The organism is Pyxidicoccus trucidator, from assembly GCF_010894435.1.
Taxonomy (GTDB): Bacteria; Myxococcota; Myxococcia; order Myxococcales; family Myxococcaceae; genus Myxococcus; species Myxococcus trucidator.
Window position 1 is genome coordinate 113363 of the sequence record NZ_JAAIXZ010000009.1, and the last position, 53879, is coordinate 167241.

A 53879-nucleotide genomic window follows, 5' to 3' on the forward strand; every position below is an offset into this window, starting at 1 on the left:
TCCAGCAGGGTGAGCGCTCCCGGCGGAGGCTCGCCCGCCCGCCATGCGCGCTCCACGCGCAGCACGCACTCCTCCACCTCCTCCAGCGCCTGCTGGGCCCGCGTCTGGAGCCCCTGGGCCAGTGTGCCCGCCCTTCCCTTGCGCACGCCCAGCTCGCGCAGCAGCTGCGCGTCCGCCGCGGTGTGGACGCCCACCCGGTCCAGCTCGCGGTCCAGCGCCGTGAGCACCGGCAGGGCCAGGTCCTCCGGGCCCCGGGCACGGCGGCCCAGCGACCACCCCCGCCAGCCGCCAGGGGTTGGCGCGGGCTGGTGCAGGGCGTCCAGGCGCCGTCGCAGTTCCGTGAGCCGCCGGGCCAGCACGCTCAGCGTCCCCTCTCCGCCCCGCCCGGGAAGGCGGGCTCACGCCAGGGGCCCGGGAGTGGCCGCCTCATGACGCCGACCGCCGCTCCAGCACCTGCCGGCTGAAGCGCCCGAAGTCGTCGTCGATGCCCCGGAGCTGGCCCTCCAGCCGGCGCGCGCTCTCGCCCAGGTCTCCGGGCATGGAACCCAGCAGGGACAGCACGCCCCGCAGGCGCACCAGCTCCCCTTCCTTCAGCGCCAGCAGCGGGAAGCGGCTGCGCACCAGCCGGTCCACCGTGCGCTCCGCCTCCGCCCGCTCCGAGATGGAGTCCGGCGCCGGCAGGGACGTGAGCAGCTGCGTCAGCCAGCTGCGCAGGTACTTCACCCGCGAGTGGAGGAAGGCCAGCTCCGCCTGCGCCACCGCCGAGCGGACGTTCTCCGACAGGAAGCCCGGCCCGGAGCCGTTGCGTGCGACGGAGAGCTGTCCGTCCAGCCCGAGCAGCGCGGCCAGCTCGCCATCCGGCGCCCGGGCGGAGAACTCGCCACGGTAGAAGACGTACGCGTCGCCATTGATGACGGCGGTGGCCTGGAGCGGAGGGCTGGCCACCTCACGCGTGAGGAGTCGGGCGTGCTCCTTCAGCCGGGCCTCGAGGATGTCGCGGCACTCGCCCATGACTCCCTCCACGGACAGGCCCTCACGCCGCAGGTTCTCCGCCACCGACTGCACCGCGCGGCCGTACTGCTCGATTCGCTCGAAGGGCGTGGTGCCCAGCACGTCGCGCGCGTAGGCCAGGCCCAGCGGCAGCAGCAGCTCCTGCTTGAGCCCCTGCTGCGACGGGTCCAGCACGGCCAGGGAGTGCTCCAGCTGCGTGAGGCGCCGCGAGTCGGCGGAGAGCGCATCCAGCGGCTCCCTCCGGGCCCGCCCCGTGGAGCCCTGGAAGGCCAGCGTCGCGCGGCGCCGGAGGGCGGACACCACGCGCCGCCGCACGGCGACCTCGGCCACGCGCAGGCGCTCCAGCGCCGCCGGCGCGCCCTCGGACAGCTGTCCGGCCAGCTCCGTCGTCTGGGACAGCTCCTCCTCCAGGTTGTCGGCCAGCCCCACCAGCCCTTCCAGCTTGAGCCCGTCCTCGAAGTCCACGCTCTCCGCGGACAGGGCAATCATCTCCAGCGCCCCCTCCAGGAAGCGCGCGGTGGCCTCGCACAGCGGCGCGAAGTTGCCACGCAGCTCGGGGAGGGTGCGGCACAGCTCCAGGGCGTCCCGGAAGGACGTCAGGAGCGCCAGCCCGCCCCGGCCCTCGCCCTGCCCCGCCATGCCGCGCGCCAGCCGCTGCTCCAGCGCCGCCACCAGCGCCCTCGCCGCCACCAGCAGGGGCGCCCGGTTCTGCGCGTGGCGCGGCCCTGGCACCAGCTTGGCCAGCAGGCCCTTCGCGGTGGTGGAGACCAGGGCCGGCTGCCAGTTGCGCCCCAGCGCCTCGGCCGCCGTCACCTCTTCACTGGAGTTGAGCGCCGCGGCCTCGCGCTCCACCCCGCCGCCCAGCTCCTGCCGCACCTTGGCCAGGGCCTCGTCGAAGGCCCGCTGCTCCAGCCGGACGATTTCGAGCTGCGCCCGCTCGCGGGGGTCCACCACCGACTTGAGCAGCGCCTCCGTCTCCGCCGCGGGCGGGCCGCCCAGCAGGAAGAACCAGCGCAGCGAGTCCAGGTCCTCCACCGTCGCCTCCAGCGGCCGGTCCGGTCGCCGGTAGAGCTGATCTCTCACCACCGCCGCCTTCAGCGCCCACAGCGCCTTCACCGCCGAGCGCTGGGAGAAGTACTTCGTGGGCACGTAGTCCGGCAGCTTGGACACCTGCGCCGCCAGCGCCCGCTCCAGCGCGTCCGCCAGCAACTCCACGCCCTCCAGCACGTCGCTGGGCACCTTCACTTTCGTCACCGCGTCCTGGAGCAGGTCCACCTGCTGGAGCGTGAGCTGGGCGCGCAAATCCGGCCGCGCCCCGGTGGAGTAACGCTGGAGCATGGCCGCCCGGCTCTCCCGCCGGGCGAAGGACTTGGGCACGAAGCAGATGAAGCTCAGCCGGTCCGCGAAGGCCAGCAGCAGCTCCGGCGAGCGTGCCAGCACCTCGGAGAGGTACCGGTTGCTCGTCATGATGACGCACTCGGTGCGCCCCGCCGTCACCCGCTTGCCGTGCTTCAGCTCGCGCTCGTACAGCACGTTGAGGATGGAGCGCAGCAGCATGTCCCGGCCGTCGAACACCTCGTCCAGGAAGGCATGCTCGGAGCCCAGCATGCCCTCGTCGGTGAGGTACTCCGTGCGCCCCGTCTCCGTGAGCACCTTGAAGTCCACCGGGCCGATGAGGTCCGTCTGCACGGTGGACTCGGTGAACTGCTTGGAGAACAGCGACGGCAGGCCCGTGCGCTCGTCGATGATGCGCCCCAGCACCGCGCTGGCGATGGCGCTCTTCGCCGTGCCCGGAGGCCCCACCACCAGCACGTGCTCCCGGCCCAGCAGGGCCAGCTCCAGCTGGGTGAAGAGCGTCTCTCGCTCCAGGTAGGCGTCCCGGAGCTCGCCGAAGAAGTGCCGGAAGGCCCGGGCGGCCTGGAGGTAGGGGGGCTGCTGAGGAGCGTGCACGGACGACCCAGGGGTAGCGGGGATGGCACCCATGCTATCCGCCGCCGTCGCCTCAATAGAAGTGCGCCGACGCCCGCCGTGACGCTCAGTGCTCCCGCAGGGTGTCATGCAGGTGCGCATGCACGCTGCGCCAGATGCCGTGCTGCCGCTCAATCGGGTCCATGACCGCCATCCCCACCGCGGTGGCGGGAGAGCTGCCCTGGAAGGCGGAGTACTGACGCACCCGGGTGCCCCCCTCTCCGTCGCCCTCGAAGACGAAGCGGTTCGTCCCCCGCAGCGGGTGGCCGTCCAGGGTGGTGATGTGCAGCGTGTTCGACTCCGGCTCCAGCCGGACGGTGATGGGTGCCCACACCGGCGGCATGCCCTTCTCCTCCAGGAACAGCTTCGCCCCGTCCGTCAGCGTGGCCACGGCGGGCCGCACCTGGATGCCCGCCGCCTCGAACACCGCCCCTGGGTTGCGCACGAAGTAGGCGTAGACCGACTCCGGGGCGACGCCCGGGATGGCGCTGGTGTAGTCCGTCAGCGACGTGGGGGCGCCCTGGATGGGCGGGCTCGCGTCCAGCATCCGCAGGTGCTGGCGGGCGTACGCGTCCACGATGGCGCCGCCCCCCATCACCAGGCTGGCCGCCGCGGCGTTGGACTGCGCGGCCGTGAGCCCCGCCTGCTTCACCTGCTCGGCCAGGTTGCCCATGGGCTGCGGAGGAAAAGCGCCGCCGATGGCGAAGTCGAAGCGGTTGTCCGCCCCCGTCTTCGGGCCGGAGCGGGGCCCCGTCACCGGGGTGCCCTCCCGCGTCCCACCCTCGAAGCCCCGGTACACCTCCACGGAGATGGCCGGAGCGGAGGCCGGGGCACGGGAAGGCGCCGGCCGTGTCGAGGACAGGGCGTGTGCGGCGTTGGCCCCCTCGGTGTCGACGAGGCCGGGGGTGGAGACAGGAGACGTCGGGGAAGGGATGCGGGACATGCGGGCGCCCTTTCGCAGGCACGAGAAGCCCCGCCCGGTTGCAGCCCCTCCGCCAACTCCCATCCCAGTCCCGTCAAACACTTGCAGCCCACGCCCATCCCACTTCTCGTACGGCCATCCACGCTTCCGGATGGCCCCCTGCTCGCGGCAGGTCGGCACGCGAGGAAGCTTGTCGCTCGGTCCGAACGCGAACGCGCCCGGTGCATCCCCAAATGAAAAGTCTGAGACAAATGCCCATGCGACAAGTCTGGGGGCGTCCCGTTTGAAAGATGAGGCTCCCCGCCACTCTCCCTGCGGAACCTCACGTTCATCCAAGGGAGAATCACGAGAACGCCATGCAGATTGATGCCCGCCTCGCGGCGCTGCGCGCCGAGCTGGACAACACCGTCCTCTTCACGAAGCAGCTCCTGATGGAGTGGAACCACGGCGGTCCGGGCGGCGGCAACTAGCAGCAGCCAGCGGTTCGTCACGCTCCGGGCGCCTGTCTGTATTTGGGCGCGCGCCCGGAGTGCAGCCCCCTGCTCTCTCTCCCTGGAGCACTCCGTGAGCCCTGGTATCAATCCCCACAGCCTGCCCGCCATCCACCTCGCCGGACTCCTCTCAGAACAGGCGTCTCGCGCGCATGGGAGCACCCCTGGGCCCTTTCTTCGGGCGCTCTCCCGGGTGAATGCGATTGGAAGAGACTTCAACTGCATCACCGCTGGCGATCCCAACTGGCTCACGGACCTCGGGCTGCGTCGCTCACCGGAGCCCCGCGAGTACTTCCACGCGCACGCGAGTGCGTTGCTTGATGAGCGCATGCCTCGCGACGTCCTTGGCTCGCTTGGCGGGGTCGACCACTGCCTCCATGCCCTGTCGGTGCGTCGCGGCGGGCCCGCGCTCTCGCCCTCCTTCGACTTCGGGCCGTTCGTGCGAGACGCGGCCGCGAACGACGTGTCGGTACTTAGCCAGGTCTTGCACTGCTATGTGAATGTGCTGGGGAGCTGGGAGGACGCGGAGAGCCTGGTGCGCCCGCTGGTCCCCGTCGCTCGGGATTTGAAGTCGGGCGACATTCCCGCCTTCGTGCTCACGTGCGCCGCCAACGTCCTGGCAACCAGCGCGGACCCGGCCTGTCGTGAGCTCTACCAACTGGCCAGCGTACGCTGGCAGGATCCGCAACAGCGGCTGTTCACCCAGCTCCGCCTCGCGGCGGCGGAGCTCAAGCGGCTGCTGGACGCCGGGCGCACCGAGGCAGCGCTCGACGAGGCAGCCCGTCTGGCCGCGGCACTTCCTCACGCACCGGACGCCACGTTCTGCGGTGCGCTGGTGAAGAACCTCCGGGCGCTCGCGCGAGTGCGTGCGAAGCGGCTGGACGAAGCGGAGGTGCTCATCTGCGAGGCGTGGCGGGAGCTGGAGGCCAGCCCCGCCGCGAGCCTGACCCTGGAGCCGCGCGTCGGCGACCGCTACCGCGTCCAGGTACTGGAGAACATGGCCCTGCTGGCGAGCATGAAGGAGGACTGGGCACGGGCGGTGGAGGTGTTCGAGCGGGCCGCTGCACTGGCGGGCCAGCACCATCCCGAGTCGCTCGATGAGGCACTCTCCCTCCTGGGCTTCGCGCTCATCCGCGCGGGGCAACCCTCGCGAGCCCTGGAGCTGCTGCTCCCCGCCGAGTCCCGTGTCGCCCAGCACGTCGCGCCGCTGCGACTGCGGCAGATCTGGAAGCTGATCGCCGTGGCGTTCGACGGCGCGGGTGACCGCGTGTCGGCAGGCACCTGGCTGGGCAGGCTCGAGCAGTCCGAGGCCGGGGAACGCCTGACGTTCGCGGGGGCCTGATGGATGCCATCGAGGCGCTCTCGCTGCGCCGGACCTACCGCGTGCGGGAAGGCTTCCTGCGGCGGAGGGGCCGAGAGGTCGAGGCCGTCCGAGGGGTGAGCTTCTCGGTCCGCCCGGGAGAGCTGTTCGGGCTGCTCGGGCCCAACGGCGCGGGGAAGACCACCACCCTGAAGATGCTGGCCACGCTGCTGCTGCCCACCTCGGGAACAGCCCGTGTGCAGGGCTTCGATGTGGCGACGCAGACGCGGCAGGTCCGCGAGCGCATCGGGTTTGTCTTCGGCGGCGACCTGGGCTTCTACCTGCGGCTGTCCGCGCGGGACAACCTCCGCTACTTCGCCGAGCTGGCGGGCGTCCCCCCACGCGAGCAGTCCCGGCGCATCGCCCGGATGCTGGACGTCGTGGGGCTGAGCGGCCGTGAGCACGCGCGCGTCGAGACCTACTCCCGGGGCATGCGCCAGCGCCTGCACATTGCCCGGGGACTGCTGCATGACCCTCCGGTGGTGTTCCTCGACGAGCCCTCCATCGGCGTGGACCCTGTGGCGGCCCGGGAGCTGCGGGCGACCATCGCCGCGCTCAAGGCCGAGGGCAAGGCGGTGCTCCTGACGACGCACTACATGCTGGAGGTGGATGCGCTGTGTGATCGGCTGGCCATCATCGCCCAGGGCGTGCTGGTCGCCGAGGGGACGCCGGATGCGCTGAAGTCGACCCTCGCGGACCGCAAGGTGGTGGAGCTCGAGGTGGGAGGCGCGAGCCCCGCGGAGGTGGAGCGACTGCGGCACGTCCCGACTGTCACCGGCGTCTACGTGGAGGAGCGAGACGCACGGCAGACCCTGCACGTGCAGACCCGTGAGGGAGAGCAGCTCATCCCCGAGCTGTTGCGGGTCCTGTCCGGCACTCGGGTGGTGCGGGTGTCCTCGCGGGAGCCCACGCTCGAGGACGCCTACATCGCGCTGGTGACGAAGTCCGCGGTGCCTGCTCCAGGGGGCTCAGCATGATGCGACCGGGAAGGCCGTGGCGCGCGGTCCGCTTGCTCGCGGTGGGCTGGTGGTTCCACCTGGGCATCCTCTCGCGCTCGGGCTTCTTCCTGCTGCGCGCCATCTTCGAGCCGCTCATCTTCGCCACGCTCGCCCTCCTCCTGTTCCGTACGGGAGGCCACAGGGGCTCGCTCCTCGATGCGGCCCTGGGGGCTGGGATGATGGGCGCCTGGGCCTCCGCGCTGACCTCCATGGGCATGCTGCACTGGCAGCGCGCCCAGGGGACGCTGGAGCTGCTCATGAGCGCGCCCGCGTCGCCAGTCCTCGTGGTGCTTCCCCTGACGCTCGCCCCCGCGACGCTCGGCGCGTACTCGCTGGCGGCGACGCTGCTGTGGGGGCGGCTCCTGTTCGGAGTCTCACTGGATTTCGCGCACCCCGGCCTCTTCTGCCTCGCGGCGGTGGTGACGCTGGGCAGCCTGGGAACGATGGGGCTCTCCCTCGCGGCGGTCTTCCTCCGCTACCGGCAGGCGTTCCTCGCCGAGCGGTTCCTCACCTATCCGCTGTGGCTGCTGTGCGGCCTGCTGGTGCCGGTGTCCCTGTTGCCGGCGTGGACCGCTCCGGTGTCCTGGCTGCTGGCCCCGACCTGGGGACTCCGCGCCCTGTCCGCCGCCGCCGCCGGCGGCCCCGTGCTCCCCGCCCTGGGAATGTGTCTGGGGTTGGGGCTGGCCTCCCTCGCCGTGGGCGCCGGGCTCTTGCGGCAGCTCGAACGCAAGGCCCGCGAGGCCGCCACCCTCTCCCTGTCATGATGAATCCCCGCTCCTGGTTTCGCCTCTTCTTCCTCGGGGGACTCCTCTCCTATCGGGCCTTCTTCGGGGTAGCGACGCCGTGGCTGTACCTGCCCACCTTGATGGCCGTCCCGCTGGTGCAGGTCCTCTTCTTCGCCTACCTGGGGCGCCACTCGGGTGTGGCGGATGACGCGTTCTTCGTGGTGGGCAGCGCGCTCCAGTCGTGCTCGGTGTCCAGCCTCGTCGGCATGACCGCCGCCGTGGCGGGTGAGCGACACCTGCGGACCCTGCCGCTGCTGCTCATCTCCCCCGCGCCGCGCCTCCCCATGTTCCTGGGCCGGGCGCTGCCGGTGACGCTGGACGGGTGCTTCGTGGCGCTCTTTGGCCTGCTCGCGGGGACGGTGCTCCTGGACTTCTCACCGCCATGGGGCTCGCTTCCCCTGTTGGCGCTCACGGTGCTCGTCGCGGTGGCCTCCTGCACCGGGCTGGGGTTGGTCCTGGGCGCGCTCGGCCTCTGGGTGCGGGACATGTATCTCTTCACCAACCTGGCCGGGCCCGTGCTCCTGCTGCTGTGCGGCGCTGTCGTCCCGGTGGAGCTGCTACCCGAGGGACTCGGACACCTGAGCCGCCTGCTCCCGCTGACGAACGGCATCGCCGCGGCGCGTGCGGTGGTGGCGGGCGCCGACCTGTCGCAGGTCTCCGGCGCGCTGCTTCGGGAGGCAGGCCTCGCCGCGGCCTTCTCGGGCCTGGGCTACCTCCTGTTCCGCACCTTCGAGCTCCGCGCCCGGCGGGACGCGACCCTGGAGGAGGTGTGAGGCACCTGAGGGGCCCTGCCACTGGGCCCGCAAAAGCAGGAGGGCCGGCCCCCCACCTTCGCGGGAGTACCGGCCCTCATGACTCACTCAGCGGAAGCGGCTTGTTGCCGCCCCGGCACTACGACTGGCGGAACTCGGCGTCCACCACGTCGTCCTTCTTGCCCGTGGCCTGCGAGCCCGGAGCCGCGGAGGGCCCGGCGCCCGGAGCACCCTCGGCGCCCGGCGCGCCGCCGGTGGCGCGGTACATCTCCTCGGCGGCCTTGTAGCTGGCGGCCTGGAGCGTATCGAGCGCGGTCTTGATGGCGTCCTTGTCCTGGCCCTCGCGAACCTGGTTGAGCCCCGCCACCGCGTCCTCGAGCGCCTTCGCCGTGTCGGCGGAGAGCTTCTCCTTGTTCTCCTTCAGCAGCTTCTCCGCCGCATAGGACTGGCTCTCGGCCTGGTTCTTCATCTCCACCAGCTCGCGGCGGGCCTTGTCGGCCGCCTCGTTGGAGCGGGCGTCGTTGACCATCTTCTCCACCTCGTCCTTCGCGAGGCCGGACGAGTGGGTGATGGTGACCTTCTGCTCCTTGCCGGTTGCCTTGTCCTTCGCGTTGACGTTGAGGATGCCGTTCGCGTCGATGTCGAACGTCACCTCGATTTGCGGCACGCCGCGCGGCGCGGGAGGCATGCCCGTCAGGTGGAAGCGGCCGAGGCTGCGGTTGTCGCCCGCCATCTCGCGCTCACCCTGCAGCACGTGGATCTCCACCTGCGTCTGGCCGTCCGCGGCCGTGGAGAAGGTCTCCGACTTGCGCGTGGGGATGGTGGTGTTGCGCTCGATGAGCTTCGTCATCACCCCACCCAGCGTCTCCACGCCCAGGCTCAGCGGCGTCACGTCCAGCAGGAGGATGTCCTTCACCTCGCCGGAGAGCACGCCCGCCTGCACCGCGGCGCCCACCGCCACCACCTCGTCCGGGTTCACCGAGCGGTTCGGCTCCTTGCCGAACAGCCGCTTCACCGCCTCCTGCACCTTCGGGATGCGGGTGGTGCCGCCCACGAGGACGACTTCGTTCAGGTCCTTCGGGTCCAGCCCGGAGTCCTTGAGGCACTTGCGGCACGGCTCCAGCGAGCGCTCGACGAGGTCGTCGATCATCGCCTCGAACTTGGCGCGCGTGAGCTTCACGTTGAGGTGCTTGGGACCGGACGCGTCCGCCGTGAGGAACGGCAGGTTGATGTCCGTCTCCATCGCGCTCGACAGCTCGATCTTCGCCTTCTCAGCCGCCTCCTTCAGGCGCTGGATGACCATCTTGTCCTTGCTGACGTCCAGCCCGGTGTCCTTCTTGAACTCGGCGATCAGCCAATCCATGATCCGCAGATCGATGTTGTCGCCGCCCAGGTGCGTATCACCGTTGGTCGCGAGCACGTCGACCACGCTCTCGCCCACCTCGAGGATGGACACGTCGAAGGTGCCGCCGCCGAAGTCGTAGACGGCGATCTTCTCGTCCTTCTTCTTGTCCATGCCGTAGGCGAGCGCCGCCGCCGTCGGCTCGTTCACGATGCGCCGCACCGTGAGGCCGGCAATCTCGCCCGCGTCCTTGGTGGCCTGGCGCTGGGCGTCGTTGAAGTACGCGGGGACGGTGATGACCGCCTCCGTCACCTTCTCACCCAGGTAGTTCTCCGCGGCGCGCTTCAGCTTCAGCAGCACCTGCGCGCTGATCTCCGGCGCGCTGTACTGCTTGCCGTCGATGTCCACGCGCGCGTCGCCATGGGGGCCCCGGGCGACCTTGTAGGGGACCAGCTTGGCCTCCTCGGTCACTTCGTCGTGGCGCCGGCCCATGAAGCGCTTGATGGAGTACACCGTCCGCTCAGGGTTGGTGATGGCCTGACGCTTCGCCACCTGACCGACCAGACGCTCACCGTCCTTCGTGAACGCGACCACCGAGGGCGTGATGCGGCTGCCTTCCTCGTTGACGATCACCTTGGGCTCGCGACCCTCCATGATCGCAACCACGCTGTTCGTGGTGCCCAGGTCGATCCCGATAATCTTGCCCACGGTTCGTATCCTCCGGAAAAGACTGCGTTTTTCTCAAAAGCTCCTGATGTACGCCCAACGTAACCACCCACCCCCTGCTGTCAAACCGGGGAAGGCACTCGGGGCCCGTCTGGAGGAAGGTGTGACTTCCGGGTGCGTAGCGCAGTGCGCAGGCAGGCATGCGCCGCGTCACGCCCGTGCCACCAACACGGCACGGGTGCGTAACGCGCTCTACACCGCTGTCACCCCGCGGTAGCAACCGGGCGGGCTCACGATCAGCAGCCAACGCTGCAACCCCTTGGAATCTCATGCCTGCCCGCCTGCTGACGCCCCGCGTCAGGGCTTGGCGAGAAAAGTGCACACTCCGGCCGGCGTCGCCATCGGGTCCCCCCAGCCCAAGCAACCCAGGAGCCTGCCGCATGCTCGTCCAGCCCCTCCGCTCCCCTGATTTCCGCCGTCAGAGTGCGACGGACGTCACCGCCGAGCCGAAGGTCGCGGTGCTGCTCAACGCCAACGCCCGCAAGGTGGACGCACGGGTGGTGAAGTCGCTGTCGCACGTGGTGCCGGAGCAGGACCTGTTCCTCTCCCGCTCGCCGCTGGACGCCCGGCGCATCACCCAGACGGTGCTGGAGCGGGGCTACCCCATGGCCTTCACGGGCGGCGGCGACGGCACCTTCATGGGCTTCGTGAATGAGGTGCTGCACCAGGTGGGGCCGCGCGGCCGCTTCGCGGGCCAGGCCGCGCCCCGCTTCGGCATCCTCAAGCTGGGCACGGGCAACGGCATCGCCAATCACGTCAACGCCTCCAGCACGCGCGGGGACGGCATCCTCAACGACGTGCTGCGCGCCCGCACCGGCGAGGTGCCCGGCTACCGCCCCATGGATTTGCTGATGGTGGACGGCCAGCGCGCGCCGTTCGCCGGCCTGGGCGTGGATGGCAAGGTGCTCAACGACTACATCTGGGTGAAGGAGAACCTGGGCAAGGGGCTCTTCAAGAACGTCCTCAGCGGCAGCGGCGGCTACTTCTCCGCGGTGGCCTGCAAGACGGTGCCCCACTACCTCACGAACTCCACCTGGGTGGAGTGCGAGGTCATCAACGGCCAGTCCGAGGCGTACCGGCTGGGCGCGGATGGCCGCCCGGTGGGTGACTCGCTGGCCCCCGGCGCCACGCTGTTCCGCGGCCGGCTGATGATGGCGGCGGCGGGCACCATGCCCTTCTACGGCTACGGCTTCCGCATGTTCCCCTTCGCTGGTGAGCGTCGCGGCTTCATGCAGCTGCGCCTGAGCCAGGTGAAGCCGGCGAACGTGCTCGCGAACCTGCCGAAGCTGTGGAACGGCCGCTGGTTCCCCGAGGGCCTGCACGACTTCCACGCCCGCGAGGTCACCATCCGCTTCGCCCGCCCCATGCCCTTCCAGGTGGGTGGCGACGCGGCCGGCTACCGCGAAGAGGTGTCCCTGTCCGTTGCGCCCGAGTCCATCGAGCTGGTGGACTTCAACGGCTCGATGAACTGAAGCAGGCCGTAGGCAGTCGGGCCCCGGCGCCACTTGGAGGGACGCCGGGCCTGACAGCCGCCTCGCATGCTGACTGATTAGCCGCGATCTCTCGACGCCGGAGGCTTCTCGCCCGGCTCCTTGCGGCGGCCCACGACGAAGGCATAGCTGACGCTCGCCTTGCCGTTGCTCTCGCGGTGCAGGGCCAGCTCCTGGCGCAGCCCCGCCGCCTGCGGGCCCGCGGGCGCGGCCGCCAGACTCGCCTCGATGTCGCGGTAGAGCATGTCCAGCTCCGTGTCGTGGAGCGTCTCCGCGGACTCCGGCTCGTAGCCGGCGCCCTCCAGCGTCTGCAACAGCTCGCGCGGCAGCAGCAGCGGTGCGCCCACGCGGCGCTCCCAGAAGTCGAGCGTGGCCTTGGGCGCGAAGCGCCCCACCCTCGCGGGGAACGTCAGGCCCAGGCGGCCGCGCTTCGCCAGGAGGGCGCGCATGCCCGCCAGCGTGGGCCGCAGCGGGTACAGCACCTGGCCCTGGATGAGGATGCCGTTGAAGGCGCCCTCGGGCAGGCCGAGCGCGTCCAGCGACACGCGCCGCACCTCGAGCCTGTCGGCGAGCCCCTGGGTCCGCACGCGCTCGCGCAGCGGGGCCAGCAGCGCCTCGTCCGTGTCCGCGGCCACCACCGAGCAGCCCAGCTCCCGGGCCAGCAGCAGCGCGGCCTGCCCGTCCGGGCCGCAGCCGAGCACCAGCACCCGTGAGCCCGGCTCCAGCTGCGCCACCTTGGCGAAGCGTCGCGTCGAGTCGTCCGAGGCGAACGCGCGACGGACGCCTGCGGGGTGGAACAGCGGAAAGGACTCAGCGGGGCTCATGAGCTTCCTAATATACCTGCCCCGTCCGGACTTCCAGCCACGCACCCGGGCCTTTCGCACCGGGCGGCCGGGGCCCCCGCCTCAGAGGTAGTAGACGACCCGCTCGTCCTTGTGGAGCTCCGCGTAGATGGCGCGTCGGTGTTCCTCGGACAGCAGGTACACCGACACGCTCAGCGACACGTACGTGCCCTTGCTGCTGGGCTGCTCGTGGATGGAGTCCGGGGAGATCTCCGTCCCCATCAGCTTCCGGAACAAGTCCCTCACGTGCTCGGCGAAGCCGGACTCCTTCTTGCCCATCACCTTGAAGGTGTAGACCGTGGGGTACTCGATGAGGGGCTTCTTCTCCTCTCCCTCCGCGGGGTTGCTGTTTCCAGGGCCGTCCTTCGTCATGGCACGTCTCGTCGGTTGCTCTTCGGGGCGCAGGCGCTAGAGCAGGTTGGCGGCAAGCTCGGCCAGGGCGCTGCGCTCACCCTTGGCCATGGTGATGTGCGCCGCGATCTTCTCGCTCTTGAAGCGGTTGACCACGTGCACCAGTCCGTTGTTGGTCGAGTCCACGTACGGGTTGTCGATCTGGAACGGGTCTCCGGTGAGGATGATCTTCGTGTTGTCGCCCACGCGGGTGATGATGGTCTTCACCTCGTGCGGCGTGAGGTTCTGCGCCTCGTCCACGATGATGAACTGGTTGGGCAGGCTGCGGCCACGGATATACGTGAGCGGCTCGATTTCCATCAGCCCCAGGTCCAGCAGCTCGTGGTAGCCGCGCCCGGCCTTCTTGTCGGAGCGGCTGAGGTTCATCAGGAACTCCACGTTGTCGAAGATGGGCTGCATCCAGGGGTTGAGCTTCTCCTCGACGCTGCCCGGCAGGTAGCCGATGTCCCGCCCCAGCGGGAAGATGGGCCGGCTCACCAGCAGCTTCTGGTAGAGGCCCTCCTCCGTCACCTTCTGCAGGCCCGCGGCGATGGCGAGCAGCGTCTTGCCCGTACCCGCCTTGCCGACAATCGTCACGAGCTTGATGTCGTCGTTGAGCAGCAGGTCCAGGCAGAAGGTCTGCTCCATGTTGCGCGGGCGCACGCCCCACGTGCCGTCCTTGATGGAGCGCGCCAGCGGCACCAGCCGGCTCTTGGTCCCATGGAAGCGGCCCATGGCGGTGTGGGACGGGTTCGTCTCGTCCTTGAGCAGCACCACCTGGTTGGGGGCGAGCGTGTCCGTGTCGGGCAGCTCCACCTCCGCGCCCTGCTTGTACATCTGGTCCACCAGCTCACGCGGGACGAGCCGCTCGGTGAAGCCGGTGTACAGCTCGGTGATTTCCACCCGCTCCGCGTCGTAGTCCTCGGCGATGAGGCCGAGCGCGTCCGCGCGGATGCGGAGGTTGGTGTCCTTGGTGATGAAGACGGCCTGGGTCTCCGGCTCCTTCTCCATCAGGTCGATGGCCACCGCGAGGATGCGGTTGTCCATCAGGTTGCTGTCCGCCATGGACAGCGGCAGCTCGCGGTCGGTGAAGTTGACGCGCAGCATGCCCCCGTGCGGCAGGGGCACGCCCTCCTTCAGCGAGCCCTCCGCGCGGAAGGAGTCCAGGTAGCGGGCCACCAGTCGTGCGTTGCGCCCCAGCTCGGAGAGATCTCGCTTGAACTGATCGATCTCCTCGATGACGTAGATGGGGATGATGACGTTGTTTTCCTTGAAGCCGTAGATGCTGCGCGGATCATGGAGGAGGACGTTGGTGTCGAGGATGAAGTTCTTTCGCATCGTGGGTTGCGCGACCTGAAGGTTCGGGTGCGACCGCGAGGGACCGTGCGACGGGGCTTCTTCTGACGCCCAATATAGACACCGCCCCGGGGGGAAACAGCCAGCTTGTCGCCTGGAAGGACGGCTGTCCGATACCCCACGCCCCGCACGCGAGCCAGCGCGCCGCGCATTTTCGCTCGCGGCTTCAGGCCCTGGACATTGAACGTCCGGGCCCCCTGCCCCCACTCCCAGGCCGCCACAGCCCTGTAGCGGCCTGTGGCGGGCTAGTGCATGGCGACGGGCGCGAGCGGGTCATACCCGAGCAGCTCCGCCACCCGCTCGGGCGGCGGCCCTGGCGGCATGCGCTCCCAGGGGAAGCGCTGCTGGAGCGCCTCCTCGTCCAGGGCGAGGGGCTGCCGGGCGCCGACCTGGAGCGCGTCGTCCCATTCCCGGGTGTCGAGGTGCTGGATCAGCCGGCGGCTCAGCGGGGACAGCATGGGAGTGGGCATGAAGGGGACGGGCTGGCCCCGGGCGTCGCGCATGCAGCCCAGCTCCACCGCCCAGGCCAGGAGCCAGCGGGGGCGCTGTTGCCCGGCCCCCTTGAAGGCGAGGAAGCGCCCCTGGGCGGCGCCGTCCACGAAGAGGAAGCGACGCTCATAGACGCAGGCGGCGGAGAAGGTGGTGGGGATGAGGGCCAGGGCCTCGGCGCCGATGCGGCGGGCCATGAGCAGCAGCAGGTCCAGGATGGGCCCGGAGAGGGCCAGGCCGGGGTGGCTCTGCCCGGGCAGGGGGGGCCGGTTCCAGTCGAAGGTGCGGCCCGGGTGCTGGAGGAGCAGCGAGTCCACGTAGAGCAGCGGCGCGGTGGCGAGCGCGTCGTCCAGGCCCACCTCGGCGCCAATGGTCTTCCGCAGGCAGAGGTCGGCCACGGGGGCGTAGAAGCGGCGGCTCCAGAGGACGAGGCGGGGGCGGTACGGGTCCTCGCACTGGACGCGCAGCTCCACGGGGCCCACCCGCTCCTCCACGCGCTGGATGAGGCCGTAGGCGCGCAGGGCCCGCTCCAGGCCCTCGGGGCTGTAGGTGCCGAAGACGAGTTCCCCGCGGAGCTGCTGGGGGGTGCCGAGGCCCAGGTCCTCGAGGGAGAGCTCGGGGCTCTCGGAGCCAGCCAGGTCCGCCCCGCTCAGGTGCTGGTAGATGCGGCGGAAGCGGGTGTTGATGGGCTGCGTCCGAGGCATGACGGCCTCCTATTCGTATCGGATGTCCACGACGGTGAGCTCGATTTCGCCCCGGGGGCGGCGCACCTCGACAGAGTCACCCACGGCCTTGCGCAGCAGCGCGCGGCCGATGGGGGACTCCACGCTGATGCGGCCTCCGGCGGCGTCGATCTCATCGGAGCCGACTATCTGATACGTGGTGCGAGCTCCGTCCTCGTCCTCCAGGGTGACAGTGGCCCCGAAGTAGATTCGTGCACGGTCGCTCTGTTCAGCGGGCGTGACGATGGTGGCGGTGTCCAGGCGCTTCGTCAGGAAGCGGAGGCGGCGGTCTATCTCCCGCAGGCGCTTCTTTCCGTAGATGTACTCGGCGTTCTCACTGCGGTCGCCCTGGGCGGCGGCGGCTGAGACTTCGGCGGTGACCTTGGGGCGCTCCGTGTTGAGCAGGTGGACCAGCTCGCGGTGCATGCGCTCGGCGCCTGTCCGGGTGAGGTAGCGGCGGAACGGGGCCCGCTCCTCGTCGTCCTCGCCGTCGTCCTGCTCGGGGTGTAGGTCCTGGGACATACCCCTTGTATACAGCCGGACTGTGACTCCGGAGTGGCGGCGGGGGGCCGGACGTTCACCGGAAGTCGGCGGGGGGATGTCAGGAAGCAGCCGGTGTGCTCGCCAGTGGAAAGCGCTGGGGAGTGCTGGTAGGAAGCGCCAGCCCGGGGGGCTTCCCGGGTGTTTGGCTGCGGTACGAAAAAAGAATAGTGCGAGTCGCTAGCTCAGCTGGTAGAGCACCGGCCTTTTAAGCCGAGGGTCGGGGGTTCGAGCCCCCCGCGACTCATGTAGTAGAGAAGTAGAGCCGTCCCCGTCGTCTAGAGGCCCAGGACGCTGGCCTTTCAAGCCGGTAACACGGGTTCGAATCCCGTCGGGGACACTCAGAAGCAGAAGAAAATCACGGGGTTGGACGGGTCAACCGTCCAGCCCCGTTCGTTTTCGTCCACCCGAGCGCTGTTAGAACGCTGTTAGCGCGAGCCCCTAACAGCGCCTACCGCAAGGGCCGCGCCGTGCTCTGCCCGGCAGGCTCGGGGCCACGGTGGCGACGCTGAGCGCTACGCAGGGGGCGATCACGAGCCGGAGCCGGCCCCCACGGAGCTGCAAGGGGCCAGCGGCGGGCCGATGCTCGCCTAGCGCGTGCTGACCTCGTCCTGTGAAAGCCCGTGCCTGCGGGGACGCCCGAGCCCCATCTCGACCATGACCTCGCCGGACACCTTCGCGACCTCCATCAGCTCTGCCGCCGCGCCCTCTTTGCCGAAGTGCCCGCCGAGCCACCCGCGCAGCTCTGTCGCTAGCTCCCCTGCCGTCTGGTAACGCTTGGCGGGCGAGCGCTGAAGGAGCTTGCACAGCGGCAGGCGGAGGCTTTGGGGGAGCTTTTCCGTTACCGCTTCCACATCCGCCTGCGTGTACGTCGCCGCGCGCCAGATCGTCGTCTCGACCGCCGAGTCACAGCCCGCCAGCCGGGCACGGGGGACGGCGCGCTCGACGCGGGCGAGCTGCCTTCGTGAAAGCGTCGCCTTTGCCGCTTCGGAGACCCCGTCAGGCGCGTCGAGCAGGTTCTTCCCCGTGGACAGCTCCAGCATGACGAGCCCGAGCATGAAGAGATCCGAACGAGCATCCACGCGACGACCTAGGAGCATCTCCGGTGAAGCGAAGTAGGCATCCCCCGGCAAGCGGCGCTTGGAGGAAACGACGCGACCGGGTAGCCGGGAGAGTGCGAGACCGAAGTCGGAGACCTGTACCCCACCCTCCCAATCGACGAATACGTGCTCCAGGTCGATCGCCCGGTGGACGATGCCGAGCGGGTTCCCCTTTTCGTCCTTCGCTGAGTGCGCGTGCTCAAGAGCGCTCGCCACCTGCTCGCCGACGTACAGCGTGAAGAACGGAGAGAACCACCGATCGCATTCCGAAATGATCGCGAGCAAGTCGTCGAGCTTGTGACCGACCGGGTGCTCGGTGATCACGTACCAAGCAGTTTCCGCCTTGTGCAGACCGTGAACGCGAAGGATCCCCGGATGCTCAAGGTACGTGGAAAGCCGCACCTGCTCTTCCAGCTTCGCCCGTGCCCGGCAGACGCTCCGAGCCTCCCTGCCGCTCGGCAAACCGACCGCCTTGAGCAGCACCTTCCCCCGAGGGTGGTTCCCCTCAAGCGTCCGGCGCCGCGCGACGAAGAGATTCAGCCCGTGGTGGGCCTCTCCCAAGTCTTCGCGGAACTCGTAGGCATGCGTACCGTCGTTGAACAGAATCGCCCCCCTGGGGAGCTTGAACTCAATTGCCGGCATCCTCGATCCTCCCGCCACTCGCGCGGGCACCGGGCCAGCGCGACACAGGAGCACGTTACCCAGGGGATGACGGGAATTGGAACTCCCTCACAGGGTGGGGTGTCGCCGCGCGGGCATGAGCCAAAACCGGACCACCTACCCGACACGTCACCCTGCGGGGACTCTCAACGCCATCCGGAAACAGGCTTGCCGTTGGTTCCGTTCCAGGTCTTCCCTGCCGAGTCCTTCAGCTCTTTGGCCGGCACATCCACCACGAAGCACACGGGAAGATCGTCCTTTCCAGGCAGCTTCACGCGGTCGTACTTCACGATTACCCGTCCCGGGTCCCCTTCGCGCGTCTTCTCGGGAATGAGGAAGACCTTCCCGCCAAGGAACCGCGTGCCTGGAGGAGCGACCTGCAATTGCCGAGGGTCAGTGACTCCCTTCGGGACGACTCCAACCACGTCCGTGCCTGCGGAGAACCAGGGCTTATCTTCCTTCCCCATCCGGTCGTCGATGAGCACCGAAAACCGCTCACCGTCGACCCTCCAGCCAAGTTCTTCCTCCATGGCCTGCGTTGCACCGGATGGGCACGAGAAAGGTTCGGGCCTGACCTGGACCCCTGGACAACCTGCCGCAAGTGCGGCGACGAGCGGCAGCGCCTTGCACACGTCCGGCAGGGGGGGCGCCTTCTGGCCGCGTCCGGCTCGCGCCTGCTTCGGGGCTTCGGGTCGCTGGGTCTTCACGGTTGAACCTTCCTTCTGAACGGCGGCAGTTGACGGGCCTGCGTCCCCTGGAAGCATGGGGGCAGGCGCGGACATATCAGGCGAGACTGTCTTCGGGAGCGCGGAAGGGACGCTAGGGGGCACCGGGCGCGCGACGACGTGCGGCTCGGCGGTCGGCGCGGGCGCTTCCTGGGGAACGTTCCAGAGGGCCACGACGGCGGCAAGCACGGCGACAGCGGCACCCGCCGCGAGCTTCCCCAACCTGCGCAGGCGGGGCTTGCCTGTCGCCTCCAACGTAACCGACACCTCACCGTCGGCGGGCTCGGGCTGCCGCTGTTCCGAAGGTGGATGCACTGGCGCCGTGTAGTCCGCCCCCGGGTCCGCTTGAAGTTCCGCCAGCTCCCGGCGAAGCACTTCCGTATCAACGGGGCGCCGCTCGGGATCGCGGGACAGCATGGATTCGACAAGGTCGCTGAGCGCTGCGGGGACGCGAGCGTTCACCACCTTTGCAGCTAGAGGCGCGGCAATCGGGTGGTTGAGGGTGAAGCGATCTCGGAGCTGAGTCGGCCGCGCGTCGGTCAGCAACTCATAGAGCATCGCGCCTAACGCGAAGATTTCGTCGGCCACCTGGAAGGCGTATCGCGCCCGGTGCTCGTCTATGTGCTCCCTCAGAAACCGGAATTGCTCAGGCGCGCGGAAACGGTCTGTGCCGGGGGGCAGCCCCTTATCGGTCAATTCATCCGCTTGGCCGTGAGTCGCACAGCTAAAATCAATGATGACCGGCTCTCCGTCGCTCTTCCGAATCAGCACGTTTTCGAGCTTCAAGTCGCGGTGAAGAATGCCTTTGCTGTGCATGTAAGCCAGCGCCGAAGCGAGCTTCACGAACACGCTCAGAATCTCGTGCGCGGTTGGGTGCTTGCGTTCCTTCCACTCTCCGAGCGTCCAGCCGTCTACGTAATCCAGCACAAGGAACACGTTCCCTGTTTCCGCGTACCCGAACCCGCGAGGACTGATGATGTTCTGATGGCTCAGCGTCAGCAGAATCGCCAACTCACGCACAACGCGGGCATGGGTTTTCTTTTCGTCCCCGCTGGCGTCGCGGTGTCGCGCGAGCTTGAGCGCGTGTGGCCTGCCGTTCTTCTCGACAAGGTAGACGACAGCAAACCCGCCGTTACCTAGTTCCTTCACGACGTGCCATCCGTCAATCACCGTGCCGGAAGGCAGGCGGATTAAGCTCAAAGTCATCGGTCGCCCTCCGTAAAGCGAACATCCGGAATCACGAGGCTACGCCCACCCGAACCGCGCACCTCCAAAGCGAAGACCTCGCCCGTGCTCGCCGGCAACGTGTCCGCAACGGCGAGCACCCGCAGCGATGCCCCCGGAGCAATCTCCCCGTTGCCGACTGTCACAAGCCGGGCCCGCAGCGTGACACCCCGCCTGCCCGTAAAAATCGCCTCGCGCGGCGTCCACGATTGCCGACCGGCTGAGTTCCAGATCACCACGTTCACCAGCGCCCACTTAGCCCCGCGAAATGACCTCCCTGGTTCTGAACGCAAGCCCCGCGTCTCGTCCTGAGCCGAGGGAACCGTGCCCGCTTGAACGCCGCTCTCGTCGACGTAGCCGAGCAGCACGAAGTCTTCGGGCCTGGGAGGGGGGCGCGGCGCTTCGGCGGGGCAGGCGGCTGCCGGCGGCTCGCGGCGTTCCACGTCGATCCGTGCGTCCGCTTCGGCAGGGTCGGTCACGAGCACGAACGCCGCCCGTGCCGGTGCGCGCCCGTCCGCGAACAGAACCGCAAGCTCGTGTCGCTCGCCCGGCCGGAGATCCTCCACGGGCTGCACGATGATCGAGCGCTTGCCCACGTCGAGAACTCGGATACGCGATCCGTTGCCCGGAACCGCCGCCGTGTCGACCGTGAGCGGCTGCTCGTCAACCGTCAGCGTGCTTTCCGCGATCGCCGTCGGAAAGAACAGCAACGTCGGCGCTGCCGCTTCGACGCGAATCTCGGGCAGCGGTTCGGCCGGGTTCACGACGACAGCGACCGGCCGCTGCCGCGCCGCGCGCCCCGGTGCCGCATCAGCTCGCGGCGCAGCTCCCCCCAGCAGCGCGAGCACAAGGGCCAATCTAACAGGTTGCAGCAAAGGTGCATGACCTCCTGAGACGGCACCCTAGCATCGCCTGCGCCCGCGCAGCGCCCCCTTCCCTACGGCTGGGAACCTGGCCCCGCGCCCCGGTACGGGGTGCAAAGTGCAGCCCGACCGCCGATCTCCGGGAAGCGGTCATAGGCCCGCAGGAGAGCGTCCAGGTGGGCGGGGTTTGTCCAGGTCAAGCGGCGAATCCGTGAGCTGCACGACCCAGCCGCCCGATGACGTGCGCCGGCCCGTGAAAGCAGATCCGCGTCCCGAGCCAGGTCCGGGAACCCGACGGCGCGTGCGGCAGCGGCAGACCAATAGTCCAGCCACCCCAGGCGATGCGGGCTCTCAAGAGAGAGACTCGATGTCCTCGCGGAGCTTGAGCGCTGGCAACCCGCGCGGCGAGACTCCCGGCTTACGTCGGGGATAGACCGTCTGGCGCGACATTTCCACGTCAGCGCTGAACGGCGTCTCATGACCCAAAATTGCTGATAGCGCGTGGACCGCTGGCCCCTGCGGTCGGTAACATGCGCGGGGCTTTCAGGGCGCGGCAGCCGAGCGGGAGCATGCCCAAGAGCAAATGCCGCATAAACTCAGCGTCACACCGCTTCCGAGCGCACAATGATCGACCGCGACAAGGAACTCAGGCAAAGATTGAAGCAGTGGAGAGCATACAACTGGGAGGCCGAAAGCTTCTTGAAGGTAGTGGATAGCCTATTGGCCGGTGGCTGCGCAGGAGTAATGGAAAAGCTGGAAGATGAATCTTCAAGAATTGACCATACTCCGAAAAAGTTCCGCAATCTATGGTCGGAGTTTAAAATTGCCGAGGTGCTCATGCTCGCTGGGCACAAGGTCACGCTGCTAGGGGAGCACAAGCCCGACATCGAAACATTTCGAGACGGACGCAGGACCTTTGTCGAGGTTGCGCGAAAGTCTGCCGACGACGGTCTCTCCAGTATTTATGATCCCGACAGCTTGGTTTCTCGCGTGCTTGCGAATCTGCCCGTGCGAATCCAATTCCGCAGTGCTTCAGACATGGGCGCTCCAGCAATCAGTCGTGTGCAACGTTCGGGGCGCGAAGAACGGGTTCGGAGACTTGAGGAGTGGCTGGTGGATCAGCTCAAATCTCTAGACCTAGATGCTCTACCGGTGACTCTCAAAGGGGATGGGGTTGAAGTTGAGATCGAGCGGCATTCGGAAACCCCGGGATACTTCAGGGGCGGGACATCAGACGTATTCATGGTGCCAGAGGATGAAGCCAAGGCTAATCTGCGGCGCGAAGTGAGGATCAAGAACACGAAACACCCACAAGTTCGCGCAAGCAATCCGGATGCATGCTTTGTTGTTGCATTGGACATCGAGGAGCCATTTTTTCAGCCGTTCCTCTTGTTGTCCTCCCTCTATGGGCCTTTGATGCACTTGTCGGATAAACACAGGAGTTGCCGGCGTGTTCCTGGCTCTTACGAGTCCAAGTTGCTGGATGCGCGGCGCATCGGCTGGGGCGAAGGCTTGGACGCGCTAGAGCTAGAGATTGGCACTGCGCCGACATGGCCGGAGTCGATTGGGTTGTTTTTAGAGGATGAACTCTGCGGAGTCGATGGCGTTCTTGCGTTGCATTACACCAACGCAACTCAGCTTGTTCCGAACTTCTTTAGCGGGAATCAGAAGACACTAGGCATGCGCGACTGGTTTCCGTTTCCAAAAACACTTTATGGCCTTGCCCCGGGGAATCCCTGACGTGATCCGCTAGTACTACGTGGCCATTTCGGGTACGGCCCAAGGGAGACTCCCCCCCGGAGGATCGCCGCGTTCCGAGGGAAGAAACCCAATAGCGCTAAGTTTGGATGAACACCTGCGGCTCAAGGCTCAAGGCTTCCGCATTAGAAGGAGACCGCTGAGCATGGCGAGGAGGGCCTGAGCATCATCACGGGTCCACTCGCTGGCGAGGCTGTGTGCTGCAAGGTGAGCCACCTGATGCAGATGATGCCGGAGGTGATCCAATCGCTGCGCCTTGGTTCTCAGCTTCTTATCCGGTGGGCCAAATTCTTCCTTTTCGATTTCGTCCCGCCAAATCTCAAGTGCCAGCCGGATGGAAGCAATACACCCTTTCCACCCGGTCTCTCCGCCTTGATCGAAGAACCTGCGCGCGTCGAGCGTAGCGTGCCAGACCTTATCCCACGGAGCCGGACGGGCCGGAGGCAGTGGCATCTCGATCAGGATGTTCTCAGCCACCTTCAGTTCACGAAGCAGTTCAACCCATTTTTCGCGTGGATAACACACGCGCAGTTGATTTCGCGCCGGTATCGGTGGCGCTGATGCAAATGTCACGTAACGATCCGGTGCGAGCTTTTGGAGGTGTGAGACTTCGGCAAGGCAGTTCAACACCAGCACAGGCGGTTGACCGTTTCTCATCTGCTCAAACTGAGCGAGCGCTTAGCCGATGCTCCGTCATCCCAGCAGTGAGCGACTGGCCGTCCCCCCGGCAGAACACGTAAGGGCCGCACAGGTGGCGGTGTCCCTTGAGCGCGTCCACCGCTGAGCCCGGCAGGTCCACCGTTCTTTCCCGTCCCCCCTTCGGCAGCCACGTCACACCCTGCCAGATAGTGCGCCGAACCTTGAGCTTGCCGCGCTGCAAGTCCAGGTCGCCCCACTGGAGTCCGATCAACTCCCCATGCCGCAGCCCCGTCTTGAGTGCCAACAGGATAAACGTTCGCCACTCCGGCTCAGCGGCGTTGATCAAGCGCTCGGCCTCCTCGAAGGTGAGGAAGTCGAAGACGGGCTTCTCCGTCCGGAAGAGCTTCACGCGCGGGATGTGGGCGATGACGCCCTGTTCCTGCGCCAGTGCGAGCAGCTTGTGCAGCACCGTGAGCACGTTGTTGATGGACTTGAGGCTCAGCAGCTTCGGGCCAGTGCCCTTGCGCTTGCGGAGGGCTGCCCGCGTGGGGGCGTCCTTCCGGGCGCGTGCGCCTGACGGCTTCTTACGCATGGCGGCCTTGAAGTCCTCGATCTCCGCAGGGCCGATGGCGTCCAGGGCCATGCTCCCGAAGGCGGGCACGAGGTGGTCATCAAGGATCTGCCGCTTGGTGACGACGCTGGAGTACTTGTTGTTGTTCTCGCTGTACATGATGAAGCGCGGGACGAAATCCCCGCGGGTGAGGGTGTACGTCGTGGACTCCGCGCGCGGCCTGCTCATCTTCAACGAGCTGTAGGCGCGCATCCGTCCAGGGGCATGCTGCAATGACGGGACCAACGGGGACGGGAGGGCAAGGATTCGACGCTCGCGACAGGGTTCTGTCACCACGCCGCAACCATCTCCCGGCCCGGTGAGGATTTCGGAGCTCGAGCGCGCTTGGAAAAGGGGCCCCACCTTTCGTGGGTGTCCCCTGCTCGAGAGGTTCACGATGACGTCCCCCCCGCGCCATGCCCTGGTGCTGCTCTCCACCTGTGTCGTGCTGCTGTCCACCTTCGCCGGCTGCGACGACGACCCGGGCCCCACGCCCGATGCCGGTACCCAGGTTCCTCCCGCGGACTCCGGCCCCCCCGACTCCGGTACGCCAGACGCGGGCCCCGAGGCGCCGTGGGACGGCGGCTACACCGTGCTGGAGGATCACGGGGACTGGATCAACCGGGGCCACTTCTCGCCGTGCCGCTTCAACCCGGAGGGAGACCCCACCACCATCAAGTGCGAAGACCTGTCCCGCTACGACGTGTCGCAGTGCGACCCGGAGGCGCTCGCGCAGTTGGAGCCGCACGGCATCTACCTGGCCGACATGCTCGGTGAGCGCCGGCTGTCCGATGGCGGCACCTCCGTCATCCAAGACGGCATCGGCTTCATGCTCAGCTCCGACGGCGGGGCGAGCACGATGGTCGGCAAGCCACTGCTGACCCGGAATACGGACGGAGGGAGCTTCTTCCTCGTCGGCAGATTCACCAACGCCTTCAACGGAGCCGTCACCGTCGCCTCGATCGCCGGCTGCCAGGTGCCCTCCTCCGGCCTCATCACCGGCTGCTACGCGCGCTGCACCAACGGGCAGCTCGTCCGGTCCGGCACCTTCGAAGCCCACCGCCTGCCATCACACCGGGGCGAGGGCGAGTCCTCGGGCGGCCTGCGCCCCATCTCCGAATACGATATCGAGCTGGGCGCCCCCGCGGACGTCTACGTCACGAAGAACCACGCGTATGTCGTCTCCGTCAACAAGGTCTACGGCGGCAGCGCCGGTGGGCTCACCGTCCTCGACGTGAGTGACAGGGCGCACCCCCTCTTCAAGGCCTCCATCAGCCTGCCGGGTGACGGGAACTGGAATGGGGTGTGGGCCAAGGACGATGCGCTCTACATCGCCGGCAACAGGTCGGGGGTCCTCGTCTATGACATCTCCAACCCCGCGCAGCCTGAGTACGTGCGCCACCTGCCCGCGGGAGAGTACGGGGCGCACACCGTGCTGGTGGATGGAAACCGGCTGTATGCCATGTCGATGAGTGGGGCGGTGACGTTCGTGTTCGACGTCACCACGCCGCTCGCCCCCGTGCTGCGCCAGCGCATCAACGTGCCGTCGGAGTCCCCCTACGCCGGCGCGCATGACGCCTTCCCGTACGAGGGGCGCCTCTACATCAGCAATGGCTACGGCGGCTACGCCGTCATGGATGTCACCGACCTCGACAATGTGCGGCACCTGGGCCAGTACATCCACGGCTTCGAGGTCTTCGCGCACCACAGCGCGGTGGGCACCTTCGCCGGGCGCACCCTCGCGTTCGAGGGCACCGAGTACGGCGGCTCGCACCTGCGCGTGCTGGACGTCACCGACCCCGCGCACATCGTGAAGATTGGCGAGTTCCGCCTCAGCCCCGTCACGTCCATCCACAACATCATCCTCAAGGGCCACCGGCTCTACATCGCCTGGTACCACGAGGGCGTGCGCGTGCTGGACGTGTCCAACCCCACGAAGCCGCGCCAGGTGGCGCACTACAACACCGTCCGCGATGGCGACTTCGGCCGGACGGACAACCTCTTCGAGGGCACCTTCGGCATCCGCGTGCCCGGCGACGGGTACGTGTACGCCGCGGACTCCGTGCGCGGCCTGCTCATCTTCAACGAGCTGTAGTTGCTCCCGCCGCCCGGTCCCGAGGTGCTGCAAGGTCAGGACCAATCGGGGCCGGAGCGGCTTGTTTCCACACTCGCAGCGTGACTCCCTCGTCGGGGCGCAGCCATCTCCGCCGCCCGGAGCCCACCGCGGCGTCTCATCCCGCATGGCAAGCAGGCCCCCCGCCCTGGGGGGCCCCTGCTCCCGAGGTCCATGATGAGGCCCCCTCCGCGTCCCTGCCTGGCGCGGCTACGCGGCGGGCGCGGGGCTGGCGAACTGGCGGCTGTAGAGCTCGGCGTACTTGCCGTTCAGCGCCATGAGCTCGTCGTGGGTGCCGCGTTCGACGACGCGCCCGGCGTCCATCACCAGGATGAGATCCGCGTTGCGGATGGTGGAGAGCCGGTGGGCGATCACCACGCTGGTGCGCCCCTCGAGCAGGGTCTGGAGCGCCTTCTGGATCAGCGCCTCGGTGCGCATGTCGATGTTCGCGGTCGCCTCATCGAGGATCAGGATCCGCGGCTCCGTGAGCACCGCGCGCGCGAAGGCGAGGAGCTGCCGCTGTCCTTGGCTGAGCGTCGCGCCCGCCTCGCCGAGCACCGAGTCGTAGCCCTTGGGCAGCGCGGCGATGAAGTCGTGCGCGAACACCGCGCGCGCCGCGGCTTCTATCTCCTGCGCCGTCGCGCCCGGTCTGCCGAAGCCGATGTTCTCCGCGATCGTGCCGGTGAACAGGTACGGCTCCTGGAGCACGATCGCGATCTGCCGGCGCAGGCTCTCGCGGGTGAGCTGGCGCACGTCGGTGCCGTCCACGCGCACCGCTCCGGACGACACGTCGTAGAAGCGCGGGATCAGACTGGCGATGGTGGTCTTGCCCGCGCCGGTCTTGCCCACGATCGCCACCGTCTGTCCCGGCTTCGCTTCGAAGCTCACGTCGTGCAGCACCGGGCGGGTGGGGTCGTAGCCGAAGCTCGCGTGGTCGAGCTCGATCCGGCCCGTGGCCTTGTCGAGCACCGTGGCCTGAGGGACGTCCACCGGTTCGGTGGTCTCGTCGAAGATCGCGAACACGCGCTCGGCGCCGGCGAGCGCGGACTGCATCAACGTGTAGACCGAAGCGAGCATCTGCAGCGGGCGGAAGAACGACTGCACGTAGATGAGGAACGCCGCCAGCACGCCGACGGTGAGCTGCCCCGCGAACACCAGGTAGCCGCCGTAGCCGAGCACCAGCGCGATCGAGAGAGTGGAGAGCACTTCGATCACCGGCGAGAACGCCGCGGTCACGCTGCTCGCCGCCACGTTCGCGTCCCGGTTGGCTGCGTTGCGCTGCTTGAAGCGCTGGATGTTCACGTCGGTGCGGTTGAAGGCCTGCGCTTGCCGAACGCCGACGATCTCCTCCTGTAGCTCCGCGGTGACGTCGCCCACCGTCTCTCGCGTCTTCCGGTAGGCCCGCCGCGCGCGCGCCGCGAAGTACCAGGTGATGAGGAGCATCAGCGGGATCAGCGTGAAGCACGCCAGCGCGAGCCGCACGTTGATGAACAGCATCGCCACCAGCACGCCGACCAGACCCAGCGCCACGCCGAGCAGCTGCGGAAGTCCCTGCGCGAAGAACTGGCTGAGCGCGTCCACGTCGCTGCCCACGCGGCTCATCAGATCGCCGATCGGCCGGCGGTCGAAGTAGCCCAGCGGCAGCCGGAGCAGCTGCTCGAACAGCCGCGTCCGAAGGCTGGCGAGCACCCGCTGGCCCACCGCACCGATGCGCTTCGTCTGCGCGCGCTGGGACAGGGCGCTCACGCCGTAGATGACCAGCAGCGCCACCATCGAGAGCAGAAGCCCGCGCTTGCTGCCCTGCATGATGTCGTAGTCGATCGCGCGGCCAATGACGTAGGGACCGAGGCCCTGCGTCACCGCGTAGACGCCGCCCAGCAGGAGCGACTCCACCACGGGAACGCGCCACGGCCGCAGCTCGCCGATCAACCGCCGCGACACCTTCGACCGGTCGGCGGCGCGCTGTACCTCCATCTCCGCCATCGCCTGAATGTCGCCCGGGCGCCTCATGCCACGGCCTCCTTCTTCGACTCGGGCTGAAGCTGAGAGCCGACGATCTGGTTGTAGAGCTCGCTGGTCTGCACCAGCTCCTGGTGGCGGCCCTGGGCCACCACCTTGCCTTCGTCCAACACGACGATCAGATCGGCGTCGCGCACGGTGCTGAGCCGCTGGGCGATCACGATCGCGGTGCGGTGCTTGTCCCGCATCAGCGCGTCCAGCGCGCGCTGGATCAACGCCTCGGTCTGCGCGTCCACCGCGGAGGTGCTGTCGTCGAGGATGAGCAGGTTCGGCTCCGTCAGCAGCGCGCGGGCGATGGCGAGGCGCTGCCGCTGACCGCCGGAGAGGCCGACGCCGCGTTCGCCCACCACGGTGTCGTACTGGTCGGGCAACGCTTCGATGAACTCCGCCGCCTGCGCCGCCGCCGCCGCCGCCCTCACCTGCTCCAGCGTGGCGTCCGGCTTGCCGTAGGCGATGTTGGCGCGCACGGTGCCGGAGAAGAGCAGCGCATCCTGCAGCACCACGCCGATCTGCGACCGGAGCGAGGCGGTGGAGACCTTGCGCACGTCGTGCCCGTCGATCAGCACTTCGCCCGAGGTCACGTCGTAGAAGCGGGGCACCAGGTTGATGATCGTGCTCTTGCCGGAGCCGGTGGTGCCGACGATCGCCACCAGCGCTCCCGCGTCCGCCTGGAAGCTCACGCCGCGCAGGATCTCCTTCTCCGCGCCGGCGTAGCGGAAGTGCACGTCCTTGAGCTCCACTCTTCCCGACAGCGGGGGGAGCGCCACCGCGTCCGGCGCGTCGGCCAGCTCGATCGGCGTGTCGAGCAGCTCGAACACGCGCAGGGCCGAGGCGTTCGCGCGCGACATCTGCGCGGCGATGAAGCCGGTGGTCATGATCGGCATCAGCAGAAAGCCGAGGTAGCTGTTGAAGGCGATCAGCTCGCCCACGGTGAGCCGCCCGCCGAACACCAGGAAGCCGCCCACCACGACCACGGTGATCGTCCCGAGGTTCGCGAAGAAGTTCACGACCGGGATGTTGATGGAGGCGACGTCGATGAGCTTGAGGTTCTCCTCCAGCAGCTCATCGGTGAGGGCGTTGTAGCGCTCCGTCTGGCGTGGCTCGGCGGAGAACGCGCGCACCAGCCGCACGCCGCGCAGGCTCTCCTGGAGCACGACGTTGAGCTTGCCCAGCGCCATCTGCACCCGGCCGAACATCGGCCCCATCACCCGGACGAAGCGCCTCAGGGCCCAGAGGATGGGCGCGATCGCCAGCAGCGCGCAGACCGCCAGCAGGGGGTTGAGCGAGAGCAGGAGTCCGGTGGCGCCGACGAGCATCACCACCGACGCCGCGAGCTGAATCACGCCCACGCCCACGAACATCCGCACCTGGTCCACGTCGCTGGTGAGGCGCGTGAGCAGCTGTCCGGTCTGCGCCTGATCGTAGTAGCTGAACGACAGCTTCTGGATGCGGGCGAAGAGCCCACCGCGCAGGTCGTACGCCACGCCCTGAGACGCGCTCTCGGAGAGGTAGCTCTGCAGGAAATTGAAGAGGCCGCGCGCCAACGCGATGCCGAGCAGGGCGACCACCGCCACCCGCATCGTGTGCCGGTCGCCCTTCGTGATGCCCTGGTCGATCGCCATCCGCACGAACTGCGGCGCGGCGAGGTTGGCCGCGGAGGCCAGCAGCAGCGCGACCAGCGCGCCGACCGTGGCGCCGCGGTAGTGCGAGAGGTACCGGATTGCCCGCCAGACACCCGCGGAATTCCGCTTTCCCACTGCCGGCGCTTGACTCATGCGCGCCCTCATAGCGGTTGGCTCAAGTCCGCGCCATGACAGGGACTTTCCTTCGCTCCGATGCCGAAAACTGGTATGTTTGCTACCGCGTTGGCGCCGCGACGATCTTCGCTGTCCCCAGTGTGGAGGCCGCAGGCGGGTGCTGGCGTACGTGACGGCCCCTGGTGGGGTGCGCGTGTCCGCCCCCCCGTGTAGCCAGCGGACGCCCGCCAGGGGAGCCGACGGCCGGGGCAACCCCGCGTTCGCGGGGTATTCGCCCAAGAGTCATCTCGTCATCATGCCGGCGGCTCTCAGCCGAGTGGGTGGCGTGTGTGTCTTTTACCGAGGTTCCTCGCGCGGTCGAGTGCGACCTCGAGACCGTGCAGAACTGGCCCACCACCTACCCCCTCCCCCGTCCGCAACAGGACTCCCCTCCGGCCCACACTCAGTTGCGAGGGGCCACTTGAAAGGAAGCGCAGATGAAGACTTCGAACGTGTTGTGGAGGATGTCGGGAACGTTGGTGCTGGCGGCAATGCTTGGCATGGCGGGCTGTGCGGAACGGGGGGAGGAGAGCCCCCAGCCAGACTCCCCGGAGGCGCCCGACGCGGTGCCGCTGCGGCAAAGGGGGGATGCGCTCTACCTCATCTCCGACGTGGTCTGGCAGAACAGGACCATCCCCGTGTGTTGGATCTCTCCCCAGGCCGCGGATGCCCAGGCACGCCAGTGGGTGCAGGAGGCGGTGACGGCCTCCTGGCAGCGGGTCGCGGATGTGACCTTCACCGGCTGGGGCACCTGTGGGACTTCCCTGGGAGGTATCCGCATCCAGGTGGACAACACCAGCGCGGGCTGGCCCCGGGTGAAACAGTTTGGCCAGAAGCTGAACCTGGAGCCGGTGGGCATGATCCTCAACTTCGCGTTCAATTACTCGACCACGAGCAACCTCTACGCCATCTGCAACTCGAACAGCACCCAGCTGCAGAGCTGCACCAAGGACGTGGCGGTCCACGAGTTCGGGCACGCGCTCGGCTTCGCGCATGAGCAGAACCGCCCGGATTCTTCAGCCTGCACGGCCGACAGCCCCGCCAATGGTGACCTCACGCTCACCTCTGGCACCGACACCACCTCCATCATGTATGGCTGCAACTACAATTATTACTATGGCAATGGCGCGCTGAGCGACGGCGACGTCGAGGGCGTGCAGTCCGTCTATGGTGGCAAGCCCGGCTTCATCGGCCACCGCGGCAAGTGCCTGGACACGGTGGGCGGCGGGACCACCAACTGGACGCAGGCGGAGCTGGCCCTGTGCGACGGCTCGCGCGCCTCGCAGAAGTGGGCCCGCACGTCGCTGGAGGAGCTCAAGCGCCCGAGCGGCCGCTGCCTGGACGTCTACTACGGCTCGTCCTCCAATGGCTCGGTCACCCAGCTCTATGATTGCAACGGCGGCATCGGCGGCCAGAAGTGGTCTTTCAAGGACGTGGCCATCAAGGGCATGGGCGGGAAGTGCCTGGACGTGGTTGGCGGCAGCACCTCCGCTGGAGCCGGGACGCAGCTCTGGCACTGCAACTACACCAACGCCCAAAAGTGGACCCTGATGCCCAACGGGGAGATCCGCAACGCGAGCGGCATGTGCCTCGCTGTCTACAACGCGAACAGTGCCGACGGCACGCCCGTGCAGATCAACACCTGCAACAGCTCGAACGCGCAGAAGTGGTACGTGGAGTCGGGCGGGCGCATCCGCAGCGCCGTGAGCACCACGAGCAACAAGTGCCTGACCCTGGCGAGCACCAGCAACAGCACCGCGGATGGGACGGCCGTGCAGATCTCCACCTGCAACGTGAATACGAACCAGCGCTGGCACCTGTCCGGGGAGATCCTCAGCGGCGTCACCACCAGCACCCGCAAGTGCCTGGACGCGAGCGGAGGCTCCAACGCGGTCGGCACCAAGGCGCAAATCTGGGACTGCACCTGGGTTGCCGCCCAGCAGTGGAACTTCTTCCCATAGCGGAACGGGGGAAGGGCGGCCAGCAGGCCTTGCCCCTCCCCTTCAGCTCCTCGACGAATTTCCTCTTCTGGGTCGCGCGGACCCTGTGCCGGTCCAAGCCGTGGGGTTGGCGACTCGCGACAAGCCGCGGGCTGAGCGCCCGGATCCACTCACACCCGCCGCAGGTCCTCCAGCAGCGAGGCAGCCTGGACTCGCAGCGGGTGCTCCGGGGGTAGGGTCGCCTCGACCTGCCGCGCCAGCTCGCGGGCCTCGGGGAGACGGTTGCCCTTGACATACGCCAGGATGAGATTGAGCGACGTCTCTGGCAGAGAAGGGGCGAGCCGCCGCGCGGCTTCCAGCGCCTCGGTGGCGCGCTGCAGGTGACGGTGGCCCTCGGACAGCAGGCAGATGCCCAGGTGGGTGAGCGGCCTCCAGTCCTCCGGCACAAGGGCGATGGCCTCCTCGTACGCGCGCAAGGCGCCTGACATGTCTGGAGGATGCAGGGCCTTGCAGGCCTCGGCCTCCAGCAACTTGAGCTCCAGCGAGCGCAGTCCCTTGTCCCAGCCGTCTCGCAGGAGCTTGAAGGCCTCTCGATTGCGTTTGCGCTCCAGGAGCGACGTGGCTTCCTGCAACAGCGCGGAAGCAGGCTCCAGGGTCCGCACCTCCGCGGAAGGCTGGCTCGCGTCCAGCGCCGCGCGCAGGAGCCGGGATTCGGGGAGCTGGCGCAACCCCAGCTCCAGGATGCGCCGCGCCCAGCGGGCTCTTCCCCGACGCTGGAGCAGTTGCGCCACCGCCCAGTAGCCGCGCGAATCCCTGGGGTCCAGCCGCAGGGCGCGGACGAACTGGCGTACCGCCGCCCGGTCGCGCAGCTCCAGGTCCAGCGCATGACCCAACTCGAAGCGGAACGCGGCCTGCTCCGGCTTGAGCGCAACAGCCCGCTCATGCGCCTCGCGTGCCGCCACGACCTGCCCCAGGGCGAGGAGTGCCATCCCCTGGCCGTGCCAGGACTCAGCGGGAGCCGAGGGCTGCTGGGTCAGGGACAGGTAGTGATTGCGTGCTCCCGCGAAATCCTCGCGCAGAAGCGCCGCGGCGGCACGCATCAGCGTGACCTCCTGCCGGGCCTTCGAGGATTTCACCCGTGACAGCAATTGCTCGGCCTGAGTGGATCTGCCCTCTGCCAAGGCAATCCTGGCCGATACGAGCAGGGCCTCCTCGTCATCGGGTTGCTGTACCAGCCTGCGTGTCGCGGTCGCCAGTGCCTCCTGGAGACGCCCCTCGGCCAACAGTTCCCAGAGTGATTGCATTGTGACGCTCCGCGCAGACTCTCCACCTGGCATTGCTCGCTCACCGGAATCGGGTATGCTGTGCAAGCGAATTGGCTCAGGAGAAAACCATGTCGCCACCGGTCGGACGCTCCCCTGGAAACAACCTGCGGGTCCCAGTATCCCATACTCCCGCGCGGGGCTCGACGCCGCCAGCGACAGCACGGACGACGTCCCCTGCTCCCGCGCCGTCGCGGGCGCACAACCCACATCTTTCCGACTACTCGCAGACCAATAGGCTGCGCGGCCAGATCGATCAGCAGGCACGGGACAACCCGAGCTTCTATGGCGGGCTCGTCGGCGGAGTCAACGGCATCCTGCGGGCGGGAGGCTTCGACATCTCTCCCGCTTCACACCAGAGTGTCATGACCAACCTGCGGCAGGTGAACGAAGGGACAATGCGCCAGTCCACGGCGCACTTCCGGGAGGCACAGACCTTCGCCCGGGACGCCGCTCAGAGCTACAGCAGCGGCCGGCTCATCCAGGGAGACATGGAGCGGGCTGGCGTGATTCTCAACACGATTGGCGGCCTCGGGATGGGCGCGTTGGAGCTCGGCGCAGATGCGCTCGCGGCCACGCGTGCCAGGCTGAGCCGTCAGTGACCCGTTCGCGGGGGCACGAAGCAGCGGGCTCCGAAGGGACGGTTGCGCGGTGAAGGCCGCGCACTGTGCCTGCGCGTCCTTCCCCACGATGGCCTATCTCACGGACACTGCGAATAGCAGTACGCGCGATAGCTATTACAGTAGAAGGGGTCGCCGCCGCCAAAGTAGCACTGGTAGTACTTCGCATCGCAGGCGTCGGTGCACGGACCCGGCGTGGCCATCTCGACGACCCGGGTGGCTTCCTCCGGGCTCGTCGGTTCTACGTCCTCGACACCGCCACAGCCCACAAGCAGCCCAACAGCCACCAGCCCGGCAATGATTGCCCCGCGCATTCGTCACTCCTGGTTTGAAGGATTGTGCTGCCTTGTCAGGATAGCGCTGCTTTCGACGGCCTGGCAATGACCGGACTCTCGCATCTCCTGACGAGGGCCCGCGCCCCCATCAAGACCCTGAGCTGTCCGATTTGACGGGGCGCCTCCACTGACGAAGCACCTCCGTCGACGTCCGCCTCCCGGGGTGACAGCCGTCACTGCTGCTGAACCTTCCGGGCGACGACCTTGTCACCGAAGCGTTCCGCGTTCGCGAGCCACGCGGCGGCATTCATCACATAGCGGCCAGTCCCTGCGGTGTCCCACTTCAGGTACAGCCGCGTGAAGCCTCCGTCGATGATGGCTCGCTTGCCATCGCGGTCGTAGTAGGCGCCGACCACGCGGCCATCGGAGCCGTAGATGAGCGGCTCGAGGGGACCGAGCTTGTCGATGTTCGTGATGGTGTGTCCCTCGTACAGGTACTCGATGCCGGTGGTCAGCAGGTGCCTCTGGATGACCCCGGGCTCGCTCCCCTTCCGGTGGATGCCGACGACCTGCTCACCCTGCGCGTGGTGCTCGACGAGCTCGGTCCCGAAGAGCGCCCTGGCGACGATGTTGGCGTCGTCGGAGTACGGCGCGTTGTCGCCCCAGAGGTAGACGCCTCGCCCGCTGTCGAAGAACCGCTTGATGACGCGGGCATGCTCCTCGGTGAGCTGCCGACCCGCGCCGCCAATGACCCACAGCTGGGACGCCTTCTGGAGCTTCTCGGCGAGTTCCTTGGGGGCGGGCGGGCGGTTCAGGTACCGGTAGACCGAGAAGCCCTTCTGCGCGAGCGCCTCCTTCGGCTTGACGAAGTCGAATGGCACGCCGTGGTCACTCCCGGTGTAGAGCTGGATGACGACGACGGTCTGTCCATCGAACGCTCCGTCCACGGCCAGGTCGTGCTGAGCAGAGGCGGCGTTTCCATGACTGTCGCGCTGGACGGGGCGCTCGATGCGCTCCTGGCGCACCGTGCCCGTTTTGGGGTCCGCCCGAGTCTCGATGACGATGTCAGCGGCGGGAGCGTTGGTCCCCGCCGACCGCGTGTACTGGGCGAAGGCCGGGAGCGACAGGCACAGCGCCAGGAGCAGCATCAGTCTTTTCATGGTAGCCGCTGCAAACGGCCGGGCCGCGAGAAAGTTCTGCCCGGCCGCACCGCACCACCGCAGGGCCCAGCGCGCCCGGGTTCATGGGTCGCGCGTTCAAGCAAGCGCTAGTGTTCAGGCCCGCGCCGCAACCTGGCGCGTAGCCCACAGGGCCTCGCTGGCGCGGTAGACTGTGACGCCATGATCTTCCGTGGGAAAGCGCCCCGGACGCGCTCCGAGCTCATCGCCGAGGCGGAGCGCGCTCGCGCCAAGGGCCGCATCAAGAAGGCCGTCGAGGCCTACCGCAAGGCGCTGGAGCTCGAGCCGGGAGACCCGGTCATCCACGGCAAGCTGGCACCGCTCCTGGCCCGGACGAAACAGCCCGAAGCCGCGCTCCAGAGCTTCCAGGCAGCGGCGAAGGGGCACCTGGACAAGGGGTTCGCGGACAAGGCCATCGCTGTCTATACGCAGGCTGCGGATACGTTCCCCCACCGCGTCGACCTCTGGCAGCAACTGGCGCAGCTCAGTCTCTCCAAGGGACACCGCGTCGACGCGGTGAGGGCCCTGCTGCGCGGGCGATTCCACCTCAGCCGCCGGAACGAGCGGCGCGACGCCATCCTCCTCTTGAAGGAAGTGCTGACGCTCGATCCCTCCCTTCTGGAGGTGAAGCTGGACCTGGCCGTGCTGCTGGCAAATGAGGGGCAGCGCGCCGAGGCGCTGGCCTTGCTCGAGCCGCTGACCCGCGAGCCGCCGGGGCCGAAGCGCGCGAAGGTGAACTGGGCGCTCCTGCGCATCTCCCCGGGCCTGGGAACAGGATGGCGCTGGCTGCGCTCCGCCCTGGCGCGGCGCTGAAGCCGCGTCCAGGGCTCGAAGCCGGGCTCCTTCTAGTGGACTCCGGACACCTGGCGCTGGGGCGCGAGCAGGCGCACCAGCTCCTCGGCGACACGGGCCGCGGAGGCCGGGTTCTGGCCGGTGACGAGCCGCTCGCTCACCACCACATGCTGCTGGAAGTTGGGAGCCTTCGTGAAGCGCGCGCCGCGCTCGATGAGCTTCGACTCCAGGAGGAAGGGCATGACCCGGGTGAGCTCCACCGCCGCTTCCTCCTCGTTGGTGAAGGCGGAGATGTCCCGGCCGGCGACGAGGTACGTGCCGTCTGCCAGCTTCACGTCCACCAGCGCCGCGGGGCCGTGGCAGACCGCGGCCACCACGGCTCCGCGCGCGTAGACGGAGCCGATGAGGGCGCTGATGCGCGCGTCTCCCGGCAGGTCGAACATCGTCCCATGCCCACCAGGAACGTAGAGGGCGGCATAGCGTGCGGGCTCCACCTGCTCCGGCCGCAGCGTGCTCGCCAGTCGCGCGGCCTGGCGCTCGTCATCGAGGAAGGCGCGGTTGAGGGCATCATCGCGCGTGACGCCATCCATGGGCGGGCGGCCTCCCTTGGGGCTGACGAAGTCCACCTCCAGGCCCGCGCGGGTGAAGACGTCCAGCGCGTGGGTGAGCTCGGACAGGTAGAAGCCCGTCTTCCGGCCGGTGTCGCCGAGGGTGTCGTGGCTGGTGAGGACGATGAGGACTCGCATGGGTTCGACTCCGGAAGTTCGTGGGGTGGAGGTGGAGAGGGGGCTCGAGGTGGCGCAGCCGGAGACGAGCGTGGCGGCGAGCAGGCCGAGCAACGGGAGTGAGTGGGTGCCGTTCATGGCGCTGCAAGGTAAGAGGCGGGAGCGCCGCGCACCCATCGCGCTTCTTTCGCTGAGCGATAGGAATTCCCATGGCTGACCTGGACCTGCTCCGCTCCTTTCTCGCCATCTACCGGGCGGGCTCCATCTCGCGGGCGGCCGGTACCGTGCACCTCACGCAGCCGGCCCTGTCCGCGCATCTCCAGGCCCTGGAGGCGAGGCTCGGGCGGCCTCTCTTCACGCGGAAGGCCCGGGGTGTGGTCCCCACTCCCGCCGGGCACGACCTGGCCCAGGCAGCCGCCGCGCACGTCGACGCGCTGGACGTCCTGGTCGACACGCTGCGAACGGGAAGCACGGCGCTGGAGGGCACGCTATCTGTGCGAGGGCCCGCTCCAGCGCGGCGCGCTGGTGGAGCTGATGCGGCCCGCCCAGCCCGTGCGCAACCGGATCCACCTGGCCACGCGCGAGGCGCGAAGCCGGGCGCCCCGCATCCGGGCCGCGTCGGAGCTGCTGCTGCGCTCGTCCCCGGCGTGGTGATGGACCGGCGGCAGGGGGTAGCGTGTCCAACCCGCGACGCGAGCCTTCTTCCGTCCCAGACCCGAGGAGTTTCAATCCATGAAGCAGTACCTGAAGCGATGGCTGTCGGTGGTGTGCGTGGGAGCATTCACGGTGGCCCTGCCCGCCTGGGCGGATGCGCCCACCCCCGTCGACTGTGGCACCGTGGAGTGCGAGGGCATCCGGGAGACGCGGGCCCTGGGCGTCGCGGAGCTGTCGTACTTCCAGGAGACGGACGTGTTCACCCAGGACATGGGGGTGCTCACGTCCTACGGGAGCTTCGCGCCCCCGCCCTGCGCGAACGGGACGCGTGCACCCCTTCCGGGGCCGGGATGGGTGTCGGGGTGCAACTTCTCCTACAGGATCGCGAGCATCACCCCCCACCCCAACCCGACCTTCGTCGCGGTGGCGCAGGGCGCTCCGGGGACACCCGCCGCGGGCCTCACGCTCCAGTTCACCACCCACCCGGTCTCCGGCTTCCTCTTCTGGCTGGAGCGCAACGGCGTGCGCCGGTACGTGGACGCGGCGGAGTGCCTTCCTCCTCAGTCGTTCAGCTGTGACGCCCAGCTGCGAGAAGGGACGATGGGAATCCGGGCGCTGTTCGTTTCCGAGATGGCGTACTTCCAGGAGAAGGACCACTACTCCAACAACTACGCGCTGATTGGCTTCTCACCGCCTGGGTGCGCGAATGGTACCCGGGCGCCCGTGCCCGATGCGTCATGGGTGGGGGGCTGCAAGTTCATCTACCGCGCGGACGTGGTGAGCCCCTCCAGCGTCACCCTCACCGCACGCGCCGTGGCGGGCTCCGTTCAAGGCACCGTCGTGACCATGTCGAATCAGGGCGTGTTGTCCGTCACGCCCGTCTACGACTCCGTTTGCAGGTAGGCGGAAGGCTCGAAGGTCCACGGGCAACAGCGCCCATGTGGACGGTGCCCGCGAGGAGCAGGCCCCCTGGAGTCATCGACGAGCCAGGGGGCTGTAGCGCCATCTCTCAGTAGAGGTACTGCAACCCGGTGATGTCGGAGCTGGTGAACTCGCCGTTCGTATCGGGCGGGTAGCAGGAGTTCATGATCGACCCTCCCGGCGTGGCTGGCGGCATCCCGGGGATGAGGATGGCGCCGACGCCAGCGGTGCCTTCGCTGGTGGGCGTGCCGCCGCAACTGATGGACCGATCATAGTAGTCCGTGTGGCGGAGACCGATCGTGTGGCCAAGCGCGTGGGTGATGACGTGCTCGTTCACGTCCACGCTGTAGCTGTTCAGCCCGGTGCCGATGGTGATGCTCCCGTAGGGACGGCCTCCCGAGGGGTATCCAGCAGAGTGGCCTGTGCCGGCCACGGTCGTCGCGGTGATGTTCGCGGTGCAGCCGGTGGTCGGTCCCCGCACGAAGGTAATCCTGAGCCCCAGGGAATTGTAGTTGGCGAGTGCCATATCGAGGCCCTGGCTGAGCCGGATGTAGCCGTTGAACGAGGAGGTGGGGTTGACGCAGATCCTCGTCACGGAGGTGCCGACGAGATTGCTGGTCCTGACCAGCTCCGCGCTCCCCTCGCCGGGCTGGAGCATCTCCCGGGACGCCTCGAGGGACACCTGGGCGTCGCGCCCCACGTACACGGCACCGTCGACGACCCTGATGTCGTCGGCCGGAAACCCGGCCTCGATCAGGTTGGCCAGGGTCTCCTCGCTCTCGATTTGCGGGTCGGTACCGCAGCCGGCCAGCAATGCGCCACAGCTCATCCCGAGGACTGCCGCTCGCTTGAACATTGTCGTTCCCCTTTTCGTCCTGAAGCGGTTCTCCCCGCGGTCCCGGCATGGGAGCGTCGGGGCAGACAATATGACTCCAAGGGAGCTCTACCTGTAAATCCCAGCAAGTCATGATTAAGCAACGTCGTCATCCCCGTGCCATTCACCTGCGGAGGCGCGCTTCAAGACCCACGTGGCTGGTTGGCCTGCATGGCTTTCTATCGCGGCGAATCGCGCGGCGGACTGAAAGACAAACGGCACGCTGACCTCGATTTCCTCTCCCAGCGTGACGAGTATGTCAGCGTCCAGGAGAAGGGGTCGGTCGAGATTCCCGTGCTGCGGGGAGCTCCGTCGCAGTCCGTGGGCCCCGCCTTCGAGGATTTCTACGTCGTCAACCTGACCGGCGTGGCGCGCACCCCGGGCTACACCCTGACGGGCACGCCTCACCTGCTCCCGCCCAACCCCCTGCCCGCCGCCACCACGGCCCGGTTCCTGCTCACCGCCCCCACCCCGCCGGTGACCCAGACCTACTACTACACGAACAACGCGGCGGCTCCGGCCTCCGGGAAGACGTGCATCTGGCAGCTGTTGGTCAGCGTCACCGGCGGCCTCTGCTCGGCGCAGCTCAACTGGGGCTCCTACGGCGGCGCCGTCTGCCTCACCGATGGAACCCAGTCCTTCATCGACCCGAACACGTGCCAGTCGCAGATCGCCACCTCCATCCAGTGAGCTGAGCCGCGCGCCGTCAGCGGCCTTCCGTGAGGCCGCTGGCGGTGCCGTGTCCGTGCGCGTCGCGGATGGCAAGTCGAGGAAGCGCGCTGGGCCAGGGCGTTGTCACCCTGGCCCAGCTGCTGCCGGCCCTGCGCAGCCCAGGGCGTAGCTCCCTCTCATGGAGAGGGCGTTGAGCTCGGCTTTCCGGAGCTCAGAAGTTTGTGTTGAGCGAGCCGTTGGTCAGCCTGAGGTATGTACAGGTGCCGTTCGCGTCCCACCTCACGTCGAAGAAGCCCCGGGAGCTCAGGGCCTTCTCCCAGAGAGACGAGACGGTGGCGTCTGGAATGCAGATGTAGGCGGTGTCGGTGGTCGCGCCCGGCACGGTGGCCCGGGCATAGAAGCTGCGGTTGCCGGCCAGGTCATCACGGAATTGGGCGGAGGAGGTCGCTGCCGCGTCCTCGCGGAAGCCGATGAAGTTGCCATAGCAGCGGCCCGAGCCATCCGTGTTCTTGTTGCAGGACACGGTCCTCGTCTGGAGGCCCGCGCTCGCGACGGAAGCGATGCCGAGGGCGGCGAGCGCCACCACCGGGGACAGCGACTTCAGGGAAAGGGACTTCAGGGAAAGTGACTTCGTCATGGTCTTCTCCTGGATGGGATGACTTCCGACAGCAGGACTCTGGGGTGAAGCGCTACGGCAGCCCGTCTGCTTCGCCGGAAGGAATGAGTCGGTTCTGGTTGATGGCGACGACGAGCCTGCGTCGGAGTTCCGCGGCCTCGGCGCGGTCGCGGATCTGGGAGAGCTCGTGTCGAATCTCGAGTACATCCTCCGCCGTCATGCGCCCGCTGGAGACGACCCGCTCCACCAGCGAGCCCGCGCGGGCCGCCGACTCGCGCTGCTCCGGGGACAGCGGTGGGGGCGGGGCGGGAGGCTCCGCTTCGCGTGAGCCCATGGCGAGCGCTCCGGACTCCTTCAGCAGGGTCGCCATCCGCTGGGCAATGGCATCCAGGTCTTCGGCGGTGGGCCGTGCGGAGCCCGAGGCCAGGGACGGAGGAATGCCCGCGGAGCTACTCCCGGAAGGACTGCCGGGGACGTGATGCCTGGCCTGGACGACCCGGCGCAGCGCAGCGACCTCGGTGGAGAGTTCCTGCATGCGCAGGTCCTGGGCCTGCTGTCCCTGGCTCATCGCGAGCCAGCAAGCCATCGCGCTGCCCAGGGCTGATGTCAGGCCCAGGAACCCCATACGCAAGACATGGGCGGTCATGGCGGCTCAGAAATGAGAGTACTGGCTGCCGTTGTTCAGGAACAGCGAATAGCATTCACCCATGACGTTCCAGTAGATGGAGAAGTAGCCCTGGTGGTTCATGGCCTTGCTCCACTGTGCTCCCGTCACTGCGTCAGCCGTGCAGTTGAAGTACTCCGTCGTCGTGCCAGACGTGAGGGCCGCGGTGAAATACGGAGCGGAAGTGCTGTTCTGGGTGAACAATGCCTGGGTGTTGGCGCCGGAGTGATTGCGGAAGCCGAGGAGGCTGCCGTAACACCGCCCCGAGCCATCCGCGTTCTTGTAGCAGTTCGCGGATTCCGTCTGGTAACCCGCCAGGGCCGCGGGAGTTGTCATCAGTGTCGCGAGACAGACGGCTGCCGCCCAGGTCTTCGAGGTATGACGCATGTGGATTCCTTTTCTGGAGCTGGCCAGGGCCCGGGCTCCTTGCCCGGATGCCTGGCTGAGAGAAGCGACGTGAGGTCCTTCACTCGAAGCAGATCCTAAGGAGGGGGTCTGACGTCGCGATGCACCCGCGCTTGCCGTGCTTTGCCGTGGGCGGCATTGGCCGTCTGTGCGGTAGTGGCGGGCGGCACCTCGTGTCCACGGCTCCAACTTCGTCGGGGACACTGAATGCAAAGGCCGGAAGTCGCTGGAGACAGCGGCTTCCGGCCTTGGTGTTTTCAGGGACTGGCGCGGCTCCTGCTACTTCATGCGCACCGTGACGGCGTTGGTCGCGGTGTTGAGCGTGAGGAAGCCCCTCTGGAACTCGCTCTCGCGCCCGCCGGTGACTGCGTACTCGTCACGCACCGGGTAGCCCAGCGTGCTGCGCTCCCAACCCATCGACTCCCACTTCGCGCGGATGGGGCCATGCACCTCGTGCGCTCCCGTCGCCGCCGTCCAGTAGATGCTTCCATTCTGGAAGTGGTTGAAGCGGCCCACCCCGTCCGGCGTCGCCGTCTCGTCCGTCAGCGGGTAGCCCAGCAGCCCCGCCTCACGGCTCAGCGCGACCCACTTCACGTTGATGTCTCCACTCACCGCGTGCGCTCCCGTCGCAAGCGTGAAGTAGATGCTTCCCCGCTGGAAGTGGCTGTAGCGGCCCACCCCGTCCGCCGCTCCCTGCTCATCCGTCAGCGGGTAGCCCAGGGCGCTCTTCTCCCACCCCAGCTCCGCCCACTTCGCATGGATGAGTCCACGCACCTCGTGCGCTCCCGTCGCAGCCGTCCAGTAGATGCTTCCGTTCTCGAAGTGGTTGTAGCGGCCCGTCTTGTCCGGCGTCTCCTGCTCCCCTGTCTTCGGGTAGCCCAGCACGCTGCGCTCCCAGCCCAGCTGCTCCCACTTGTTGCGAATCTCCCCGTGGACTTCCCAGGCCCCAAGCTCCGGCGTCCAGTAGATGCTGCCCCGCTCGAAGTGGTTGAAGCGGCCACGGCCGTCCGGCGCCGTCCACTCGTCGATGATGGGGTAGCCCAGCGGGCCGCGCTCCCAGTTCAGCTGCTCCCACCGGCCACGGATGCTGCCCATCACCACGTGCGCGCCCAGCGTCGGCGTCCAGTAGATGCTGCCGCGCTCGAAGTGGTTGAAGCGGCCCACCCCATCCGGCGCGGCCAGCTCGCCGGCCTGGCAACTGCCGAGCAGCGCCGGACCGTTCATCGCGTCGTACTTCGCCTTGATGTCCCCCTGGAGCACGCAACCAGAGCCCCAGTTGTAATCGGTCCGGTAGCGGGTGAAGACCGCGGACACGAGCGAGGAACCGCCCACCGTGGTCCTTCCGCATTGCATGGCATACGCGCCCACCCACGGGGTGTACGTGTAGAGCACGGCGGTGGCCTTGTTGGCGGGCGTCACCGTGCAGGGGTCCAACGTCTGCTTGGCGAAGCCGACCCTCCACCCACTGACCGTGGGCCTGCCCGCGTCCAGATCCCTCAGGTATCCCCGGATCTTCGCGGCACCGCACTCCACCTGACTGCCAAAGCCCGCGTAGCTCGTGTCGCAGCCCCCACTGTCCGGACAGCCACAACCGGTGGCCTTGGCCAGGTTGCTCGAGGTCCCGCTCTGGATGAGACCCGACTCGATCTGGATGCGCGCCAGCATGTAGAGCGGGCTGATGCCATGGGCGCGGGAGCGCTCGACGATGAGCGTGGCGGCCGTCTTGTTGCTCCACGCGGGGTCCCTGTACCCGGCCAGAAAGGAGCCCTTCTGCTGGAGGAACTGCTGCACCTGCGCGGGAGCAATCCAGCCCCCACCCGTCAGTTCCGCGTCCTCCATCAGCCGGTGCATGTCGTGGACCCCGGCCAGCTCGAGCAGGACCTGACCGGTCAGCTCATCCACGGGACGGGGTTCTTCATCGGGACCACCGCAACCGACAGCCAGGGCACACAACAACATCAAATGGCGTGACAAGCGCATGCGTCTTCTCGGGGAAAGGGGGGAGCCGGCGAAGGTGTCGCCCTGCGGCGGGAGGCGGATGGGCACGCTCCCGCCGAGGGCGGACCTCAATCATCCGATGCGGACCTCAGGAGTCCGCGGGACTGCTACTTCATGCGCACCGTGACGGCGTTGGTCGCGGTGTTGAGCGTGAGGAAGCCCTTCTGGAACTCGCTCTCGCGCCCGCCGGTGACTGCGTACTCGTCACGCACCGGGTAGCCCAGCGTGCTGCGCTCCCAACCCATCGACTCCCACTTCGCGCGGATGGGACCATGCACCTCGTGCGCTCCCGTCGCCGCCGTCCAGTAGATGCTTCCATTCTGGAAGTGGTTGAAGCGGCCCACCCCGTCCGGCGTCGCCGTCTCGTCCGTCAGCGGGTAGCCCAGCAGCCCCGCCTCACGGCTCAGCGCGACCCACTTCACGTTGATGTCTCCACTCACCGCGTGCGCTCCCGTCGCAGGCGTGAAGTAGATGCTTCCCCGCTGGAAGTGGCTGTAGCGGCCCACCCCGTCCGCCGCTCCCTGCTCATCCGTCAGCGGGTAGCCCAGGGCGCTCTTCTCCCACCCCAGCTCCGCCCATTTCGCATGGATGAGTCCGCGCACCTCGTGCGCTCCCGTCGCAGCCGTCCAGTAGATGCTTCCGTTCTCGAAGTGGTTGTAGCGGCCCGTCTTGTCCGGCGTCTCCTGCTCCCCCGTCTTCGGGTAGCCCAGCACGCTGCGCTCCCAGCCCAGCTGCTCCCACTTGTTACGAATCTCCCCATGGACTTCCCAGGCCCCAAGCTCCGGCGTCCAGTAGATGCTGCCCCGCTCGAAGTGGTTGAAGCGGCCACGGCCGTCCGGCGCCGTCCACTCGTCGATGATGGGGTAGCCCAGCGGGCCGCGCTCCCAGTTCAGCTGCTCCCACCGGCCACGGATGCTGCCCATCACCACGTGCGCGCCCAGCGTCGGCGTCCAGTAGATGCTGCCGCGCTCGAAGTGGTTGAAGCGGCCCACCCCATCCGGCGTGGCCAGCTCGCCGACCTGGCACTTGCCCAGCAGCGCCGGACCGTTCATCGCGTCGTACTTCGCCTTGATGTCCCCCTTGAGCACGCACGCCGTTCCGCAGTGCGCATTGGCCCGGTTGAGGTAGTCCCTCCAGGGCCAGTTGACGCCGGGATCCGTGCGGTCATACGGCTGGAGCTTGCCGTGCCCCACCACGTGGTAACTGTCGCGGGGAATCCCGTGGTCACGAGTGATGTCGCACAGCAGCCGTGCCGAGGCGTCAATCTGCCCCACCGGCCAGTTCACCGTCGACGCATACCCGCCGTGCTCGATGCCGATGGTGAAGTCGTTGGCGCTTCTCCCGTTCAGCCCGCACTCCGCCCCGCTGTTGTTGCTGCACTGGTAGGTGGCGCCGATGTGCCAGCCCCGGCTCCCGTCGCGCACCAGCTGGCTGATCTCCCCTCCGTCCTCGCGCACCACGTAGTGCGCGCTCACTCCTGAGTTGGGGTTGGTCAGCCAGCTCCAGCACCCCGAGTAGCTGCTCTCACAGGTGTGGATGACCACCATCTTCACACCCATGGGCCGGGAGTTGTAGTTGGGCGAGGGCCGCCACACGGCCGGTGCGTAGTCCGGACCGGCGAGCGCCTGGACCTGCTGCCCCAGCTCCTCCACGGCCAGGCCCTGTCCACTCGCGGTCCACTCCTTCGAGAGCTTCCCGAGTCCCAGGCGGGCCACCCGGAAGACCTCCTTGTGGACGAAGCTGCGACGGCCCTCCTCATCCTGGATGCCGGACACCTCGGCCACCGCCGGTGCCCACTTCGCCGCCTGAGTCCTATCCACCTTCAGCGCCTCCGCGTGGCGCGACAGCAGCGCCGCCGCCGCACGGACGTGGGAGCGCGTGTCGGTCCTCGCCTGCGCTGCCGTGACGCCGGCCAGCTTCGCGCCCTCCTCGAGCTGCGTGCCCGTGAGCGCCATCATTCCGTAGACCGCCGGGCGGCCCTCGAACTCCTCGGCGCCCTCCACCATCTGGTAGCGCGTCTGCACGAAGGAGATGGACTTGAGGAGCGCGGGCGGCACATCGAACTCCGCGCCGGCCTCCTTGAAGAGCGCATCGAAGGACTCATCCTCGCGGGCGGAGTCCTCCGTCCCTGGCGCGTCCAGCTGCACGGTGGGCGCCGTGGACGCCTCCTGCGGCTGCTGCGCGTCCATGCCACACGCTTGCGTCAGCGCCAGCGAGGCGGCGAGCACGACAATTCCTGGCCTGTTCTTCATCGATTCCTCCGGACTTCGTCACGCGAATCATGGGCGGCCCCAGGGGTCGCAAAAGGCAGGCGCACGGGGAGCCAGAAGCAGGAGGGTTACGAGTCGGTCGGCGTCTCATGAAATCGACAAAGAGGAGTCACGCAGGAAATTCCGGGCTGCCACTTCGAGGGCCGAATACCGAACGGCCGGAATTTTGCACCCCAAGTCAGGTCCGGCGGAGCATGGGGCCGCTGCGCGCAGATGGCCGACAAATACGCATCCGCTCGGGACGCCAGTATCCTCGGCGCCATTTCTCTCCGAGCCGCCACCCCAGGCGTCCCGTGAAGGAGCGCTCCGCATGAACGCTGTCACGTCTTCCCAGCCGAAGGAGATAACCCTGCGCGGGGTGACCCTCGGGGTCCTCATCACGCTGGTGTTCACCGCGGCGCAGGTCTACCTGGGGCTGAAGGTCGGCCTCACCTTCGCGACCTCCATCCCCGCGGCGGTCATCTCGATGGCGCTCCTGAGCGCCTTCAAGAACGCCACCATCCAGGAGAACAACATCGTCCAGACGCTGGCCTCGGCGGCGGGCACGCTCGCTTCCGTGATCTTCGTCCTGCCCGGCCTGTTGATGACCGGCTGGTGGAGCGACGTGCCGTTCTGGCCGACGTTCGGCGCGTGTGCGATTGGCGGCGTACTTGGCGTGATGTACACCGTGCCGCTGCGTCGCGCGCTGGTCTCCGGCTCCGACCTTCCGTATCCCGAGGGCGTGGCGGCCGCCGAGGTGCTCAAGGTGGGCACCTCCTCGCGCTCCGGCGCAACCGAAGGCAAGGCCGGCCTCATGTCCGTCATCTGGGGCAGCATGGCCTCGGCCCTGTTCGCGGCGGCCGCCGCCGCCAGGCTGATGGCAGGTGAGGTGGCCGGGTATTTCAGGGTGGGCAGCGGCGCCACGGGCATTGGTGCCGCCAGCTCGCTGGCGCTCATCGGCGCGGGACACCTGATGGGCATCACGGTCGGCATCGCGATGCTGGCCGGCCTGGTGATTGCGTGGGGCATCCTGGTTCCGGTCCTCACGGCCATGGACCCGATGCCGGACGCCACGGCGTCGGAGCACGCGCTGCGCGTCTGGGGCACGCAGGTGCGCATGCTCGGCGCCGGCGCCATCGGTGCGGCGGCCATCGTGACGCTGGCGGGCCTCGCCAGGCCGGTCATCGGCGGCCTGCGGTCCGCGCTGGAGGCGGCGCGGCGAGCCAGGACGCAGGGCCAGGCGCTCGAGCGCACGGAGCAGGATCTATCCATCCGCACGGTGGGGCTGGTGACGCTGCTCGCCCTGGTGCCGGCTGGCTGGCTCCTGGCGAACTTCCTCCAGGACACCGTGCTGGAGAGCCTGAGCGTGCCGCTGGTCGCCGTGGGCATCGGCTACGTCCTGTTCGCGGGCATCTGTGCCGCCGCCGTCTGCGGCTACATGGCCGGTCTCATCGGTTCGTCGAACTCGCCTGTCTCGGGCATCGCCATCCTGACCATCCTGGGCGCCGCGCTCAGCGTCGGCGTGGTCGGGCGGCACGTCACCGGGCCCGAGGCGGCCCCCGCGCTGGTGGCGTTCGCGCTGTTCGTCACCACGGTGGTGCTGGCCGTGGCGGTCATCGGCAACGACAACCTGCAGGACCTGAAGACCGGCCAATTGGTGGACGCGACGCCCTGGAAGCAGCAGGTGGCCCTGCTCATCGGCGTGGTCGCCGGCTCTGCCGTCGTCCCCCCCGTGCTGGCGCTGCTGAACCGGGCCTACGGCTTCGCGGGCGCGCCCAACGCCAATGCCATCTCGGCGCAGCCGCTGGCGGCGCCGCAGGCGACCCTGATTTCAACCCTGGCCAAGGGAGTCATCGGCGGCAACCTGCGGTGGGACCTCGTGCTGTGGGGCGCCGCGCTCGGCCTGGTCCTGGTCGTCATCAACTTCGTGGTGAAGAAGGCCAGCAAGGGTCGCTACAGCCTGCCGCCGCTGGGCGTGGGCCTCGCCATCTACCTGCCCAGCGCCGTCACGGCGCCGGTGGTCGTGGGCGCGCTGGCGGGCTGGGCCTTCGAGCGCGCGGCGAGCAAGCAGAGCTGGGGTGAGCCCGCCAAGCGCCTGGGCGTGCTCATCATGTCCGGCTTCATCGTGGGCGAGAGCCTGTTCAACGTGGCGCTGGCCGGGTTGATCGTCTCGACGGGCAAGGGCGAGCCGCTGGCCCTCCCGATTGAGCTGGGTGAAGTGACGACCATGCTCATCGCCGTGGTGCTCGGCATCGTCGCGGTGGGAGGGCTGTACCGCTGGGCGGCGCGGACGGCGCTCCGCATCTCGACCTGACCGTGGGCTCCTGAGGGCTGTGGAGAAGTTCCTCACGGCCGGGCCGCCTGGCGCAGCCAGTCGCGCAGCCCCCCGGCGTCCGTCTCCGTCTAGAACAACTCGTCCCCGCCACCGGGGACGGGCTCCTGCGCCGAGAGGACCACCTCATCGGGCCGCTGCTCCACACGCAGGCCCTGGGGACTGGCTGCCAGCTCCTCGAGCGCGGAGAGGACCTCCATCACCGGCTGGACGTCGGCGACCCGGACGGGCACGACGGCGCGCTGGAGCCGCGAGCCGACGTGCTCGAGCAGCCGGTGCGGCGGGAGCGCCTCGATGTACCGGCCATGGAGGTAGGCGGGCGCGACCAAACAGACAACCTCGGAGGGAGGGACGGTCGCGAGGCTCGCATCGAAGCGCGCCCGCACCTCGTCCACCGAGGTGTCCTGGCGCCACAGGCCGAGCAGTGAGCGCAGGAAGTCCATCAGGGGCCGGAGCCGGGGCGCGGCGGCCTGGGCCGAGACCACCTCCAACGCCCGCTCGGCACGGACAGGGTCGGGCTCGACGAAGAACAGGGGCAGAACCTCCGCGAGGCCCGGCGAATAGAGTGGTTCGGCGAGCTGCTCCGGCGAGCCCGCGAACAAGCGCAGCGCTTCGGGTGCGAGCGGCTCCCCCGACAACCAACGGCACCACAGCCCGTCGAGCGCGCCCGTAGCAGCGGAAGCGCGTCGCAGCAGGTGGGGCCGTGCCTGCTCCGCGCCACCGAACAGCAGCACGGTCACCAGCTCCTCGAAGGGAGGACCGTCGGGAAAGTCGAGTGCGTCCCCTCCTCCCCAGCGCGAATACCGCTTTCGTTTGAGATCGCGTTGGACCGCTTGAGCCACCTCACTCCAGGCCGACCAGGGCACGCCGAGCGCCGCATAGGCCCGGCGAAGAGGCTCGTCCACGGGAGCCGAGACCTCATTGAGGCGTTTCTTGAAGTCGGCCCGCACGCGCTTGAGCTCGCGCAGCAGCTCCGGCAGCTCCTCCGCCGGACAGCCGCCGCTCAGCAGCCTGCGGTGGGAGACGGGGACGCCGCGGAGCTTGAGCAACCAGGCCGTGAACGCCGAATAGGCAGCCAGGGAGAGGTGTCGAGAGTCCATGAGTCACGTCGAGCAGGGGGGCATGCTGGCCCGGCACGCCCCCTCCGTGGGGACACGGAGGCTCCGATAGCACGGAGCCTCCAGGCCCACTACTCCGCGGCGCGCGCCGTCAACATCGGCTCACTGCACACCGACTCCGCGTGGGTGGAGTCATCCTGACGAAACGCCGAGGACAGCTCGTCCTCGTCCGTGTCACGGGCATCGCTCGCGCACGTGCCCCACTCGTACTCGGTTACCCACTCCTCACAAGTGACGACCTGCATGCTCCAGGGCAGCGCACAGACGATCCAGCAGGGCGTGCTGGCGTTGCAGCGCTCCTGCGAACAATCCGGGGGAAGGGCCAGCGCGGACATCGGGGCCAGCACGAGGGCCGCGGCACCCGCGAGCAGGGTCTTTGCGAACAGGTTCATGGTGTCTCCACGACGACGGGGTTACCGGGCCACAAGGGGTCGACCCGGAAGCTCCATCATCGACGGAAACCAGCGAATCACCAAAACCCGCTAAAACCTGCGGTCCCACTGGAGGACAGGACCGACCGTCTCCAGAACGGCGAAGGGAGAATGCAAAAGAAATCCCGCAGGCGCTTCTCCTGGATGAACGGCGAGCCGCATTCCCGCCGTCCCCTTCCGCCAGGAGCCTCCATGTTCCGGATTCTGTCCCTCTGCCTCTGCCTGTCCGCCTCGCTTGCCATCGCCGACGAGTCCTCCCCGAAGCCAGCACGGCTCACCGTGGCGCAGAAGAACGGCTGGGTGGCCTACGAGAAGGACCTGAAGGCGAAGGAGGACGCGGTCAACAAGGCCTGCGGAGCGGCCTTGAAGAGCAGCTACGACAAGACGAGCTACCCCGCCTTCGACCCGCTGAAGGACCGGACCCAATCGGCATGCCAGGCTGCCGTGGGCACCCTGGTCGAGGTCTGCCGCACCGCCGACGGGAAGGCCGCGGTGAAGGAGACGCTCACCAAGACGGTCTGCCGCCTGTCGACGGAGGGAACCCGGGTCTCGGTGGACGCGGGCACGCTGCTCATCCACATCGACCCGGACAAGGGCTCCATCGTCGGCAAGCAGGCCGGCAGCTACAACTGGAAGAGTGCTCTCGAGGAGGTGCTGTAGGCCACCGTCAGGAACGCACTGGGACCCAGATGGCGCTGTGGGCTTCCGGCGCGTCCGGGGACGCCTCTGCCGTATAGAAGTAGGCTGCGACCGCGGCTCGCCCCCGTCCCTCGGGACACTCCAGCGCGGCTGGGTGGCCGTGCCAGTGGTCGTCGCCATGAGCCATCACGACCAGCCGATCGAGGACCGGAGCGATTCGGGCCTCGCACTTCGAGAGGTCGGCATTCCACAGCTCGAGGTCACCGCCCCAGGCGGGTTCCCAATCGGGGTTCAGGTAATAGAGGACGGTGAGCCGCCGCGAGAGCGCACGGAAGCGGTCTCGGTTGAAGTCCGCGTGAAGCGCCAGATGGCCCCCACGCAGCGTGAGGTGCAGCCCGGCGCCCCGGAAATGCGGATCCGGGATGAGCCCTTGAACTCCGGTGAGTGTCTCCAGGAAGTCGAGGAACGACATGCCCGAGAACTCTGAGAGCAGGTGCCGGAGCGCTCCGGGCACATCTTCGAACGCCTTGCGCTGAAGCTGCCCCAGGCGCGCCGCCTGTTCCTGGTGGTCGCGTCGCTTCCAGCCGGCCTCGGATGCGCCCGGGAAGACCCCGGCCAGTCCGGACGCCAGCCGCTCACCCAGGAAGCCGTCGATGACGACGTGAGGATAGGGCCGTGCGGCACCGTAGGTGTCCCGATGGGCCACCGCGAGCGAGCGAAGCGCCGTACGACTGAGGAAGAAGCTCGGCCCCTGCAACGGGCCTTCTTCGAGGGTTGCGACGCTCACCGGGCCTCTTCCGCTGGAGTTGCTGCCCTTCGATGATGCCATGAGGCGAGTCGTCAGCGGTTGAAGAAGGAGGCCTGCTGGAAACGCATGCCGGCCAGAATCTGCTCTACCCGTGCGTCGGAGAGCGTCCCGATGTACTCGCCAAGCTGCGCCTTCTCGACCGAGGACACCTGCGACACGACCAGGACGCTCTGCCTGGGCAGATTCCCCTCCCCCACGTCGAGCAGCACATTGCCGGGTTCGCTCGCCCGCTTCAGGTTCGAGGTCAAAGCACAAACGACCACGGTATGGATGCGCGAGCGGTTGAAGACGTCGTCCTGAATCACCACATACGGGTGGGGGATGGCAGGAACCGACCCCCGCTCTTCCTCTGGCACCACCCAGAAGATGTCACCCCGGTGGACGTCGGCTGGGCCCCTGCCTGCCTGCGTCGCTGACTTCGTATCCATGTGCATGCCCGCCGAATCGCGCTGACCTTCGGACACTCTACACAGTGCCCCGGGCCAGCGCGGGAACCAGCGGGACGGGCGCATGCGGCCCCACTCCGCCAGCGGGCCTTGCCTCCCAGTTGCGGGCGGCGGGAGCCGTCGGCCCGGGACTTGCGATGGAGCCTCCGTCAACGGAGGAACGGATGGGCATTCGCGCTGGTGCGGTGGGAGCAGCTCTCGCGGTCATCTCTTTGCTGTCGGTGGGTTGCGGTGACCAACCCAGGACAGTCGACCCGCGGGAGGAGCAGGCGCCCGGCCCGCCCGAGGGAAACGAAGTTCCCTCCGAGTCCCCTCCCGATGCCTCCGTGGATGCCGGCACGCCTCCAACTGGCGAAGATGGGGGGACGACGCCGGATGCCGGCGAGCTGCCCGACGCGGGGACGGGGCCCGATGCCGGTGAGCCGACAGACGCGGGAACAGAGCCCGATGCCGGCACGCCGCCGGATGCGGGGCCGTGGCCGGTGGACACGATGCTCGACTACACGCGCTCGTTCGGCGTCGGCACACCGCAGAGTGTTGGACTCGATGAAGGGCTGAACCTCTGGCTCCTCGATGGCCGCCGCATTGGCGTGCTGCGCCCGAGTGATACGGCTCCGACGTGGACCACGGGCGTCGGTCAGGCGCGCCAGCCGTTCGGCGGGGACTCGCTCGCGACCGGCTCCACGGTGATCTGCGGTGGCGAGGCCGGGCGCGCGTACGTGGGGTACAGCGCCAACGAGATGAAGCGGGCGCCGGGAATCGAGCAGCGCACGTACATCCCCGGACCGGGCGAGGCGTACTACACGCCCGAGCGCTACGCCGAGTACCAGAAGGGAGACCTCGATGCGGTCCGCCTCCAGCCGGATGGGAGCGTGGTGCTCGAGGAGCACCTCTGGCGCACCGTCAAGACGTCGAACAAGGACAAGCAGATTGGCATCCACAACACGAACGACTTCCACTACGAGGAAGACCGCTCCGTCCTGAACTGCGCTCGCGTGACGCGCGGCAAGTATCGCGGCGACCTCTACATCACGACGAACCACGGGGTGACGCGCATCCAGGGGCTCGTCTACAACAGCCACCGTCACCCGGGCTGGTATCTCTACGAGAACGGCTCGGAGTGGGGCTCGCTGCAATGTCCTTATATGCACGGGCTGGGCATCGCTCCGAACGGAGACGTCCTCGTCGCGAATGAGCAGATGCTCGGAGTGCTCGTGCCGAGCGCGAAGCTCGAGGAGTGGGACCGCGAGAACACCTGGGGCGGGCCCACGCCCTGGACCTTCAAGAGCTTCAACGAGGTGCTCAACGGGCAGGCGACCGATGACTACTGGCGCGCCTTCGAGCAGACCCCCTCGGGCCGCTACTACCTGGGCAGCGCGGAGTTCGGCGTCTGGGCCATGACGCCGAAGTCACGCTCGGCGGGGAACTGGTCGAAGCTCGCAGGGCTGCCGACGAATCGTATCCTCGCGCTCAAGGCGACGGACGATGGCGCGCTCTACATCGGCACGAACGGCTCGGGCCTCTGGCGGCTGGAGGGGGACGGCACGACGCTGACCCAGGTGAGCCAGGTGTCCGGTCAACGCGTGTTGCAACTCGTCTACGAGCCCACTGTGACGCCGAGCATGCTGCTCGTCCTCACCGACCGGGGACTGACCGTTCTCCGAGGACCGTAGGGCGGACTTCCACGGGGTCGAATCCCGTCGGGGACAACCTGGGAAGCCCAGCAACCTCAAGGGGGGCTGGGCTTTTCTCTTGGAGAGCCCCTCACCCTCAACAGGCCTCCCATTCGCTCTATGCGCTTCAAACACACATGCGATTGGGTTCCCTACCGCACATGATGGATTGCCTCGCGCCCTTGAATTGGAATGGCACTTCAGGAGAATGTCTGCCCTGTGCGGAGGGCGGGGAGCAAGCGCCCTTCTGCGGAGGCGACCATGTTCAGGAACGGAGTGCTCCGGTTCAGCATCTGCGGCGTCCTGCTGCTCACGCTGCTGGAGGGGTGTGTCGCCTCGAGCAACGAGCAGGAGCTGGGTTCGCACCAGGGTGGAAGCACCAGCGCGGGCGGAGGATCAGCCCAGACGTGCGGCAATCCGGAGGTGCACGTCTTCGGGGTGTACGAGGCAAGTGGGGACCACACATCCACGGGCAAGGCCACGGTCCACGTGGAGCGGACCGGCTCGCAGGTGCTCGTGCTCTCCTCTTATGAGTCGGTGCATTGGAAGGTCAGCGCCGTGCCCGGTGCCGACCTCCAGTACATCCTCGTACTGGGGTACGACGCCCAAAGCGTGGATGCACCTCCCGGGGTGGAGGTGAAGGTGCTCGACAACGAGACGAGGGGCTTCATCCCAGAATGCGGGTACGAATACCCGGATGACGACCCGTACAGCGGCTGCGAGACTCCGGACTTGCTGGCGCAGGTGAAGCAGCTGACGGGGCAGGACGTGAGCTCCTTCCACGGCTGCTACCAGGCAACGTCCTTCACCCTGCGCGGGGACTTGAGCGCCGACTC

General features: G+C 68.0%; 47 protein-coding genes, 2 tRNA genes and 2 pseudogenes (1 of these 51 cut by a window edge). 19 read left to right on the forward strand and 32 right to left on the reverse strand.

Annotation, left to right across the window (positions count from 1 at the left end):
• The 3 genes from G4D85_RS24955 to G4D85_RS24965 all read right to left on the reverse strand — a co-directional run.
• Positions 1-359, reverse strand: partial view of a vWA domain-containing protein gene (locus G4D85_RS24955; protein ID WP_164016312.1) — the beginning only. The gene continues 1918 nt to the left of window position 1, outside the view; only the first 359 of its 2277 coding nucleotides appear in the window; the start codon lies at positions 357-359; the stop codon falls past the left edge of the window.
• Positions 360-426: 67 nt separating this feature from the next.
• Positions 427-2994 (reverse strand): AAA family ATPase, encoded by a 2568-nt coding sequence (locus G4D85_RS24960; protein ID WP_164016314.1) that lies wholly within the window; start codon positions 2992-2994, stop codon positions 427-429.
• A 52-nt stretch (positions 2995-3046) separates the two neighbouring features.
• Positions 3047-3922, reverse strand: coding sequence for a hypothetical protein (locus G4D85_RS24965; protein ID WP_164016316.1), 876 nt, complete (start codon positions 3920-3922; stop codon positions 3047-3049).
• Between the two features lie 543 nt (positions 3923-4465).
• Between G4D85_RS24965 and G4D85_RS24970 the strand changes: the two genes are divergently transcribed.
• From G4D85_RS24970 to G4D85_RS24985, 4 genes are read left to right on the forward strand one after another with little or no spacing between them, the layout of a single operon-like run.
• Positions 4466-5734: a tetratricopeptide repeat protein gene (locus tag G4D85_RS24970; protein WP_164016318.1), complete on the forward strand. Its 1269-nt coding sequence runs from the start codon at positions 4466-4468 to the stop codon at positions 5732-5734.
• On the forward strand, positions 5734-6729 hold the full coding sequence (locus G4D85_RS24975) for an ABC transporter ATP-binding protein (RefSeq protein ID WP_164016320.1): 996 nt from the start codon (positions 5734-5736) through the stop codon (positions 6727-6729). Before G4D85_RS24970 ends, G4D85_RS24975 begins: the two co-directional genes overlap by 1 nt.
• Positions 6726-7514, forward strand: coding sequence for an ABC transporter permease (locus tag G4D85_RS24980; protein WP_164016322.1), 789 nt, complete (start codon positions 6726-6728; stop codon positions 7512-7514). Before G4D85_RS24975 ends, G4D85_RS24980 begins: the two co-directional genes overlap by 4 nt.
• A complete protein-coding gene (locus G4D85_RS24985) occupies positions 7511-8308 on the forward strand; it encodes an ABC transporter permease (protein ID WP_164016323.1) in 798 nt (265 codons plus the stop codon). The genes G4D85_RS24980 and G4D85_RS24985 overlap by 4 nt, the downstream gene beginning before the upstream one ends.
• Before the next feature lie 118 nt (positions 8309-8426).
• Here G4D85_RS24985 and dnaK read toward each other — a convergent pair whose 3' ends face one another.
• A complete protein-coding gene (dnaK, locus tag G4D85_RS24990) occupies positions 8427-10337 on the reverse strand; it encodes a molecular chaperone DnaK (protein ID WP_164016325.1) in 1911 nt (636 codons plus the stop codon).
• A gap of 398 nt (positions 10338-10735) precedes the next feature.
• On the opposite strand from dnaK, the gene G4D85_RS24995 reads away from it, so the two are divergent.
• Positions 10736-11827, forward strand: a complete 1092-nt coding sequence (locus G4D85_RS24995; protein ID WP_164016327.1) for a diacylglycerol/lipid kinase family protein — start codon at positions 10736-10738, stop codon at positions 11825-11827.
• A 77-nt stretch (positions 11828-11904) separates the two neighbouring features.
• Here G4D85_RS24995 and G4D85_RS25000 read toward each other — a convergent pair whose 3' ends face one another.
• The 5 genes from G4D85_RS25000 to greB form a co-directional block, all read right to left on the reverse strand.
• The gene (locus G4D85_RS25000; protein WP_164016329.1) at positions 11905-12669 is read right to left on the reverse strand and encodes an SAM-dependent methyltransferase; all 765 of its coding nucleotides are present in this window, start codon (positions 12667-12669) and stop codon (positions 11905-11907) included.
• Between the two features lie 81 nt (positions 12670-12750).
• Positions 12751-13059, reverse strand: a complete 309-nt coding sequence (locus G4D85_RS25005; RefSeq protein WP_164016331.1) for an HP0495 family protein — start codon at positions 13057-13059, stop codon at positions 12751-12753.
• A gap of 36 nt (positions 13060-13095) precedes the next feature.
• The gene (locus G4D85_RS25010) at positions 13096-14415 is read right to left on the reverse strand and encodes a PhoH family protein (RefSeq protein WP_164016333.1); all 1320 of its coding nucleotides are present in this window, start codon (positions 14413-14415) and stop codon (positions 13096-13098) included.
• A gap of 263 nt (positions 14416-14678) precedes the next feature.
• Complete coding sequence (locus G4D85_RS25015) at positions 14679-15626, reverse strand: deacetylase (protein WP_164016335.1); 948 nt, start codon at positions 15624-15626, stop codon at positions 14679-14681.
• Between the two features lie 9 nt (positions 15627-15635).
• On the reverse strand, positions 15636-16166 hold the full coding sequence (gene greB / locus G4D85_RS25020) for a transcription elongation factor GreB (RefSeq protein ID WP_164016337.1): 531 nt from the start codon (positions 16164-16166) through the stop codon (positions 15636-15638).
• A gap of 192 nt (positions 16167-16358) precedes the next feature.
• Here greB and G4D85_RS25025 point away from each other — a divergent pair.
• A tRNA-Lys gene (locus G4D85_RS25025) sits at positions 16359-16431 on the forward strand.
• A 20-nt stretch (positions 16432-16451) separates the two neighbouring features.
• Positions 16452-16524 (forward strand) — tRNA-Glu (locus G4D85_RS25030).
• A 250-nt stretch (positions 16525-16774) separates the two neighbouring features.
• On the opposite strand, the gene G4D85_RS25035 is transcribed toward G4D85_RS25030, so the two are convergent.
• The 5 genes from G4D85_RS25035 to G4D85_RS50815 form a co-directional block, all read right to left on the reverse strand.
• Positions 16775-17926: a serine/threonine protein kinase gene (locus G4D85_RS25035; protein WP_164016339.1), complete on the reverse strand. Its 1152-nt coding sequence runs from the start codon at positions 17924-17926 to the stop codon at positions 16775-16777.
• Positions 17927-18090: 164 nt separating this feature from the next.
• Positions 18091-19875, reverse strand: coding sequence for a serine/threonine protein kinase (locus G4D85_RS25040; protein WP_164016341.1), 1785 nt, complete (start codon positions 19873-19875; stop codon positions 18091-18093).
• A complete protein-coding gene (locus G4D85_RS25045) occupies positions 19872-20741 on the reverse strand; it encodes a DUF2381 family protein (protein ID WP_240359485.1) in 870 nt (289 codons plus the stop codon). The genes G4D85_RS25040 and G4D85_RS25045 overlap by 4 nt, the downstream gene beginning before the upstream one ends.
• Before the next feature lie 165 nt (positions 20742-20906).
• Positions 20907-21089 (reverse strand): DUF5953 family protein, encoded by a 183-nt coding sequence (locus G4D85_RS50810; protein ID WP_420821723.1) that lies wholly within the window; start codon positions 21087-21089, stop codon positions 20907-20909.
• An 18-nt stretch (positions 21090-21107) separates the two neighbouring features.
• Positions 21108-21206, reverse strand: coding sequence for a hypothetical protein (locus tag G4D85_RS50815; RefSeq protein ID WP_420821724.1), 99 nt, complete (start codon positions 21204-21206; stop codon positions 21108-21110).
• A 174-nt stretch (positions 21207-21380) separates the two neighbouring features.
• On the opposite strand from G4D85_RS50815, the gene G4D85_RS25050 reads away from it, so the two are divergent.
• Positions 21381-22496 (forward strand): hypothetical protein, encoded by a 1116-nt coding sequence (locus G4D85_RS25050; protein ID WP_164016346.1) that lies wholly within the window; start codon positions 21381-21383, stop codon positions 22494-22496.
• Between the two features lie 129 nt (positions 22497-22625).
• Here the strand turns inward: G4D85_RS25050 and G4D85_RS25055 are convergent, their stop codons facing one another.
• Complete coding sequence (locus G4D85_RS25055) at positions 22626-23171, reverse strand: hypothetical protein (RefSeq protein WP_164016348.1); 546 nt, start codon at positions 23169-23171, stop codon at positions 22626-22628.
• Positions 23172-23193: 22 nt separating this feature from the next.
• Positions 23194-23916: pseudogene (locus tag G4D85_RS25060) on the reverse strand (tyrosine-type recombinase/integrase); the annotation flags it as partial.
• A gap of 244 nt (positions 23917-24160) precedes the next feature.
• Between G4D85_RS25060 and G4D85_RS25065 the strand changes: the two are divergent.
• Positions 24161-25858 (forward strand): LVIVD repeat-containing protein, encoded by a 1698-nt coding sequence (locus G4D85_RS25065; protein ID WP_164016350.1) that lies wholly within the window; start codon positions 24161-24163, stop codon positions 25856-25858.
• 228 nt (positions 25859-26086) lie between these two features.
• Here the strand turns inward: G4D85_RS25065 and G4D85_RS25070 are convergent, their stop codons facing one another.
• Both G4D85_RS25070 and G4D85_RS25075 read right to left on the reverse strand, forming a co-directional pair.
• Entirely contained in the window at positions 26087-27886 is a 1800-nt protein-coding gene (locus G4D85_RS25070; protein ID WP_240359486.1) for an ABC transporter ATP-binding protein, read from the reverse strand.
• Positions 27883-29670 (reverse strand): ABC transporter ATP-binding protein, encoded by a 1788-nt coding sequence (locus G4D85_RS25075; RefSeq protein WP_164016352.1) that lies wholly within the window; start codon positions 29668-29670, stop codon positions 27883-27885. Before G4D85_RS25075 ends, G4D85_RS25070 begins: the two co-directional genes overlap by 4 nt.
• Positions 29671-30128: 458 nt before the next feature.
• Here G4D85_RS25075 and G4D85_RS25080 point away from each other — a divergent pair, with 458 nt between their 5' ends.
• Complete coding sequence (locus G4D85_RS25080; protein ID WP_164016354.1) at positions 30129-31652, forward strand: ricin-type beta-trefoil lectin domain protein; 1524 nt, start codon at positions 30129-30131, stop codon at positions 31650-31652.
• Between the two features lie 149 nt (positions 31653-31801).
• Here G4D85_RS25080 and G4D85_RS25085 read toward each other — a convergent pair whose 3' ends face one another.
• Positions 31802-32968, reverse strand: coding sequence for a tetratricopeptide repeat protein (locus tag G4D85_RS25085; protein ID WP_338052909.1), 1167 nt, complete (start codon positions 32966-32968; stop codon positions 31802-31804).
• Positions 32969-33024: 56 nt separating this feature from the next.
• Here G4D85_RS25085 and G4D85_RS25090 point away from each other — a divergent pair, with 56 nt between their 5' ends.
• Positions 33025-33555, forward strand: coding sequence for a hypothetical protein (locus tag G4D85_RS25090; RefSeq protein WP_205525687.1), 531 nt, complete (start codon positions 33025-33027; stop codon positions 33553-33555).
• A gap of 98 nt (positions 33556-33653) precedes the next feature.
• Here G4D85_RS25090 and G4D85_RS25095 read toward each other — a convergent pair whose 3' ends face one another.
• Together G4D85_RS25095 and G4D85_RS25100 are read right to left on the reverse strand one after the other, a co-directional pair.
• Positions 33654-33887 carry a hypothetical protein gene (locus G4D85_RS25095; protein ID WP_164016358.1) on the reverse strand — a complete coding sequence of 78 codons (234 nt, stop codon included), beginning with the start codon at positions 33885-33887 and terminating at the stop codon, positions 33654-33656.
• Between the two features lie 194 nt (positions 33888-34081).
• Positions 34082-35008 carry a hypothetical protein gene (locus G4D85_RS25100; protein WP_164016360.1) on the reverse strand — a complete coding sequence of 309 codons (927 nt, stop codon included), beginning with the start codon at positions 35006-35008 and terminating at the stop codon, positions 34082-34084.
• Positions 35009-35188: 180 nt separating this feature from the next.
• Between G4D85_RS25100 and G4D85_RS25105 the strand changes: the two genes are divergently transcribed.
• The gene (locus G4D85_RS25105; RefSeq protein ID WP_205525688.1) at positions 35189-35839 is read left to right on the forward strand and encodes a tetratricopeptide repeat protein; all 651 of its coding nucleotides are present in this window, start codon (positions 35189-35191) and stop codon (positions 35837-35839) included.
• A gap of 32 nt (positions 35840-35871) precedes the next feature.
• Here the strand turns inward: G4D85_RS25105 and G4D85_RS25110 are convergent, their stop codons facing one another.
• On the reverse strand, positions 35872-36564 hold the full coding sequence (locus tag G4D85_RS25110) for a type 1 glutamine amidotransferase domain-containing protein (protein ID WP_205525689.1): 693 nt from the start codon (positions 36562-36564) through the stop codon (positions 35872-35874).
• Between the two features lie 188 nt (positions 36565-36752).
• Between G4D85_RS25110 and G4D85_RS50820 the strand changes: the two are divergent.
• Both G4D85_RS50820 and G4D85_RS49635 read left to right on the forward strand, forming a co-directional pair.
• Positions 36753-36929 (forward strand): annotated as a pseudogene (locus G4D85_RS50820) (helix-turn-helix domain-containing protein); the annotation flags it as partial.
• Between the two features lie 346 nt (positions 36930-37275).
• Positions 37276-38100 (forward strand): hypothetical protein, encoded by an 825-nt coding sequence (locus tag G4D85_RS49635; RefSeq protein ID WP_240359487.1) that lies wholly within the window; start codon positions 37276-37278, stop codon positions 38098-38100.
• 106 nt (positions 38101-38206) lie between these two features.
• On the opposite strand, the gene G4D85_RS25120 is transcribed toward G4D85_RS49635, so the two are convergent.
• The gene (locus G4D85_RS25120; protein ID WP_164016364.1) at positions 38207-38974 is read right to left on the reverse strand and encodes a zinc-dependent metalloprotease; all 768 of its coding nucleotides are present in this window, start codon (positions 38972-38974) and stop codon (positions 38207-38209) included.
• Positions 38975-39286: 312 nt separating this feature from the next.
• On the opposite strand from G4D85_RS25120, the gene G4D85_RS25125 reads away from it, so the two are divergent.
• The gene (locus tag G4D85_RS25125; RefSeq protein WP_164016366.1) at positions 39287-39682 is read left to right on the forward strand and encodes a hypothetical protein; all 396 of its coding nucleotides are present in this window, start codon (positions 39287-39289) and stop codon (positions 39680-39682) included.
• Between the two features lie 193 nt (positions 39683-39875).
• Here G4D85_RS25125 and G4D85_RS25130 read toward each other — a convergent pair whose 3' ends face one another.
• From G4D85_RS25130 to G4D85_RS25155, 5 genes are all read right to left on the reverse strand, one after another.
• Positions 39876-40301, reverse strand: a complete 426-nt coding sequence (locus tag G4D85_RS25130) for a hypothetical protein (protein ID WP_164016368.1) — start codon at positions 40299-40301, stop codon at positions 39876-39878.
• A gap of 52 nt (positions 40302-40353) precedes the next feature.
• Positions 40354-40848, reverse strand: a complete 495-nt coding sequence (locus tag G4D85_RS25135) for a hypothetical protein (protein ID WP_164016370.1) — start codon at positions 40846-40848, stop codon at positions 40354-40356.
• A gap of 84 nt (positions 40849-40932) precedes the next feature.
• A complete protein-coding gene (locus tag G4D85_RS25140) occupies positions 40933-41331 on the reverse strand; it encodes a hypothetical protein (RefSeq protein WP_205525690.1) in 399 nt (132 codons plus the stop codon).
• A 297-nt stretch (positions 41332-41628) separates the two neighbouring features.
• Complete coding sequence (locus tag G4D85_RS50365) at positions 41629-43251, reverse strand: hypothetical protein (protein WP_275900314.1); 1623 nt, start codon at positions 43249-43251, stop codon at positions 41629-41631.
• A gap of 203 nt (positions 43252-43454) precedes the next feature.
• Entirely contained in the window at positions 43455-45599 is a 2145-nt protein-coding gene (locus tag G4D85_RS25155; protein ID WP_164016374.1) for an N-acetylmuramoyl-L-alanine amidase, read from the reverse strand.
• A 328-nt stretch (positions 45600-45927) separates the two neighbouring features.
• Between G4D85_RS25155 and G4D85_RS25160 the strand changes: the two genes are divergently transcribed.
• Positions 45928-47910, forward strand: coding sequence for an OPT family oligopeptide transporter (locus G4D85_RS25160; RefSeq protein WP_164016377.1), 1983 nt, complete (start codon positions 45928-45930; stop codon positions 47908-47910).
• 89 nt (positions 47911-47999) lie between these two features.
• Here G4D85_RS25160 and G4D85_RS25165 read toward each other — a convergent pair whose 3' ends face one another.
• Together G4D85_RS25165 and G4D85_RS25170 are read right to left on the reverse strand one after the other, a co-directional pair.
• Positions 48000-49028 carry a hypothetical protein gene (locus G4D85_RS25165; RefSeq protein WP_164016379.1) on the reverse strand — a complete coding sequence of 343 codons (1029 nt, stop codon included), beginning with the start codon at positions 49026-49028 and terminating at the stop codon, positions 48000-48002.
• 89 nt (positions 49029-49117) lie between these two features.
• Positions 49118-49438, reverse strand: coding sequence for a hypothetical protein (locus G4D85_RS25170; RefSeq protein ID WP_164016381.1), 321 nt, complete (start codon positions 49436-49438; stop codon positions 49118-49120).
• A gap of 231 nt (positions 49439-49669) precedes the next feature.
• On the opposite strand from G4D85_RS25170, the gene G4D85_RS25175 reads away from it, so the two are divergent.
• Entirely contained in the window at positions 49670-50137 is a 468-nt protein-coding gene (locus tag G4D85_RS25175; protein ID WP_164016383.1) for a hypothetical protein, read from the forward strand.
• 7 nt (positions 50138-50144) lie between these two features.
• Here the strand turns inward: G4D85_RS25175 and G4D85_RS25180 are convergent, their stop codons facing one another.
• Together G4D85_RS25180 and G4D85_RS25185 are read right to left on the reverse strand one after the other, a co-directional pair.
• On the reverse strand, positions 50145-50903 hold the full coding sequence (locus G4D85_RS25180) for a 2OG-Fe(II) oxygenase (RefSeq protein ID WP_164016758.1): 759 nt from the start codon (positions 50901-50903) through the stop codon (positions 50145-50147).
• Positions 50904-50956: 53 nt separating this feature from the next.
• Complete coding sequence (locus G4D85_RS25185) at positions 50957-51436, reverse strand: type II toxin-antitoxin system PemK/MazF family toxin (protein WP_240359488.1); 480 nt, start codon at positions 51434-51436, stop codon at positions 50957-50959.
• Positions 51437-51534: 98 nt separating this feature from the next.
• Between G4D85_RS25185 and G4D85_RS25190 the strand changes: the two genes are divergently transcribed.
• Complete coding sequence (locus G4D85_RS25190; RefSeq protein ID WP_164016387.1) at positions 51535-53043, forward strand: hypothetical protein; 1509 nt, start codon at positions 51535-51537, stop codon at positions 53041-53043.
• A 261-nt stretch (positions 53044-53304) separates the two neighbouring features.
• Positions 53305-53879, forward strand: a 575-nt coding sequence (locus G4D85_RS25195; RefSeq protein ID WP_205525692.1) for a hypothetical protein, incomplete at its 3' end; no start/stop codon positions are given.

Coding starts and splice junctions, on each gene's coding strand:
- G4D85_RS24960 (WP_164016314.1), bottom strand. CDS start 2,994: ATGGGTGCCATCCCCGCTACCCCTGGGTCGTCCGTGCACGCTCCTCAG.
- G4D85_RS24965 (WP_164016316.1), bottom strand. CDS start 3,922: ATGTCCCGCATCCCTTCCCCGACGTCTCCTGTCTCCACCCCCGGCCTC.
- G4D85_RS24975 (WP_164016320.1), top strand. CDS start 5,734: ATGGATGCCATCGAGGCGCTCTCGCTGCGCCGGACCTACCGCGTGCGG.
- G4D85_RS24980 (WP_164016322.1), top strand. CDS start 6,726: ATGATGCGACCGGGAAGGCCGTGGCGCGCGGTCCGCTTGCTCGCGGTG.
- G4D85_RS24985 (WP_164016323.1), top strand. CDS start 7,511: ATGATGAATCCCCGCTCCTGGTTTCGCCTCTTCTTCCTCGGGGGACTC.
- G4D85_RS24995 (WP_164016327.1), top strand. CDS start 10,736: ATGCTCGTCCAGCCCCTCCGCTCCCCTGATTTCCGCCGTCAGAGTGCG.
- G4D85_RS25000 (WP_164016329.1), bottom strand. CDS start 12,669: ATGAGCCCCGCTGAGTCCTTTCCGCTGTTCCACCCCGCAGGCGTCCGT.
- G4D85_RS25005 (WP_164016331.1), bottom strand. CDS start 13,059: ATGACGAAGGACGGCCCTGGAAACAGCAACCCCGCGGAGGGAGAGGAG.
- G4D85_RS25010 (WP_164016333.1), bottom strand. CDS start 14,415: ATGCGAAAGAACTTCATCCTCGACACCAACGTCCTCCTCCATGATCCG.
- G4D85_RS25015 (WP_164016335.1), bottom strand. CDS start 15,626: ATGCCTCGGACGCAGCCCATCAACACCCGCTTCCGCCGCATCTACCAG.
- greB (WP_164016337.1), bottom strand. CDS start 16,166: ATGTCCCAGGACCTACACCCCGAGCAGGACGACGGCGAGGACGACGAG.
- G4D85_RS25035 (WP_164016339.1), bottom strand. CDS start 17,926: ATGCCGGCAATTGAGTTCAAGCTCCCCAGGGGGGCGATTCTGTTCAAC.
- G4D85_RS25040 (WP_164016341.1), bottom strand. CDS start 19,875: ATGACTTTGAGCTTAATCCGCCTGCCTTCCGGCACGGTGATTGACGGA.
- G4D85_RS50815 (WP_420821724.1), bottom strand. CDS start 21,206: ATGTCGCGCCAGACGGTCTATCCCCGACGTAAGCCGGGAGTCTCGCCG.
- G4D85_RS25050 (WP_164016346.1), top strand. CDS start 21,381: ATGATCGACCGCGACAAGGAACTCAGGCAAAGATTGAAGCAGTGGAGA.
- G4D85_RS25055 (WP_164016348.1), bottom strand. CDS start 23,171: ATGAGAAACGGTCAACCGCCTGTGCTGGTGTTGAACTGCCTTGCCGAA.
- G4D85_RS25065 (WP_164016350.1), top strand. CDS start 24,161: ATGACGTCCCCCCCGCGCCATGCCCTGGTGCTGCTCTCCACCTGTGTC.
- G4D85_RS25070 (WP_240359486.1), bottom strand. CDS start 27,886: ATGAGGCGCCCGGGCGACATTCAGGCGATGGCGGAGATGGAGGTACAG.
- G4D85_RS25075 (WP_164016352.1), bottom strand. CDS start 29,670: ATGAGTCAAGCGCCGGCAGTGGGAAAGCGGAATTCCGCGGGTGTCTGG.
- G4D85_RS25080 (WP_164016354.1), top strand. CDS start 30,129: ATGAAGACTTCGAACGTGTTGTGGAGGATGTCGGGAACGTTGGTGCTG.
- G4D85_RS25085 (WP_338052909.1), bottom strand. CDS start 32,968: ATGCCAGGTGGAGAGTCTGCGCGGAGCGTCACAATGCAATCACTCTGG.
- G4D85_RS25090 (WP_205525687.1), top strand. CDS start 33,025: ATGTCGCCACCGGTCGGACGCTCCCCTGGAAACAACCTGCGGGTCCCA.
- G4D85_RS25095 (WP_164016358.1), bottom strand. CDS start 33,887: ATGCGCGGGGCAATCATTGCCGGGCTGGTGGCTGTTGGGCTGCTTGTG.
- G4D85_RS25100 (WP_164016360.1), bottom strand. CDS start 35,008: ATGAAAAGACTGATGCTGCTCCTGGCGCTGTGCCTGTCGCTCCCGGCC.
- G4D85_RS25105 (WP_205525688.1), top strand. CDS start 35,189: ATGATCTTCCGTGGGAAAGCGCCCCGGACGCGCTCCGAGCTCATCGCC.
- G4D85_RS25110 (WP_205525689.1), bottom strand. CDS start 36,564: ATGCGAGTCCTCATCGTCCTCACCAGCCACGACACCCTCGGCGACACC.
- G4D85_RS49635 (WP_240359487.1), top strand. CDS start 37,276: ATGAAGCAGTACCTGAAGCGATGGCTGTCGGTGGTGTGCGTGGGAGCA.
- G4D85_RS25120 (WP_164016364.1), bottom strand. CDS start 38,974: ATGTTCAAGCGAGCGGCAGTCCTCGGGATGAGCTGTGGCGCATTGCTG.
- G4D85_RS25130 (WP_164016368.1), bottom strand. CDS start 40,301: ATGACGAAGTCACTTTCCCTGAAGTCCCTTTCCCTGAAGTCGCTGTCC.
- G4D85_RS25135 (WP_164016370.1), bottom strand. CDS start 40,848: ATGAGCCAGGGACAGCAGGCCCAGGACCTGCGCATGCAGGAACTCTCC.
- G4D85_RS25140 (WP_205525690.1), bottom strand. CDS start 41,331: ATGCGTCATACCTCGAAGACCTGGGCGGCAGCCGTCTGTCTCGCGACA.
- G4D85_RS25155 (WP_164016374.1), bottom strand. CDS start 45,599: ATGAAGAACAGGCCAGGAATTGTCGTGCTCGCCGCCTCGCTGGCGCTG.
- G4D85_RS25160 (WP_164016377.1), top strand. CDS start 45,928: ATGAACGCTGTCACGTCTTCCCAGCCGAAGGAGATAACCCTGCGCGGG.
- G4D85_RS25165 (WP_164016379.1), bottom strand. CDS start 49,028: ATGGACTCTCGACACCTCTCCCTGGCTGCCTATTCGGCGTTCACGGCC.
- G4D85_RS25170 (WP_164016381.1), bottom strand. CDS start 49,438: ATGAACCTGTTCGCAAAGACCCTGCTCGCGGGTGCCGCGGCCCTCGTG.
- G4D85_RS25175 (WP_164016383.1), top strand. CDS start 49,670: ATGTTCCGGATTCTGTCCCTCTGCCTCTGCCTGTCCGCCTCGCTTGCC.
- G4D85_RS25185 (WP_240359488.1), bottom strand. CDS start 51,436: ATGCGCCCGTCCCGCTGGTTCCCGCGCTGGCCCGGGGCACTGTGTAGA.
- G4D85_RS25190 (WP_164016387.1), top strand. CDS start 51,535: ATGGGCATTCGCGCTGGTGCGGTGGGAGCAGCTCTCGCGGTCATCTCT.